This window comes from Bacillus cereus group sp. BfR-BA-01441, assembly GCF_022663075.1.
GTDB lineage: Bacteria > Bacillota > Bacilli > Bacillales > Bacillaceae_G > Bacillus_A > Bacillus_A cereus.
Genome location: NZ_JAKUEU010000002.1, coordinates 114623 through 172293, shown reverse-complemented (window position 1 = coordinate 172293; position 57671 = coordinate 114623). Strand labels below are relative to the sequence as shown.

Genomic DNA, 57671 nt, shown 5'->3' with positions numbered 1-57671 from the left:
TGCTGAAACGATGCGAATTGATGGAAAAGCAACAATTACGCAAAATGTAAAAGCAAACAGTTTGAAAATTGCAGGAAAAGGTACGATAGGTGGAAATGTCACTGGTGAAGAATTTAAAGTCAATGGTCAAGCTACAATTGACGGTAATTGTGAAGTGGATACTTTTTCTTCAGAAGGACAATTTACAATCGGTGGTTTATTAAGCGCAGATGAAATTAATATAAATATTCACGGTACATGTCGAGCGAAAGAAATTGGTGGTCAAACGATTAAAGTAAGACATAGATCAGGTACATTTAGTAGGCTATTTAAAACAGTATTTGGCTTGCAGTTAGAAGCTGAACTATTAGAAGGTGACAATATCGATATTGATTATGCTCACATAAGAACGGTAAGAGGAAACAATGTTACAGTAGGAGCAAACTGTGAGATTGAACTGATTGAATATACGGGTGTTCTTACTGTTGATAAAAATGCAAATGTAAAAGAAATTAAGCAGGTTTAACGGAAGGGAGAAATCAATATGGAACATCCACATAGTCTCACAGTAAATGGTTCTGGTAATTCAGCAGGCGGAGATTATAATAAAGTGAAGATTCGCGGTGAAGGAACAATTACGAATGATATGAGTTGCAATGAGTTTAAAACGTACGGAACGAGTGATGTACGCGGTAATGTGAAAGTGAAAAACTATGTCGTGTATGGAGATAACGAAGTACAAGGAAATGTAGATGCGGAATATGTAAAAGTATATGGTAATACACAAATTCATGGTGATGCTCATATTGAAAAAACAAAAGTTAGAGGTATGATAGATATTGCAGGAAAGTTTTCAGGTGATTTCGTAGATGTAAAAGGTGCTTTAAATGTGAAGGGAGATATTGAAATAGAAGATTTATCATTAACTGGTGGTCTTGAAAGTGCTGGATTACTTAATGCTGAAAATATTCAAATCTCACTTCGTTATGAAGGCAGTAAGGTAAGAGAAATTGGTGGCAAAAAGATTACTGTTCGTAAAAAAACGAGATTTATTCCTTTTACTAGTCATGCTGGAAACCTCCAAACTTCGATTGTTGAAGGAGATGATATCTATTTAGAACATACGATTGCTGAAGTTGTAAGAGGCAACAATGTCACAATTGGTCCTGGATGTGAAATTAGTGTTGTAGAATATCATACTAGTTTTAATCAAAAAGGTAATGCAGTCGTAAAAGAACATAAACAAATATAAGTAGTATGAGGGAGAGCAAGAGATATGGTTGAGAAGAATAATAAGCTCGGCTTTGTTGTGGCGGGCTTATTGCTAGGTATTTTAATGGCATCGATGGATAATACCATTGTCGTAACGGCGATGGGAACAATCGTTGGTGACTTAGGAGGCCTCGAAAACTTTGTATGGGTCGTTTCTGCCTATATGGTCGCAGAAATGGCAGGCATGCCGATTTTCGGTAAGCTATCAGATATGTATGGTAGAAAGAGATTCTTTATTTTCGGTTTAATTGTCTTTATGATTGGTTCGGCACTTTGTGGTACTGCTGAAAATATTACACAGTTAGGTATTTATCGTGCCATTCAAGGTATTGGCGGCGGGGCATTAGTGCCAATTGCGTTTACTATCGTTTTTGATATTTTCCCACCTGAAAAACGCGGGAAAATGGGTGGCTTATTCGGAGCGGTATTTGGATTATCTAGTATTTTCGGGCCATTACTTGGCGCATATATTACCGATTACATTAGCTGGCACTGGGTATTTTATATTAACTTACCACTTGGCATTTTAGCACTTATTTTTATTACATTCTTTTATAAAGAATCACGCGTTCATAGAAAGCAAAAGATTGATTGGTTTGGTGCAATTACTTTAGTTGGTGCAGTAATTTGTTTAATGTTTGCTTTAGAACTAGGTGGACAAAAATATGATTGGGATTCTAGCTTTATTTTAAGCTTATTTGGTGGATTCGCCATTTTAATCATCGCATTCATTTTTATTGAACGAAAAGTAGAAGAACCAATTATTTCATTTGAGATGTTTAAGCAGCGCTTATTCGGAATGAGTACAATTATTGCTTTATGTTACGGTGCTGCATTTATGTCAGCAACTGTGTACATTCCGTTATTTATTCAAGGTGTATACGGTGGTACCGCAACAAACTCAGGATTATTACTTTTACCGATGATGTTAGGATCAGTCGTAACAGCGCAGTTAGGCGGATTTTTAACAACTAAACTTAGCTACCGAAACATTATGATTATTTCTGCGGTTATTATGCTAATTGGACTATTCTTATTAAGCACGTTAACACCAGAAACAAGTCGTGTATTATTAACAGTTTATATGATTATTATCGGATTTGGAGTCGGTTTCTCATTCTCTGTACTAAGTATGGCAGCTATTCACAACTTCGGTATGGAACAGCGCGGGTCTGCGACTTCAACGAGTAACTTCATTCGTTCGTTAGGAATGACACTAGGCATTACAATCTTCGGAATGATCCAAAGAACAGGTTTCCAAGATCAATTAGAAGAAGCATTTAAAGGGATGAGCGGGGGAATGAATACAAACGCTTTAGGGGATTCAAGAGCTATTCTATCAGAATCAGCAAGATCTCAAATCCCTCCGCAAATATTAGATAAGATTATTGACGCTCTTTCTAGTTCAATTGTTCAAACATTCATGTGGGCATTGGTACCAGCTGGATTAGCATTCATATTCATTTTCTTTATGGGAAATGAGCGCATGGTAATTAAGAAACAACAAACGAATAAAAAGAGTGAAACATCAAAAGCGTAATGAAAAAGCTCCTTTCTAATTGGAAAGGAGCTTTTTCGTATGTACAGATTTAGATTAGCCTTCGATAATTTCGTATTCTTCGTCTGCTAATAGTAAAATTTGTGTTTTCTTACCTTTGTTTTGAACTTCGATTACATCGTAAGCACCTAAGTCTCTTACTTTGCTTTGAGAAGCGTTAACCATAACTTCAATAGAATCAATTAAGATATCTTCTTCAATGTATGATTCAGGCAATGCCATATCTTCAGTATCTAATACACATGCGTATAGATTTTGTAAGTTTTCAGCAGTTGGGTTTTGTTCCTCAACATCAATGATGTTTTTTACTGCTTCCATATTTTCCTCTTTTGCTTGGTATACTTTAATTTTAGCCATTGTTTTAATCTCCTTTATAACGTAATCGTAGAGGCTACACCTTATTATAACGTTTTTTTCATGAAAGATGAAATTGTTATATGTATTTATAGTAAAAATTATGTGTCCTTACTCAAAAATGGTGTGATTTCCATATAAATGTACGATTAGGTAACGATATTGCTACGTTAACGTTATATTGTCCAAGCTTTTCTTATTTTCTTCTCATATATATGTAGTAGCAATTCTATATAGAGAAGGGATGGAGTGTAAGTGGGGTGTGAACCGAAACGTAATTGTGGGTGTTGCCAAAATAGTATATGTGAGTTTTTACAAAGTCTAGAACCGTATACTAAAGTTGAAAGTATCATAATAGAAGGAAACGAAATTGCTGTATCTTATTTTCTTTCATTTAATAAGAAAACAGGTATCGTATCATTCGTACAAGAAGACAATGAGGTTATATTTGTCGATTGTTCAAAGATTGATGCAATTCGAATAGGGAAAGTATGTAGCTGCAAAACAAAAGTTAAATATATTGAAGAGGACTTTAGCTTGCTAGGAAATGTTTGCCCGCATTGTTTAACAGAGGGGAGTACAATCTTTTTCGATTTTAACAATCCTGAATTAAATGTGTCTTTCCAAGCAACAACAATTAATCCACCTAGATGTACTGAATTTACAGATGATCTCGGGAATGTAGTAAAGCAAATTACTATAGTAGGTGAGGCGAGAGTTTCTAGAGATTTTGTTCAAGTACCTGAACTGGTAGGTTTTCGATTACTTTTATCACATCCAGCTGGAGACCCTTTAAACTACGGATTATTATTTATTAATTTTCCTGATACGATTTTTATTTTTATATTGGCATCAAGCGGATACCTTTCCATTTCGAACTGTTTAAAAATAGAGGGCGGAACTGGTGATGCCGAAATAGAAGAGATGAAAAAAATGATAGAGGATGACGTTAACACGTATAAATCATTTGTTAAATTGACTAAAGTATATAAGAACGGTGAGACGGAATCTTTTATTTATAAAAATGAGTTATAACACATGTATTTAAATGCACCCTCAAACTATTGTTGAGAGTTGTTACATAATTAATTATGTTGGTCCTTCAAACCGTTTGTTAACGGGTAAGAAATATATTTATTGTTGACTTATTTTATATGTTGATCATTTCATAGTTAGTAGATGTTATAATCATTTTATGTTTACTGATATTTTATAAATATTCGAAGTTTTAATTTAATAGTCAATTGCTTTTATGATGAACAGGTGGGTATGTATATGAATACGAATTATGGAGCGCTCATGAAAATGTTAAGAGTAGTTGATTCTAAAGAAGGCGGGAATGTAAATGATATATGAAGCGAATATACATACAAGAAAAAAACTAGTTTCTATGTTTGAGGATTTCAATAACGTTGTTTTACTTTCTTATTTACAAGGGCATATGGGTACTGCTTGGGTAAATGATCTTGAAAATCCAAAAGTAGCACAAGTTACGGTAGGGATTTTTACATTTTACGCTGGAGACCCAAATACGAAAGAAACAGAAGAGTTATTACGTAATATTCCAGAAAGAATTTTAGTTATCGTAAATAGTGAAGAGTGGAAACAACGCTTAGAAACATTCCATGAAAGAAAAATAGATAAGTTTTTACGTTATAAATTCAAACGAAATCCAGAAGTTTTTAATCGTTCAAAATTAAAATCTTTTATATCAGCACTTCCAAAAGAATATGAGTTAAGAAGAATAGACGAGCATATCGCAAATAGCCCTACATTACATAAGATATCTGAAGATTTCACAAGTCAATTTCATTCGGTAGAAGATTATATAAACCGTGGTATAGGTTATAGCATTTTATATAACGGAGAAGTTGTATGCGGTGCATCCTCGTATAGTATTTATAATGATGGGATTGAAATTGAAGTTGCGACTGATCACAATCATAGAAGAGAGGGCTTGGCAACTGTAGTAAGTGCAGCTCTTATATTGGATTGCTTAGAAAATGGAAAGTATCCAAACTGGGACGCAGCGAATACTACATCTGCTAAACTAGCAGAAAAGTTAGGATATGAATTTGATAAGGCATATGATACTTATTTTGTGGATAATAGATGAGTGAAGGAGTTACATACTAAAAAATAAATGCGCCCTAGTACGTAAGTCTAGGGCGCATTTATTAGTTGGTAAATATCTTCATAACAATCATATCATATTTTATCTTTTGAATGTTTGGAATTAAAGATATTTATGTGACTTTTTGAAAAAATAAAAGAGCAGTTAGCAAAAGCTAACTGCTCTTCTCCAAGGGGGAATGGAGAAATACAATCATGTTACCTATAGTATTGACAGAACATTGAGTTTTAATCAGCCATTTATAAAAGGAGAGATAAAATATCTTTGATTAATCCTTAGCTCCCATTAGGAGTACTGATAGAAAAACGATTGAGAATATATTTTTTTATTACATTTACAATTTGAAGAGTAGAACGTGTTTATCGTAATTCTCCAAACACCAATTATATTTTTTTAGAATGATTGGATGGACTGCTTCTTTCGTAGTATCGACTTCAGTATATCCATATTTCTTATAAAAGTTTTCTAATTCCTCAAAAGGAAGACAATATACATTTTGTATTTGTGATTTTTTTGCAGTTTCTACTAAAAATGAAACAAGCTCACCAGCTAATTGTAGCCCTCTAAATTGAGGCAGAATAAAAATTCCGCCCATTTCTAAAGTATCTTCATCTATTTGGACTAATCGGCCAACACCTGCATACTCGTTGTTATATGTAATAATTGCAACTTTATCTCTCTTTAAATCACTCCGTACAAATCTTATTGAGTCATATTGGTTATTAATCCATTCTAAATCGTTAGATGTGGCCAATTGAATACTCATATACATCCTCCTTCGGAATACTAGCGCTCTCTTCATTATATAGAACATAAGATACTATATCAAAAGAACCTTGAGATAGCACATTTGTTTAAGTTATTAGTTAAAAGTGTGGGATTGCTGGCATTGAAATGATGGCTTCACCAAACATAGGATAATAATCTTGTGAATTTAGTGTTACATAGTCAAAATAAAAATTAGTTTATGTGTTCGGTAACGCAAGGTTGTTTAAGTGTAGAGAAAATCATAGGGTTATTTTAATTAGTAGCTACTATATTCATTGAAGCTATTAAGGAAATGTGGTAATCGCCAGCCCTAGTGATACAAATCATATTAGGATTTAGTAAAAAAATTCTTCCTGAAAAAGAGGGGGATTAAAGATAAGAGCACTTCGAAAAGTGCCCTTCAGTAACGACTACTTATTCTAAAAAGAAAGGATGCAATATATCATATGAAGTTTAGTGTATTTAAGTATGGGTCTTTTATATAAATGTGAAATAAAAGAGGATTGTCTTCTTATTAGAAGGCAACTTTTTGTTATTACAAAAAAGAATTAGAAATAAAATATAAATTCAGTTACTTGTCCAAACAATTTTTTTGAAAATACATAAAATGCTAGTAGTTAGCCAATATTTTTATATTGCTAATTTTTTAGACTAAAAGGGGTGATTTTATGTGTGATTGTGAAGTTTGTAGAAGAAAGAAAAAACGTGATCCATTAAATCGGGGTTCTGAACCAAAAAAACAGGATTCCGAATCAGTAAATTCTTATTCATTTAGTAAAAATGCAAATTTTTTAGAAGAAGCTATACAAACAGATGAAATCGATCAAGTTTCTGAGGAATATATTGAAATAGTAGATTCAGCAGATGTACAAGTTACTACTACAAATACAAAAGCTGCACTATCTATCCAAGCCGCGTTACAAGCAGCTATTGTGGTCGTAGTAAGTATTTCTATAGCAGATAGTGAAAAGGCAGATAAAATAACACAAGAATTGTTTCAAAAATCATCTATTAAACAAATTAATAGACAAAAAACATTTATTAAAAATTCCAGAAACGTAACCGTAACAACTACTGATACAGATATTGCAGTGAATATTCAAATTCTTCTTCAAATTTTATTAGCGTTACTAGTTAAACTAAACATTTTATAAAGTGTCTATCCTATTTAGCTATAAGGGTTCACTCTAAGTAAATATTTTTTGTTGTAATATGTGGTACAAGCTTGGACTTTCTCATTATGACTGAATTAATATTCAAAATTGATGGGAAATTAAGTGTGGAAAACTACACAATAACAAAGGTGAACCTATTATTTAACAGTGAATAAAACTTATATATGTGAAGTAAAGGAAAGCTGTCTTCGTATTAGAAGACAGCTTTTTGATTTTATTAGTAAAAAGCCGTGAAAATAAAAGATTAAGTTACTTGTCCAAGCATTTTTTATTTAAATACATATAATGCTGGTAGTTAATCTAAATTTTTATAGAAAACTGATAGGAGTGAATATTGTAAATGGATGATTTAAATAAATTTTCTTCCTTTAAGTTTGATAAGGATCAAAAGAATATAATTATAGACCTTCTACTCTCAGATATTTTTAATAGGCATGGGATAAATGAAGAAAAACTAAAAAATTTATCGCCAGAAAAAAAGCAGCAAATTAAAAGTATTGTTTCTGAAATACAATCACAAGTTAATAATTATTTAGATTGAAAGGGGGTGAATGTATGAAAAAAACATGTCATTCAGATGAAAATAAAAGGTGGAGTGCATTAGACTCCTCAAATCCTCATCCATCTTTTAAAAATGCTACCGTTTCAGAAGCTGCAGCACAAGAAAGTAAAACTTACCAAATTTCTGAAGAATCTATTACAATAGTTGATTCAGCAGATGTAGAAGTTACGACTACAGATACAAAAGCTGCGTTATCTATTCAAGCTGCATTACAAGCAGCTATCGTGGTTATAATAAGTATTTCTATAGCAGATAGTGAAAAAGCTGACCGTGTAGCACAAGAATTGTTTCAAAAATCATCTATTAAACAAATTAATAAACAAGAAACTGTTATTAGAAATTCTAGAAATGTTACAGTTACGACTACGGATACAGACATAGCAGTAAATGTTCAAATTCTTCTCCAAATTTTATTAGCTTTACTAGTAAAATTAAATATTTTATAAAATGTTTAACTTGTTTTTATCTAGTGATTCTTACAGGTGAATATTCACTGTTTTAATTATAGTACAGGCTATAAATATTTATCATAACTGGACTAATATTCAACATCACCAAAGTATGAATGTAAACAAACAATTTGATGGAAAATAAAGTTTGGTTATTTTATGAAAATGTAAAAGCCATTTCCTTTATTGGATTTGGCTTTTACATTTTAAACAGTATGAATTTGAAAAGATTATATTAAGATAAAGAATTAAAATATAATGATACAAAATACTTATAAAATTATTCGTGTTTTAGAAAAATAATAAGAAAAAGGTGTTTAAAATAGAATCATTTTCATTAATAGTTCAAGTTTTGAAGAATAGTGCATACAATATAAAGTGTTTTCCTTTCTTCATTTAAGTTTTACGTATATAATTTAAAAGTACTATTTTTATTTTATTATTTTATATTTATAACAGAATAGAGGTTTAAAAATGGGTGTTAAAATCATTACGGATAGTGCGGCGGATTTACCAGTAGAATTGCTGCAAGCATATGATATTGATTTAATTCCACTCCGTGTATATGATGAAGCAGAAACAGAGTATTTAGATGGAGTAACATTAGAGTCAGTTACATTATTGCAAAAAATGAGAGAAGGCGCTGTTTATAGAACGTCATTGCCTTCACTTGAAACGTTCCAAGAAAAATTTGTTTCTTATGCAAAAGAAGGTAATCCTTGTATATATTTAGCTTTTTCATCTGAACTGTCTGGTACATATCAATCATCAGTTGTCATTAAAGAGGAAGTAAAAGAAACATATGCTAACTTAGATTTAGAAATTATTGATACGAAATGTGCTTCGCTTGGTCAAGGTCTTGTCGTTTTAGAAGCTGCTAAAATGGCAAAAGACGGCGCATCAAAAGAAGATATTTTAAAGCGTGTTGATTTTCTAATGAGCCATATGGAACATATCTTCACTGTAGCTGACTTACAGTACTTAGTGAGAGGTGGACGTTTAAGCAAAGTCGCAGGATTTATCGGTGGTTTACTAAACATTAAACCGATCTTAAACGTGGAAGAAGGAAAACTTGTACCACTTGAAAAGGTACGAGGGAAAAAGAAAGTATTAAGCCGTATTGTTGATATTATGGAAGAACGTGGTAAAGACCTTAAAGGTCAAACAATCGGTATGACTCACGGTGACGATTTAGAAACAGCGGAAGCATTAAAATCATTAATTACGGAAAGATTTGGCTGTGAAGTATTTATCGTAAATACAATTGGTGCAGCAATCGGTGCACATACAGGACCTGGCGTTATAACGTTATTTTTCTTAAATGAAGTAGAGTAAAGGATTGATCTTTTGATCAATCCTTTTTTATTTTTTAATCTGTGATAATCGGTCGATATGGTATTGATGAAGATAAAATCTTTGAAGTTTTCCTATATCAAATGCAATCTTGTAGAGGGAGTATTTTTTATATGTGTAATGATACTTAATGGTAGAAGAAAAGAGTATAAATAAGAATATATATATAGGAATTTAAATATTTGAAGATATCAAAATTTTTCCATTTCATATATAATTGTGTGGGGAGAAATATCTGTAACTATTTGTAAAAATAGGAGGCGGCTATAAAAATGCAAGAAAGTGCTAGATGGGATTTAAATCGCTTGTATTTGAATGAGGATATTCTATTTCCGATTTTGGAGTTGAAAGAGCAATATTTTGTAACAAAAGATGTAGAGATTCTTTCAAAGCTTATACAAGTTATTGAAAAAGCAGAATACTATTTGTACTGTCGATCGGTTGAAGAAAGTGTTCCATCTGACCTTACTAAATTGACCGTGAAAGTGAAGGAACTAAAAAGTGAATTACAGCAAGTAATAAAACATAATGAAGTGGAAACTTCAGATAATACTAAGTTAATAAAAGATGAACTTAATGCGTGGGAAAATATGTACATACAATTACGGGATAGGATAGAAATAGAGCACAATAATAAACTATTATCCTTTGGACAAGCAAATACTATTGCAATGAATAGTGATAATGAAAAGGAAAGATTAGAAGTATTCGAGTCATTAACATGTGCTTTACATAAGGAAAAAGAAATCTTTGCTACTGTATTAAATCAAGTAGGGAGATTGCGTAATGCAAAGAGTAATGAAATAGAAGATAGAGAGATTTTAACACAATCTTTTCATGCGAATGGCATTTCAGAAACTGTATTATTCCAAATGTGGAATGCGACAGAAGAAAACCTTGATAAATTAGTAAGTGCTTTAAACGTGTATAAGAAAGGGAAAGCTTCAATTACATGGCATGCACTTATGACGGTAAAGGAAAGTAATGAGGTCATGATTCCTTTTTCAGTAGCAATACAAAACGTTTATGATGCATGGAAGAATATTGATGAAGAATTAGCAGAATTTGCACGTAATGCGATAGAAAGTGGTTGGATAGATGCTGAACCGAGAGAGAATAAACCACCAGGCGGGTTTTGTGCTCCATTTTTCAGTGAGAAAGAATCGCGAATTTCCATTCGTTATGATGGGAGTATAAATAGTGTAAGAGTGCTCGCTCATGAATTAGGACATGCTTGGCATTTTTATAATATGAGTTTTGAACAATCTACATCTTTTTTAGATGATTATTTGCCAATGAGTACGGCTGAATCAGCATCTATTTTCTTTGAAACGGTACTCTTAAATTATCTAATTGAAACAACGGATAGTAAAGATACGAAAAAGTCATTACTTAGCTGGAAAATAAGAAATAGTTTTAATTATGTAATGGCAATACGAGCATCGTATCAGTTTGAAAAAACATTTTATGAAAAATGTAAAGAGGGTCCTTTAAGTGCTGATGAAATTGAGAAATTATCTATAATTGCACAAAAAGAAGCTTATGGAAATGCTTTAAGTGAATACCAGCCGTTTGTATGGATGAAATATATTCAATTTTATATAGCAGATGTTCCTTTTTACAAATATCCATACACGTTTGGATATTTAGTAAGTTTTAGCTTATTAGAAATAGCTCAAGAAGGTAAAAGTACTTTTCATTTGAAATATAAAGAGTTCTTACGAGAAACAGGAAAGGCTCCAGTAGAGGAGCTTATGAAAAAACATTTTGAAATAGATATAAGAAATTATGAATTTTGGAATAAAGCTTTTATTCAAATTTCTAAAGACATTGATGAATATTTGCAGCTTATGTAAGGGGAGAGTACAGTGGATCAGCAATTTATAAAAGGTATACCTTTTTCAACTTTAGAATATGCAAAAGCTATAAGTTTATTAAAAGGTTGGCTACATGAACAACAAGAGAAACCAAGGTTTGTAGTAACTGCAAATCCTGAAATTGTTATGTCTGCAAAGGAAAATACGGAAAAATCAAAGGAGTTTAAAAAGATGTTACTATCTGCGGATTTAATAACAGCGGATGGGATTGGTGTCATAATTGGCTCGAAAATATTAAAAGGAACTTTGAAAGAACGTGTTACTGGGGCGGATTTAACTCACGATTTAATAAAATATTGTAACGACAATGAATATCGTATCTTTCTTTTTGGAGCTGTGCCAGAAAGTAATAAAAAGGCAATAGAAAAATTAAATGAGCAGTTCCCAGGAGCACAGTTTAAAGGACAGCATGGCTTTGTAAATGGTGAAGAAATAGAAGAAATAAAAATGAAAATTAAGCAATTCAAGCCGCATTTATTACTTGTAGGACTAGGTTCACCAAAACAAGAAGAGTTCATTTATGAAAACATACAAACATTAAACGTTCCGCTATCTATTGGTATCGGAGGAATGATTGATATAATATCTGGTACTGTAAAAAGAGCACCGAAAATAATGAGGGATACTGGAACTGAATGGCTGTATAGGTTACTCTCACAGCCGAAAAGATTAAAGAGACAACTTGTACTTCCGAAATTTTTATTGTCGGTTATGTCAGAGAGGATTAAAGGGATTAATTAATAAAGGGGACTACATACATGAACAGAATCGGCATTATCGGAGCAATGCAAATTGAAATAGATTTACTTTTAGAAAAGCTAGTAATACAAGAAGAACAGACAATAGCGGGAATGCCATTTTATATTGGAGAATTCATGGGAACAGAAGTAATTATTGCACGTTCTGGTGTAGGGAAAGTAAATGCAGCTGCATGTGCGCAAACATTAATTCATAAATTTAATGTAGACTCTATCATCAATACGGGCGTTGCTGGTGGATTACATCCAGATGTAAAAGTTGGTGATGTAGTTATTTCAACTAATGTTACCCATCATGATGTAAGTAAAAATCAAATGAAAAAATTATTCCCGTTTCAAGAGGAGTTTATTGCAAGTAAGGAATTGATAGAGTTAGCACGTAAAGCATGTAACAGTAATAGTTCAAATATTCAAGCTCACGAAGGAAGAATTGTAAGTGGTGAATGTTTTGTTGAAGATTCAAAGTTAAAGGCAAAATTAATAGACGAATACGCACCTCATTGTACAGAAATGGAAGGTGCAGCAATTGGACATGTTGCCTACATAAATGATATACCGTTTCTTGTTATACGATGTATTTCTGACAGTGCAGATGATGAAGCTCAAGTTTCTTATGATGATTTCGCGAAAACTGCTGCAAATTATTGCTCAGAAATTATTATTGAGATTCTTAAAAATATATCTGGTAAAACTATAGTCCAAAAGGAGAGATAAGAATGTTACAAGCATTAATTTTTGATATGGATGGAACATTATTTCAAACAGATAAAATTTTAGAATTATCGTTAGATGATACTTTTGATCACTTAAGATCACTTCAATTATGGGATACGGTAACACCGATTGAAAAATACCGTGAAATTATGGGTGTGCCGCTACCGAAAGTTTGGGAAGCTTTATTACCGGAACATTCTATTGAAATAAGAGAACAAACAGATGCATATTTTTTAGATAGACTAATTGAAAACATAAAAAGCGGAAAAGGCGCTTTATATCCAAATGTAAAAGAAATATTTACATATATAAAAGAAAATAATTGTTCCATTTACATTGCTAGTAATGGTTTGAAAGAATATTTACGAGCAATCGTAACTTATTATGCTTTAGACAAGTGGGTGACTGAAACGTTTAGTATCGAACAAATACAATCGCTAAATAAAGGTGACTTAGTTAAAAGTATTATGAACAAATATGATATAAAAGAGGCAGCCGTAGTTGGTGACCGGCTATCTGATATAAATGCAGCGAAAGACAACGGTTTACTGGCAATTGGATGCAATTTTGATTTTGCGCAAGAAGATGAACTTGCTCAGGCTGATATAGTAATAGATGATTTAATAGATTTAAAGCGGATACTGCCTGCTGTACAGAGATAAATAAAGTGTGTGCATTTTTTTCGAGTCCTATATGTCTTATTTTATGGAGGGGAATATGCTTAAAAATAATTTTAAAATTAGTAATATTCCTGCGGTTTTGTGGGGAGATAAGAGTGAAAAAATTTTTATTGCAGTACATGGAAATATGTCAAATAAGGAAGATGCAGTTATTCAAATATTAGCTGAAGAAGCCGATCGAAAAGGTTATCAAGTATTAAGCTTTGATTTACCTGAGCATGGAGAAAGAAAGAATGATAACACTCCTTGTAAAGTACAGTTTTGTGTTAATGAATTATCTATAATTATGAACTACGCAAAAGAACATTGGAAAGAAATAAACGTGTTTGCATGTAGTATGGGAGCATATTTTAGCCTTTTAGCTTTTCAAAATGATGTGATAGAAAAGGCATTATTTTTATCACCAGTAGTTAATATGGAACGAATTATAGAAAATATGATGAAATGGTTTAATGTAACACCGGAGCTTTTACAAAAAGAAATGACTATAGAGACACCTATTGGTCAAAAGTTATATTGGGATTATTTATGCTATGTAAAAGAGCATCCTATTAGTACATGGAATACAGATACATATATTATGTACGGAGCTAAGGATGAACTGTGCGAATTTGAAACTATTAACTATTTTACAAAAAAACATTGTTGTGAATTAGAAGTTATGGAGACGGGTGAACATTACCTTCATACTGAAGAACAGTTAAAAATATTTGAACAGTGGTTACACAAACATATTGATTAACAAATTACAATTTATCTTGAACCTGTTAGAGAAGAATGGGGAATATATAAACTGATAGTATATTTGAGAGAAAATATAAATGTGAATGTATACACTTAAACAAACAGATGCTTTAGTTAAATAAGAATTAAACAACTATATTATCGATTTATATCTAAAGTGAAGAATACACATACTACGAATTGAATAAGATAACAATCATAAAAATGCTCAGAATCAAAAATTCTAGAGCATTTTTATGTATTTTCATAGTAAGGGGAGATTTACTTGAAAGATATACATATTCAACAAATTGAAGATTTAATGATATACGAACACGATTATCTTGTTCAGGAAAGCAAAGACGAAGGATTTTATTTCCTAATAAAACTAATAAGTGAATATGAAAATAAAATAAACACGTTTAATAAAACTGGTGAATGCTTATATGGGATTTTTCAAGGGGAAAAGTTAATTGGAATAGGAGGGTTAAATGAGGATCCATATACAATAAACAATAAGATTGGTAGGATAAGGAGATTTTATATTGCAAAAAAATACCGAAGGAAAGGATTAGGGAGGTTATTATTAGCGAGAATTATAAACGATGCGAAAAAACATTTTAATATTGTTGTTTTAAATACAGATACAGTACAGGGTGACAAATTTTATACTTCGAGTGGATTTCTGAAAGGGACAAAATATATGGGAGTGAGCCATTATTTGAACTTATATAAAAGGATATAGTGAATTATTGTTTACTTCTCCAGTAGAACTTTTGTTCTGTTTCATGTAGATTGATGTTATAATTTATAAGAATTTAATATTAGAATGGAGAATTGGATGATGGGAGAAAATAAAATTATTAATGATTTCAATGAATATTCAATTTGGATAAATACATTGAAAGGTATGAAAGAGGAATTGTGGGTGGCACCAATATCAGAGGGGAAATGGACTATTGGCGAAATAATATCTCATATTATGAACTGGGATGACTATCTATTACGTGAGACATTATCATCAGTGAGAGATGGGAAGGGAATGGAGTTCCCTGATTTTGATACATATAATAAACTAGCATCTAGTTATGCCAAATCCGGTATATCTAAGATGAAACTTCTTGAAGAAGCAAAAGCTAAAAGAGAGTTACTCGTAAAAGAACTTAGATTACTATCTGCTGGAAATCTAAAGAAACCTTTAACGGCCAATGGAGTATCACATTGTCCTCATACCGGAACGCCATATTCTCTTATATATATTATTAAAGAATTTGTAGATCATGATAACCATCATAAAAGACAGGTTATTCATTTTTTAAATGAAAATCAAATTGTTAATTGATAAAGAAAGATCCCGCAAATCATATTTGTGGGATCTTTCTTACATTATAACTTAACCTTCATGTGTTTCAATAATAATCCTGGTTTACCTTTTACATAATAAAAATGCGGATTATTTTCATCATCATAAAGCATAATATAAGGCTTTTCTTTTAGTGGGAGTAGTATAAGTATTTCGTCTATTGTAGTGTGTAACCATTGATTAGTAATAGAAACCGGCTTAGATAAAGGGATTTTTATCATATAGCCATCTTTTGGAACGACATTTAAGTTTTTAAATGGACCAGTAATTGATTTAGCGTATTGAACTGCTTCTTTTTGGATTACTGGATCTAAAGATTGCTTTTGAATGACCATTTCTTTTTGACAATCAAATACTTCAATTTGTTGATTTGTATTTGCGAACGCATTTGTTGATAATAGAAATAGAAGAAGAGAAATGACCCCGATTTTTTTTATCATAGTACAACACCTCACCATTACTATCCCCTCAAAAGCTTTAAATATTTTTCTGTCACATTCATGTAACAAAGATGTTGTATGATACAATTGGTTTTTGTTTAAAAGCAATGGAGGAAAAAATATGAAAGTTTTAATTGCAGATGACGAACAAGATATGTTAAGGATTTTAAAAGCTTATTTTGAAAAAGAAGGCTTTGAAGTATTATTAGCGAAAGACGGAGAGGAAGCACTTCAAATATTTTATGATGAAAAAATTGATTTAGCTATTTTGGATTGGATGATGCCGAAACATAGTGGTATTACTGTCTGTCAGGAAATAAAAAAGAATTCAAGCGTAAAAGTATTAATGCTTACGGCGAAAAGTGAAAGTGAAGATGAATTAGCAGCGCTTCAAAGTGGGGCAGATGAGTACGTAAAAAAACCATTTCATCCAGGAGTACTAATTACGCGAGCGAAAAAACTTATTCAGCATGATGATATTATTCAAGTACAAGATGTAAAGATAAATTTTGCCAAAAATAAAGTATATAAAAATGATATAGAGTTAGAAATTACAAAAACAGAGCTCGAATTAATAAAATGCTTTTTAAATCATAAAGGAACTATTTTAACTCGTAAAAAATTGTTAGACATTGTATGGGGATTTGACTATTTTGGAGAAGAGAGAACGGTTGATACACATGTAAGAAGGCTGCGTAAAAAAATTGGAGAAAATATTATTAAGACGCATCGTGGGCTGGGTTATAGTTTGGAGGAACAAAGTGAATAAACTTGGGAAAAAGCTATTTCTCAGCATTTCTTTAACCGTTATTCTTATATTTACAATTTCTTTATTATTAATTAACTTTCTCCTGCCGAAATATAATATTTATAAAACACGTGAAAACTTAAATGAATTTACAACTCAAATACAAAATGCGCCAGTCAATGATTTAGAAGATGTTATTCATACAATTGAAATTGAAAATAACGTTACAATTGCGTATACGCCAATTAATCAGTCAGAAGATGCTATGAACGACGCGTTACGCATGCAACTTACGAAAAAGAAAGTAACGTTAAATAAGCTTTGGATTACGAAAGACGAAGTTATGAAAGTGAAGACGGAAGGGCAATCGAATAAACTGTACGATCAAGGAAAGGTAAAAGCGAGTTTTTTTGCTAAATATATTGCGAAAGATGATACGATAATTTTAATTGGGACTTCCATTGCGAATTCAAATGAAATTATAAATACGTTAAATACATTTTACTTATATATCCTATGTTTCTCGCTCCTTCTTATTATTTTACTTGTGTGGATACTTTCAAAAATAATAACGACACCACTGAAAGAGTTAAGTGATGTGGCTCAGGATATTTCACATTTGCAGTTTAAAAGAACGAAAGTGAAAACGAATGATGAAATAGGAGAGTTGGCCAATAGTATTAATATCATGAGTGAAAAACTACATGAAGCACATCAAGACTTAACTGATCGTAATGAACATTTAAAACGATTTATGGGTGATGTAACGCATGAATTAAAGACACCGATCGCATTAGTAAAAGCATACTCTATGGGGATTAAAGATGGATTAGATGATGGGACTTATGTAGATACAATTATTAAACAAACAGATCAAATATCAAACTTAATTGAAGAACTATTACGATTTTCTAAACTAGAAAGAGATATTTTACAAAAAGAAGAATTCCCCATTGAACCACTGGTTCAGAGTATATTAGATAAGCATCAGATTGAACTGGATTCGAAAGAAATTAACTTGCAAGTAAATTGTAATGCGGGCAATACAATCGTTTATGCAGATTTAAATAAAATGAGAATGGTGTTTCAAAATTTAATTTCTAATGCGATAAAATATACAGCAAATCAAAACATAATAATTACATTAGAAGATAGAAATAAAAGTATATATTTCCAAATAAAAAATGGCATTCCTACGGATAAAATTAAGGATATCGAGAAAATTTGGGAGCCTTTTTACGTACTAGAATCTTCTCGTAGTAAAGAAAAATCAGGTACAGGATTAGGACTAGCGATAGTGAAAAGTATTTTAGAAAGGCATGGTTTTGAATATGGAGTTTCCTCTATAGATGGAGAAATTCAATTTTATATAAATGTGAAAAAGGACTAATGAAAATATTAGTCCTTTTTGCAGCTTTAGAGATTAGCGATATAGGATGAATCACCATAATTTTCGAAATTGATGTATTAAATGGAGAATTAGCAAATGTTCTACTTTCATTAAATTCACGTGAAGTTCACAGGAAAACGTTATATTTACATAGTTATATTTGAATTTAATGAAGTGAGGTATTCAGATTTGAAAAGAAAGAAATTAGTAATTGGTAGCATTTTAATGGGTATGACGTTATCTTTATCTGCATGTGGTTCATCAGATAATATTGTAACGACAAAATCAGGAAGCATTTCAGAAAGTGATTTTAACAAAAAATTAAAAGAAAACTACGGTAAACAGAATTTATCTGAAATGGTAGTAGAAAAAGTATTACATGATAAATATAAAGTTACGGATGAAGAGGTAACGAAACAACTAAAAGAATTAAAAGACAAGATGGGCGATAATTTTAATACATATATGGAATCCAATGGTGTGAAAAATGAAGATCAGTTGAAAGAGAAATTAAGGCTTACTTTTGCTTTTGAAAAAGCTATTAAAGCAACCGTAACGGAAAAAGATATTAAAGATTATTATAAGCCAAAGCTTCAAGTTAGCCATATTTTAGTAAAAGATGAAAAGACAGCAAAAGAAATTAAAGAAAAATTAAATAGTGGCGAAGATTTCGCGGCATTGGCTAAACAATATTCAGAGGATCCAGGTTCTAAAGAAAAAGGTGGGGAACTATCTGAATTTGGACCTGGTATGATGGTGAAAGAATTTGAGGATGCTGCGTATAAGTTAGAAGTTGGTCAATTGAGTGAACCTGTTAAATCTTCTTTCGGATATCATATTATTAAGCTAACGGATAAAAAAGAGCTTAAACCGTATGAGGAAGAGAAAGAGAATATTCGTAAAGAATTAGAACAGCAACGTATACAAGATCCTCAATTCCATCAACAAGTTACTAGAGAACTGCTTAAAAATGCAGATATAAAGGTATCTGATAAAGACTTGAAAGATACCTTTAAAGAGCTAGAAAAATAATAAATGGAATGTAAGGCAAGCGATAGAAATATCGGTTGTCTTTTTCTCTATTTATCCCGCTATTTGCAGGGCAGTAAGACCCCACCTCAAAATTCAGCGAAAGCAAAGAAGTGGCCCTGCTGATCGTAAACGCCCAATTGGTGAGGGCTGATTAAAGTTTCACGTTATAAAGAAGGAGGAAGTGGGAAAATACTTTCATACCTGCATTAAATTTTACTTAATAAGAAATCTTTGAGTTTCTCAACTTTTATATAAAATAAAACTGAATTTTCAGTTATTTTGTTATATAGTAAAAGAGAACGAATAAGGGGAGGGAACATTTTGAGTAAAAAGAAAATGGCAATTACACTGTCAGCAATGCTATCTGCAACAATTATACCTAGCTTTACTATGGATGTGCATGCAGAGAAGAAGGAAGAGACTAAAAGTACGAAAATTGAATTAGAAAATGGGATGACAAAACCGATTTATTCTCTCGATGAAGCTATTATCGAAAATTTATATGTAGAGACAGAAGTTGATAGTGATCGAGACGGTAAGAAAGACAGAGTATCGATAAAAGTTATGCGTCCAAAGACAGATCCGAATGTGAAAGTTCCTGTTATTTATGAAATGAGTCCATATCGATCTGGATTAAAAGATGTTCCTGTATATAATGTAGATGAAGAATTGTATGCGTATGAAGGAAAACCGTATGGAGCGGTTAATCTTGGTTCGTATGGGAACTATTACGTGCCAAGAGGTTATGCAGTTATTCTAGGCGAAAGTATCGGTACTGGAAAATCAGATGGATGCCCTACAACTGGAGATGAACAAGAGATACTCGGGACAAAATCTGTTATTGATTGGGTAAACGGTCGCGCGAAAGCATTTACAGAACAGGGTGAGGAAGTTCAGGCAAATTGGTCTACAGGAAATGTAGGTATGACTGGAGTTTCCTATAATGGTACATTACCAAATGCTGTTGCGACTACTGGAGTTGAAGGTTTAAAAACAATTATTCCAATCGCAGCAATTAGTAGTTGGTATGATTATTATCGTGCAAATGGTGCAGTCATTGCTCCAGGCGGGTATCAAGGAGAAGATACAGATAATATGGCAGAAGCAGTACTGACAAGGGAAAACCCTGAAGTTTGCGGACAAGTTATAAAAGAGTTAACGGCTGGACAAGACCGAAAAACAGGTAATTATAATGATTTTTGGGATAAACGTAACTATGTAAAAGATGCTAAAAATGTAAAAGCGAGTGTATTTGTTGTTCATGGTTTAAACGATTGGAATGTTAAAACGAAACAGTTCGCGCAATGGTGGGAAGCACTTGGAGAAAATAATGTTCCGCGTAAAATGTGGCTACACCAAGGTGGTCATGGTGGGACATCAAGTAATAACTGGCAGCAAACACAAAATAAATGGTTAGATTATTGGTTGTACGGAATTGAAAATGGAATTATGGATGAACCAATGGTTGATGTGCAAAGAGAAAATAAAACGTGGCAAAAGATAAAAAATTGGCCAGATCCAGCAGCTGTACCTTCAAAAATCCGTATGTATTTAAGCAATAAATCAGTCAATTTGCCACTAAGTATGGGATCGGCTAATAAAGTTTTCTCATTCTTAGATGATGCACAAATAAAATCAAACCAATTAGTAGCAAATCCAGAATTAGAAGTAGCAAATCGATTAGTATATACAATGCCTGTACTGCAAAAAGATACGCGTATAAGTGGTACACCAAAGATTTCAATTACAGGAAATATTGATCGATCTGTATCAAATTTAACAGCGTTACTTGTTGACTATGGAGGAGCGAAGCCGGAAATCGTAACGAGAGGCTGGATGGATCCACAAAACGTAAAGAGTATAGAAAATTCAACAGCGATTCAAGCGGGCAAAGATTATACATTTACATGGGATATGCAGCCAGATGATTATGTATTTAAAGTGGGGCATCAAATCGGAGTTGTTTTAATTGCAAGTGATTATGATTATACAATTAGACCGAAAGCTGGCACGAAACTTACAGTGAAATTAAGTGAAGTGACATTGCCGATTGTGAAATAAATATTTTTTCTAAAGAGCTTACTAAAGTAAGCTCTTTAATTTGTAGTCTGAATTTTTAATTTTTATATTTCAAATTGGAAGGGTATGTAATACAATATCATTATATTCTATGGAAAGTGAGTGATATATTATGATAGTCAGCTCTTTCGAAATCTCATTAAAATTAGAGGTACAGGAAGATTAGTTGAATTGAAATCTTCCGTACGTAAAAACGGAGGAGAAAATAAATGTTTAGTTTTTATAGTACACTTTGTACGGAACTGTATGATTACACAAAACCAGTCGGTTATTCTTTAAATGGTGATATTGAGTATTACAAAGAACGTTTAAAAGATTGTAGAGGAAGAATCCTCGAAGCCGCAGTAGGTTCAGGGCGTGTCATCATTCCGCTTCTAGAGGCTGGTTTTAAAGTGGATGGGATAGATTATTCACCTGAAATGCTAGATTCTTGCCGTAAGCGCTGTAAAGAGAGAGGCTTACATCCTAATTTATATGAAGGAAGCTTGCAACAATTTTCACTTCCGCATAAATATGAAGCAATTATCATTCCTACTGGATCTTTTTGTTTAATTGAAAATCGTTTGGATTCTATAAATGCATTAAAATGTTTTTATGAACATCTTAATCCAGGTGGACGATTAATCGTAGATATTATGCTCCCGCATAAATGGAAGACTGGGGAAATTCATACATCGACTTTCTCTTTGCCAAGCGGAGACGGAATCACATTAGAAAATAAATCAATTGAAATAGATTGGCTGAACCAAGTTACTGTATCATATTTGAAATATGAAAAGTGGAGTAAAGGACAGTTAGTACAAACAGAATTGCAACGCTTTGCGCTGCGCTGGTATGGAATAGAAGAGTTTATACTTCTTTTAGAAAGTATAGGTTTCTCAAACATTACTTGCTCTGCTGAATATGTTTATGAAAAAGAACCGTCAAATGCAAATCAAATGATTACTTTTGAAGCTGTGCGAAAAGAATAGAACTAAAACTATGAATAAAAAATAAGGCAATCGTTTTAAAATCGGCTGTCTTATTTTTTATTTTATGTAATGGTTTATAGAGAAAGATTGGAGGGAAATAAATGAAACTTATATTAATATTTGGCCCACAAGCAGTTGGGAAAATGACAGTGGGGCAAGAATTAGCAACATTAACTGGTTTAAAACTTTTTCATAACCACATGACAATTGATTTAGTAAGTCCAATTTTTGATTACAGTACGAAAGAAGCAAAAAGACTAGTAAGTTTATTTCGTAATGAAATATTTGAAGAAGTATCTAAAAGTGATTTATCTGGAATGATTTTTACGTATATATGGGCATTTGACCTCCAAGAGGATTGGGATTATATACATCATGTAGAAAATATTTTTGAATCAAAAGGTGGGACAGTGTATTTTGTAGAGCTGGAAGCGGAATTAGATGAAAGATTAGAACGAAATAAAAGCCCGAATAGATTAGAACATAAACCGAAAAAAAGAGATATTGAGTGGTCTAAAAATAATTTGAAAGAAACGATGAAAATGCATAGATTAAACTCTCTTCATGGTGAAATTGAAAAAGAAGAGTATATAAAAATTAATAACACGTATTTGAGTGCAAAAGAAGTAGCGGAAATGATTAAAGAGAAGTTTCAATTGTAAAATTCCCGAAGTCTATTTCGTTTCTATTGTCCAAGCATTCTCCTACTAATTACATATACTATTTATGTTAAAATCGGTCACTATTTTAGATGGTGCTATTTTAATATATATAACTATGCAGGGAAGAGGGGAGAATAAATTTGGAAAACGTAGAACAAGATAGAATTGAAAATCAAGTGTATTCAAATCGTGTAGTAAGATCAGAATTTGATGCGAATTGGGAAACTTGTATATCAAAGAGTGGTTATGTAATTTATATAGCAACAAGTAATAATGCTGAAGTAATAGTGCTTCTTGCAGATGGTTCAAGTAAATTATTAATTTTCGAAAAAGGCGGTAAAGTAGTTGTAGGTGGCGGTGGAACAAGTCATTACAGTAAGCCGCATATTGCAAGAAATATTTAAGATAGAGCATGTTAATTAAGAAGAAACTAGAAAACGGTTGTCATTCATGTTTAGGGCATGATAGACGAACCGTTTTTTATTTGTTTATAAATTTAGAAGAACTTCATTGATTACCAATACATCGAGATGAGCAGCGAAATTAGAAGAAAACTTGGCGGGTAATGGTACAAAATATTATGTACATTTGCAAGAATCTTACAGCGATATAAAAAAGCATTTCCTATTTGGGGAAACACTACTTCTATGTTATAGTATAATAGTGTTTTTAGATGGTACTATTTTAATATATCTATAATTTTGTTATGTATTATTTTCATATTAAATTAGCACCTAAAGTATTTTTTTATATAAGGAGTAGTAATTAGAGAAATGAAAAATATAGACTTTATACTAGAAAGTGACGAGGCATTAAAACCGTCTGAACGATTAGTACTATTATTATTAGAGAAGCATAGAATGTTATATACGAACGATCTATTGGCATTATCAAATTTATCATATAAAACATTAACAGATGCATTAACGGCGCTAGTTTTAAAATCGTATGTGTTAAAGGAAACAGGTAAGGGAAGAAGACAGAATTGCTATAGATTAGTATGATAAGGCAGCTGTTTTAGAAACTTTTACATATGTTTTTTCAATTGTAAGGTGAAATTGTATTTTTGTTTTCGAACGAAAAACTTACTATAAGAGGGGCTAAGATAGTAGCGTTTCATTTTTGTAAATATAATTATTCTATCATTGAAAATACAAAAATAAAATAAACCGCATAAAACAGAAATAAAAAAACAATCCATTTTTAAAATGGATTGTTTTTTATTGGAATAATATTATTTGATATGTTGAAAGTATAAATAGCAGAATAAACATTACCTGTTTTAGTTCATGCAACTGAACAAATATGATGAAAACTATGTGTATAGTTTTTTGCTTGCTTTTTCAGTCACTCTAATGAAATCATGGTCTTCATTGTTTAAAGGCAGTATTTTTAACAGTATTGCTATTCAGCATTAAGCACAAAAAGTGATATATAATATTATTATGTAAACTTAAGATTTTAAAAGGAAAATATAATAATGAATAGAACATGTAGAAGGAGATGCTTAAATATTTTGAAGGATGGGAGATTATTATGGAGCATTTACAATCAATAGCACAAGCTGTTATAAGTGGTAATAAGGAAAAAGTAGTGAAGTTTATAAAGGCGAGTCCAAGTATTGTTAACGAATGTAGTGAAGATGGATGGACACCACTTCATTTAGCAGCTTATTTTGGACAGAAAGAAATAGCGAGTTTTCTTTTAGAAAGTGGTGCAGATATACATAGTAGAGCGAAAAACGAAAATGAAAATACGCCTTTGCAAGCGGCAATTGCGAACAAGCAAAGTGAACTTGTCGATTTCTTAATTGAAAAAGGATCAGATATAAATATTATGCAAAGTGGTGGCTGGACAGGACTCCACGAAGCAGCATTATTAGGAAATGAGGAAATAATTATGTTGCTCCTTAAAAATGGAGCTAATAAGATGATTAAGAAAAGTGATGGGAAAACAGCGTATGATATTGCATTAGAAAAAGGATATGATCACCTTTTACATCATTTGAAACAGGAAGTGAACTTATGATGAATAAATGGAGTGTTGGTATATTTTTATTTAATGAAGTAGAAGTGTTAGACTTTGCAGGGCCATTTGAAGTTTTTTCTGTAACTGAGGTGAATGGAGAAAAACCATTTACTGTTTATACAGTTAGCGAGAATGGGGAAATGATTACAGCAAGGAATGGATTGAAAGTACAGTCAGATTATAGTATTGAAAATTTACCACCAGTGGATATTTTAATAATTCCGGGCGGGCTAGGTGCTAGAAAATATGAAATAAAAAATGAAATAGTAATAAAATGGATTCGCCAACAAATGAAAGAAGTAAAGCTGATGACTTCAGTTTGTACAGGAGCGCTATTACTGGCGAAAGCAGGTTTACTAGAAGGTTTAAAAGCAACAACACATTAGGCTAGTATTGAAAAGTTTAAAAATGAGTTTCAAAATGTTGAAGTTATAGAAAATGTAAAGTTTATAGATGAAGGACATATTATAACATCTGCCGGAATTTCAGCTGGAATTAATATGGCATTTCATATTGTGAAAAACTTGTTAGGTGTGCATGTTGCGGAGGACACAGCGAAGCGAATGGAGTATGATATTAGTTTCCCAAATTAAAAAGCCCGGATTGGGCTTTTTATATTGAATGAATATAGTTAAGCTCTTCATCACTCAACATAGGGCGAACAGATGCATTTGCATTTTCTTGTGCTTGTATTCCTGTTTTGGCACCAGGAATTACAACACTTACTGCCGGATGAGAGAGTACATAGCGAAGTGCAAGTTGCCCTAAGGTCTGATTTTTATTTGAGAGCAACCGAAGTTTCTCTACAGTTTGTAAGTCTTCTTGAAACCAAGTTTCATTTGGCCAATCTTTGCGTAAATCTCCATCCGGAAAAATTGTTTTATTTGTGAATTTTCCAGTTAAAATGCCCATTTTTAATGGACCACGAATAACAGCTCCTAAATTTTTCTCTTGTAAAAATGGTAATATATCTTTTTCTGGTTTTCGATTTAATATATTGTAATCAAGCTGTACGATATCAATTTCGTTGTTGTTATTGAAATGATGAATGTATTGTAAATCATGAGTCGAAACACCGACTGCTCTTACTTTGCCATCACGTTTTAATATGTCAAATGCACGTAGAAATGCTTCTGTTTCCCTACGATTATGCCACCAAATATGACAAAAATAAAGATCAATATAATCTGTTTGAAGACGTTGTAAACTTGTTTCGAATACGGCGATGATTTTTTCGGGAGTATCATATACAGGAACTCCATTAGGGTCGTAGTGATGCCCGATTAAACCACCTTTCGTTGATAGGATAATATCATTGCGATGTCCTTTAATCGCGGTAGCCACCAACTTTTCGCTATGTCCTAAACCATACACATCCGCAGTATCAATAAAATTCACACCACACTCAATTGCTTTTTTTATAGCGGTTATAGATTGTTTATCGTTAACAGGTCCCCATTCATCACCACCGATTGCCCATGCGCCAAAACCTATTTCAGAAACAGTTATTCCAGTTTTACCTAATGTGCGGTAATGCATATTTCTCCTCCTTGTAAGCATGTTATAACATGGATATGTGGGCAAGGAATTTTTTGTGTGAAAAAACTCTTCTACAATAGTAGAAAAAGAATTACAGAAACTACTATTTTATAGCAGCATGTATAAAAAAAAACGGTGTAAATATGGAAATGTCGTCGAATGCTATCTTTAATTGGTTAATTTATGGGATATTTTTGTGAAGGAGTTTATTTTATAAGAATAGAATTTAATTTAGTAAGAAAACGTGCCGATGGTAGTGAAAAATATGGGTTAGGGGGATTTGAATGAGGAAACTCAAACGAGTAAATGTTCCTAATATACCAGAGCAATTATCACAACCTAGTGACAAGCGTAGGATAAATAAAAAGAAGTTAAGGCGACTTATTTTAATGGTCCTTTTTATTGCGGCAACTACTCTGTACGTTCAATATATTTTAACGAAACAACAAGAAGTAATTGATAAAAAGAAAGATACGATTACGGATCAAAAGAAGCAATTAGTATCTTTAAAGAAAGATAAAGATTCTTTAAAGACTAACATAGAAAATTTAACAGACGATGAGGAAGAAATTTTGAAGTTAGCGAGAAAAGAGTATCAATTTTCTAAGTCAAATGAAACTATATTTGTGATGCCAAAGTAATAAAAACAGTTAGCCATTGAACTGCACCCCCAATTGTTAGACACCGTCTAACAATTGGGGATGCAGTTTTTTATGTATGAATGTCATGGTACAAGGAACAATCACATATTGTAGAAATAAAGAGTTTAAGCTATTTTCATAAATATGGAATATGCACTAAAATAAATGTTGTTAAAATTCTGTCAATTATATTATAATACAAGGTAAGCGGATACATTTTTTAATCAACGTTGAGTTCCTCGCTCATACGACTATTAAGAAACCCGTTATCCTTGTATAAGAAAGGAAGATAGCTGTGTACGCTTCAAATACAATTTATATCGTAGGGGATGCGAAAGCACCTCAAAATAATCCCATTACTGAAAAGTTTAAAAGCTATTTCGTAGCATTTATACTTGTTAAGGATACAGGGGAAATTGTAGATGCAGACTGCTCAGCGACAATTGCATTAACATCTCAATTTGTTAAATATTTATTTCTACATAAAAATATAAATGACCCGGCGTTAGTAATGGAAGTAAAGAACCGATATTTCGGTTCTTCTCAAAAAGCGTTACTTGTAGCGCTAAAAGATGCACAGAAAAAATATAATCAGATTGCTGCTTTGTCTACTCAATCATAGACAAAATCCAGCCGTAAGAATCATTCTTATGGCTGGATTTTTTTATTTCACATTATCGTCCTACATTAAAAGTAAACGAAAACAAAGTAGAGAGATAGAAGAGTAAATGCCCAATAGGTTTACCCAATAATCCGTGGGTATAAACCTCCGGTGGATTAAAATTTCACTTCATTGGAGAACGAAAGGATGAACAAAATGAAAATTACAGATGTAAAAGTAAATCGTAGACGTGTAAAACTGCATACACCGTTTAAAACCGCGCTTCGTACTGTAACCGAAATTGAAAGTATAGATGTTTATATTCATACAGACGAAGGAGTGATTGGTAAGGGGGCTGCAGCCGCAACGCCAGTTATTACGGGGGATTTCACCAGCGGAATGGAAGAAGCGATTTTAGGGCCGATGCGTTCATGTTTAATTGGTCAAAATATCATTCAATTTCAGCAGTTACTACAGCGCATTCAAATGAGTTGTATTGGAAATTCAAGTGCGAAAGCAGCGGTAGATATCGCTTTATATGATGTATATTGCCAATATCAAAATGTGCCGTTATATGCATTGTTAGGCGGGAAGAAAGAAATTCATACCGATATTACAGTGAGTGTGGATGAGCCTGTATTAATGGCAAAAGAAGCGAAGAAACATATAGAAAAAGGATTTCAAACATTAAAGATTAAAGTGGGTAAAGAGGCGCATTTAGATTTGGAACGTATTGAGGCAATTCGAAATGTGGTACCAAGAAATACGACATTACGTTTAGATGCGAATCAAGGTTGGAGTCCAAAAGAAGCGGTTTCTATCATTCAAGAGATGGAAAATCGTAATTTAAATATAGAATTTATTGAACAACCAGTACACGCGAAAGATTGGGATGGGTTAAAGTACGTCAAAGATCGTGTGCAAACGCCAATTATGGCCGATGAAAGTATATTTTCAGCAAGTGACGCATTAAAGCTCGTTCAAGGAAGATATGCAGATTTTATTAATATTAAATTAATGAAATGTGGTGGCATACGTGAAGCATGGCGTATTGCTGATATCGCAGAAACAGCTGGTGTGAAGTGTATGGTGGGCAGCATGATGGAGTCTTCACTTTCCGTTAGTGCTGTTGCGCATTTAGCGGCAGCGCATCCTAATATTCATTATTTTGATCTTGATGCACCGCTTTGGTTAATGGAAGAGCCAGAAGGAATGACTTATTCTGGATCAAAAGTAAACCTTCAATCGACAGTGAATAGTAAATCTTAGGAGAAGAGACAAGTAAACTATCTTTTAAGGGGGATATATATGAAAAAAGTAGGAACTGCATTTTTAACAACTTTATTTATATTTTCATCGTTTACATCGGCAAATGCTGAAGAAAAGAAGGATAATAAAGCATTTATAGATGTATCTGCTGCAACGTTATGGACAGCACCTGATTCATTAAGACCAATCGATACACCGAGTGCAACAAATCCAGTGGATCTATGGAAATGGACGAAATCAATGACACTTGACGAGAAACTATGGTTAACAAATGCAAATAAATTAGAAACACAAGCTTTACTCGGTCAAGAAGTAACTGTTATTGATAAGAAAGGCGAATGGGTGAAGGTATTAGTGCATGGACAGCCAACACCACGAAATGAAGAAGGTTATCCGGGCTGGATGCCTGAAAAACAATTAACATATAATCAAGAATTTGCAGATAAAACAAATGAACCTTTTGTCTTAATAACTAAACCAACAGCGATTTTATATATAAATCCTTCTGAAAAACATAAATCACTTGAAGTCAGTTATAATACAAGACTGCCGCTATTAAGTGAAGACACAATTTCATACCGTGTATTGTTGCCAAATGGTCAGAAAGCATGGCTACGAAAAAATGATGGAACAGTTTACCGATCTCAAACTGATATTCCAACTCCGGCGGCCAATGATTTAATTAACACAGGGAAAATGTTTTTAGGCTTACCGTATATATGGGCTGGTACAAGTGGTTTTGGATTTGATTGCTCTGGCTTCACACATACGATCTATAAATCGCACGGCATTACAATTCCGCGAGATTCTGGACCGCAATCAAGAGCAGGGGTTGCAGTTGATAAAGAAAATCTACAAAAAGGAGATTTAATTTTCTTTGCACATGATCAAGGGAAAGGTAGTGTCCATCACGTTGCAATGTATATTGGTGATGGCAATATGATTCACTCACCAAGAGCTGAAAGGTCGGTAGAGATTATACCGCTAAATACACCAGGATATATAGAAGAATACGCTGGTGCTCGTCGTTACTTACCTTAAAAATAGAAGGGGGTTTTTAAATGAAAAAAGTTGTTCGTTACTCATTAGTTAGTACTCTATTAGTTTCTTCATTTTTAGTTGGTTGCGCAAAAGAAAAAACTGCAACAAAGCCGAAAGATGAGAAGAAAGTATTACAGTTACTAGAAACAGGTGAAATTCCGTCGTTAAATTCAGGGAAAGTAACAGATGCAGTCTCGTTTAACGTTTTGAATAACGTAATGGAAGGACTATTTCGTCTATCGAAAAATGATGAAGTAATTGAAGCCGGCGCACAAAAATATGAAGTGAGTAAAGATGGAAAAACATATACATTCCAATTACGTGATGCGAAATGGTCTAACGGAGAGCCAGTAACCGCTCATGATTACGTATACGCTTGGAAGCAATTGGTAAATCCAGATACTGCTTCTCAATATGCATACATTGCGTACGATGTAAAAAATGCTGAGAAGATAAATAAAAAACAACTAGGTCTAGATGAATTAGGAGTAAAAGCGAAGGATGATAAAACATTCGTCGTAGAGCTAGAACATCCTGTACCGTATTTTACGAAATTATTAATTTTACCATCCTTCTATCCAATTAACGAAAAATATGCGAAAGAGCAAGGTGATAAATATGGATTAGAAGCAAATAAAGCGGTATATAATGGACCGTTTACATTATCAGAGTGGAAGCATGAAGCTAGCTTTACAATGAAGAAAAACGATAAGTATTGGGATAAAAAAGAAGTGAAGTTAGATGAAGTAAACTATCAAATTGTAAAAGAAATTTCAACTGCGGTAAATTTATATGAAACAGATAAAGTTGATAGAGCTGTTATTTCTACAGAATTCGTAGATAAATATAAAAATAATAAAGAGTTAAAACAATATACAGATCCAGTTATGTACTTCTTCCGATTTAATGAAAATGTACCGATTCTTAAAAATAAAAATGCACGTCTTGCGCTAAGTACAGTTTTTGATAAGAAGGGACTCGCAGATTCATTTTTAAATGATGGATCGGTTGCAGCAAACTATTACGTACCAAAAGGATTTTTAAAGGGCCCAGATAAGAAAGATTTTAGAAGTACGGCTGGTGAGTTTAATAAGACAAATGTAAAACAGGCGAAGGAATATTGGGAGAAAGCAAAACAAGAGACAGGTACAAATGAAGTGACGTTAGAACTATTAAATTATGACTTGGAAAACTTTAAAAAAGTTGGAGAGTACATTAAAGAGCAGCTTGAGAAAAACTTACCAGGATTAAAAGTGAATGTGAAATTACAACCACATACGCAAAAATTAGCACTTGAGAAGAAGAAAGAATATGAAATGTCGTTATCACGCTGGTTACCAGATTATCCAGATCCAATGACTTACTTAGAAGTATTCCTTTCTGGAAGTAGCGTCAATAATACAGAATATGCAAACCCAGAATATGATGCGTTAATTAAGAAGATTAAAACAGAATTAGGTAATGATGAAAAGGCTCGCTGGAAAGCAATGCAAGATGCTGAAAAAATGCTACTTGATGATGCAGTAATTGCACCGGTATTCCAGCGCGGATTATCTTACTTACAAAAACCATATGTGAAAGATTTATATGTACATCAATTTGGTCCAGCTACAAGTTTAAAATGGGCAGATGTACAAAAATAAAAGAATGGAGAAACAGACTTCATGTATGTGATAGTCTGTTTTTTTTATTTAAAGTTAGAAAAATAGTTCATGGTATAATTTATTAGTCTGTAAACAGTATTTGGAGGGGAAATGATGTCTATGTTTGAAGAAGAGAAAGTAATTTATACAAAAAGATTATTTATGAGGAAACCAATTGTAGAAGATATTAATCAGTTTTATAACATATTAAAAAAAGATACTGTTGGCAAATGGTTGGCTAAATCAAGAGGAATGTCGAAGGAAGAAACAAATGATTATATTGGGCAACTTATCTTACATTGGGAACAGTATGACTTCGGGGTATGGTTGTTATTTAATAGTGAAACAGGAAAGCTTTTAGGACATTGTGGTTTAAGAAAGGTAGATGAAACAGGTGCAATAGAAATTATGTATCTCCTTGACCCAGAACATTGGAGGAATGGGTATGCATTAGAAGCAGCAGAGGCTTCCATTAAATATGCAATAGAGACTTTGAATGTAACAAGAATAATTGCTAGAGTTAAAGTAGCAAATGAGAGCTCGAAAAAACTTTTACGAAAGCTCGGGTTTATATATACTCATGAAGTTAATCATAGCGGGCGTTTATTATCATATTTTGAACTTCATACATCATCCGAAGAATTCTAGACATTTCATATGTTTTTTTATTGTTAAAAAATAAAATTATTACTAAAATTCCAGTGTGAAATTTATGTAGAATCTTGTATAATTAACATGTTTCTATGGAAACATTTTCTTGCGCTATTTATATAGGGCTTAATAGAACAAGGAAGGAAATACATACATGTATATAATAGATAAATAGAATGGGACATGTATAGAGACAAAGGAGAGAAAAGATGACGTGTCAAAAACAAGGGTTACAATTTAATAACGATAGAAAGAGGGACAGAAGATGAAAATGAAGCATGCTTTTGGTCCTATAATTTTAGCATGTGTGCTTTTTTTCATTATCATTCTAATCCCATCGAAAAGTTTAGTATCGCTTATTAGTGATAAGAAGGTAGAAGATGCGGCAACTTCTTTACAAAAAGAGAAATTACAAAGTGTTTTCTTACAGCAAAAAATGTTAGAGAATTCACAGTATTTACCGATGTACGGTTCATCAGAATTTTTACGAATGGATGCATATCATCCGTCTAATTATTTCAAAGTAAATCCAGCTGGTTTTACACCGTTTTTAATTGGAACTGGCGGTACACAAAGTTTAGCTCATATTTTAAATATGACATCTACTATGGATGAATTAGAAGGTAAAAAAGTAGTCTTTGTTCTTTCACCACAATGGTTTACAAAGACTGGTGTCTCACAAGGGGATTTCACTAATAATTTCTCCAAACAACAAGCATATCATTTTATTTTTAATGATAAGATAAATCCAGAAATGAAAAAGCAAATCGCGAAACGGCTATTAGATTATAAAGTTGTTCAAGAAGATGATATATTAAAAAATTCATTAGAAGGTATTGTATATAATGATACGAAACATAACATAAAAGCAGGTTTAGTTAAACCACTTGCTTATATGCATCGAAATATTTTAGATCATAGAGATATATTTAACTCTTTATTTAAAATCGAACCGATGAAGGAGAAAACAAATATCGGACTTCGTTCAATTTCTTGGGAAGACGCACGTAAACACGCAGAACAAGAAGGGAAAGCTGAGTCTACTACAAATACATTCGGAATTGAAAATCCGTATTATCATAAGAATAATCTGAAGAAAAAACTAAAAGGTTTAAAAAACTTTAGAGCAAATGAAACATATGATGAATCACCAGAATACGATGATTTACAAATTATTTTAGAGTTATTTAAAGAGAAAAATGTCAAACCACTCTTTATTTCTGTACCTGTAAATGGGCCCTGGTATGATTATACTGGCTTCCCGAAAGAACGCCGTGAAGTGTATTATAAAAAAGTTCGAGAACAGGTTGAGAAAGCAGGATATCCAGTAATTGATTTCTCTGGTCATGAATATGATAAGTATTTCTTAAAAGATACGATTCATTTGGGCTGGAAAGGTTGGATTTATTTTGATGAAGCAGTGCAGAAATTTTATTCTGAGAAATAAAGTATAGAAATCGGAATGGCTATGAGCCGTTCCGATTTTTTTAGTATAGAGGATTTTGGTGAGGACAATTTGGGAATGCATGTATATCTTGAATCTGTCTATAATCATAATGTTTCATTGCAAACTGAGCTTGATAAAGGTATTCATACACATATAATTGACCATCATGCGCTGAACATAATACACCAGAAGTTCCTTGCCCATTTATGAAGGAAATGCCGATAGGGCGTCCGATTAAGTACGGTATTTTTTGCTGCCAATGCATAGGGGAATCACTCCTTTTTGAGATAATATACGAAAGAAATGATCAAATGGTTGCTTATCCATGTAAATGTAGATGGAAAGGTATTATATAATTCCTGAAGATTAATTCATATATAAATAAAAAACCGCTATAATTCCGAATGAATTTATAGCGGTTTTTATTATATTCTTAAGCGAGATTTTTACGCTTTTTTGTCCATTTTTTTATAACGAAGTATAAAAGTATAAGTACGACGCCACCAATTGCGAATGATTTCACATACGGACCAGCAATATCATTTATATTCTCCCAATTTTCACCTAGTTTTTCACCTAAATAAATGAAAATAATAGACCAAGGGATAATCGCAAGTGCTGTTAATGTAGTGAAACGTAGTAATGGCATTTTTGTAATACCAGCAGGAATTGAAATCGCATGACGCACTACTGGAATGAAGCGTGCTGTAAAAATGACGCCAGTTCCGTAACGATTAAACCAATCTTCTGCAGCATCTATTTGTTTTTTATGTATGAAAATATATTTTCCGTAACGTTCTAATATAGGGCGTCCGCCGTATCGTCCAAGCCAATAAATAAAGATTTGAGCAATAACACCGCCAATTGTACCGAATACAACAGCGCCTATAAATGAGATACTTCCATTGAATACTAAGTATCCTGCATAAGCAAGGACAATTTCACTTGGGATAATTTCAATCATAAGTCCAAGCATAATGCCCCAATAACCTAATCCTTCAAAAAACGTTAATACTGAATGAATAAAACTACTTAACATTGTTGCACCTTCTAGTTTATGAATTTTTGAGTATAAGAACCTTTTATTTAATGACGTAAAAGGTTCACTATATGTAGATTATACCTTATTTACATAGGGGATTGCTATTTCAATTCTTTTATGTCTCTCATAATTATTATAGTAAAAGATATAAGCCGCGTTTTCATGAAGAGTTAATGAAAAGATTATTAAAAATTTCTCATATATCAATGATAATAGACTGAAAATTAAGTATAATGGTATAGGTCTTTCATTTACAAAAATAGGAGGAGAACATATGTATATTACAGATCCGATTTATGGACCAATCTCTATTCGTGATAGAGATATCCTTCGATTGATAGATACAAAAGCATTTCAAAGGTTGGCGAATATTAAACAACAAGGACATACTTATTTTTTACATGAGAACGCAATGCATACGAGGGAAGAACATTCGATAGGTGTATATGTGCTAGTAAATAAAGTGATAGAACATCTTACTGAGATTGGTGACATACATTTATCGAAATATGAACGAAAGCTAGTATCTACTGTAGCCCTTCTACACGATGTTGGACATGGGCCATATTCACATTGTTTTCAGCAAATATCGGGTGAAGATCATGGTGAGTGGACGGTACGAATCATTCAAGAGGACGAAGAAATACGTACGATTTTAAATCAAACACATAGATTATTAGATGATGTAACGAAAGCTTTAACAGAAGATGGAGTTTTTCCAATTATAGATGAGCTCTTATTTAATTCATTAGGAATGGATCAATTAGATTTTTGGAATAGAGATTTATATTACTCATCGCTTGAATTAGAAGGTTTACAGATAGAAGAATTGATTGCTAACATGCGTTTAATTGATGATAAACTTGTTATTGAAGAATCAGGAATCCCCTTCATCGAACAATTAATGAAAATGAAAGAAGAGCTTTACAATAATGGATTTGGCCACCCGTTTGTGATAGGAAAAGACATATTGCTGCAAACAATTTTAAAAATGATAGAGGAGAAAAATCTTTCGTTCTATACTCCTGAACTTCAAAACTTCTTTCATAAAGGAGAGAAGTTAGAAGTAGAAGACTTTCTTCCGTTACAAGATGAAATGATTTTAAATGAAATAAAGTACTTTGCAAAATCAGAGGACGTACAATTAGCGACGTTAATTCACCTTTATTTTTCAGAAGCCAAAAGTTTATCTTTTGAAAAAGGACTAGAGGGTGATTTTAAAAAGGAAAATAGCACCTTAGCAGTAATAACTGAGAAAAAGGCGTACAGTTCATATGTAGGTGGTATTTACGTCTATAGTGAGGGGCAGTTAGAGGACATTTTAGAGAAATCAAATTTCATTCAAGAGATAGTAAAATTGCCTAAAAAAGAATATGCCTATTCAATTTGATTTGGTTCGAAAATAAAAAATGAATGAGATGGAAACGTAAATTTAGAGGAGGGAATAAAATACATGAAACATAAAATTGCTGTACTGGCAGATGTACATGGAAATGCAACTGCAACTGCTTTAAAAGCAGTTATCGAAGATTCTATGAAAGAAGGTGTGACTGATTATTGGTTTTTAGGAGATTTAATTATGCCTGGTCCTGGATCGAATGATTTATTTGAAATATTAGAAAGTATTAACGTTGATACTTATGTACAAGGAAACTGGGAAGATAGTTTTCTTGACGTTCTTAATAAAAATATTGATATTGATAACGCAACTGATATTTATGTTTCTAGATTAGTTCAGTATCAATGTGAAAACTTGGATGAAAACTATATTAAGCATGTTAAAAATTTACCATTACATATAACAAAACAGGTTAATGATTTATCAATCAGTATTAGTCATAATCTACAAAATAAAAATTACGGGGGAGATTTGTGGCCCACTAATAATCAGGGACAGTTTGATCGGTTATTTGATCGTGATTATGATATTGCGATTTACGCTCATACCCACCATCAATTATTGCGCTATAGTAGCAATGATCAATTAATTATTAACCCAGGAACAGTTGGACAACCTTTTTACAAGTGGAATAAGCTAAACTCTGACTTACGTGCTCAGTATGCAATTCTTGAAATTGATGAGGCAGGGATTACTGATGTGAGGTTTAAAAAGGTTTTTTACGATGTAGAAAAGGAATATAAAAATGCCATAAATAAAAATCTTCCTTATATTGATTTATATCGTGAGCTGTTAGAGACAGGAAAAACTCATACGCATGATATTGAATTATTACAAGAAATTAATGACAAATATAATTATAAAGATGAAGTAATTAAGTTTATTGAGAAAATCTGATGGGAATTTAATAAAAAGAAATGAACATTGTTGAATGTTAGGTTAGTCATGATTTTTACATAATCAAGAGCTATTGTAGAATGAAACTTAGATGTAAAATGATTTTTGTATTTTATATTGATTGAAAACAAGCATCCCCCTGTACTACGTATATGACGGGGGGATGCTTGTTTTTTAAGGCTTCACATCTAAGTTCTGTAAAAATAAAGTTGCTGTTACGTAACGTTTTGCTAACATTTGTACATATGCGGTATGTACAGAAAGGGTCGCAATAATAATAGCGTTACGAATTGCTTCGCGTTGTTCGTTATTAATTTGATCGAACTTGCTTGCGATTTTATCAGCTTTTTCTTTTACGATGTTTTCAATTGTATGAACGGTATCTGTTGCATTTAATTGTAAGCAATTCCCTTGATTGAGTTCTTCAAATAGAGAAGAGTATGCTACATATAAATGAACAGGATTGATTAAATCATCACTTCGATCGGCTGGGTCATTTACAATAAGGCGTAATAGCTTACGAATGGATTCAAAATCAAGTGCTGTTTTTAAATCTTCGACAATAAATAGTAAGGCTGCTTGTTCAATTGAATATTTTTTCCCCTTTTGAGGAGAGCCAATCATTTCTTTTATATCTCGTTTCACCCAGTTTTGCATAGCAGTTACAGAGAAACTTGTGTTTTCAATCTGATTGCCAAGCGCAACTATTTCATTTAAAGAAAAACCGACATCAGTATCGTCAATTTTAATCAGCTTTTCAAAAATAGGTGAAAGTGCGGTAGTAATAAAAGCTGTAACGCTTTGTCCGCTTTCAATATCTTTTTTATGTGACTTTGCCCAAGCTTCTTGTAAAATACCGAGAGGCTTTTTCGTATTCCATCCTCTTAGTGATAGAAGAAGGGTAGCCATTTCGTTTCGTGTGAGATGAAATGTTTCCATCTTTTCACCTCCAAAATAATAAAAAGTTCTTATGAACTTATAATATGTTTTGTTTCATTTAAAGTCAATTCTGTTTTGCTTAATTTTTCCTTTGTGACCAAACTGTTGAAAGTAAATAATACTTGCATATTTCGACAAAAGTTCATATAATAAGTTCATAAGAACCTTTAAAATGTTCTTAAAAACAAATCTATCATTCTGAATTTACTAGAAAGATAGATTTCACATATATCTATATAAAAGGAGAATGGATATAATATGTTGAAAAAACTTGTAGCAGTAATGACAGCATTCATGGTTATCTTTGGGGCTAGCAGCTTTATGTTCGTAGATCATGCAGCAGCGAAAAGTTACAAATCTGGTAAAAAATCATTTACACCAAGTTCAGGTCAAAAGTCAAAAGTTGATTTAAACAAAAAAGACTCAAATGTAAATTCTCAAAAAACGACTCCAGATTCAAAAACGAAAGCAACAAACACGGCACCAAAAAGTAATAAAGGAAGCTTTATGAAAGGTTTATTACTAGGTGGTCTTGGTGGTTTACTAATGGGTAGCTTATTTGCAAATATGGGAGCTCTTGGTTCTGTATTAGCGTTTATGGTAAATATGTTAGTAATGGCTGGTATCGTAATGTTAGCAGTTCGTGCATTTAAATACTTCAAAGACCAACGTAAGAAGAAAGCAGATGAAGTAGCATGGAAACAATAAAAATTTCTGAACAAGAGCTTATAAATGCGCTTTGCGTATATATAGCTGAAAAAAGACAAGTGGGTCCAGAAGAAGTGTTAGTTGAACTCATGTATGATGACGACTACGGTTTCTCTGCGGAAGTAGAGGTAAATGGTCGCCAGCAAATTTTAATTCAAGCAAACTTAATCGAAGCTTTACGCTTATTGCTTGACAGAGAATATAATGTCAATCCATTCGCAGCGAGATTACAACTTGAATTAGATGATGAAGAAGGCATTTACGCATTAGCGAAATTTAATAACTCAGATGAGTAGAGAAAAGAGCTGTTGAGAATAATCTCAGCAGCTCTTTTTAGTATGTGCATATGTAGAAGAATAATCACGCCAAATTTCATTCATTTTTCGTCTACCGATATCTACCATCGGATTAAACTGAATTGCAGCTTTCTGACGAACAAAGTGAACGTTTTGCATGGCGTGAGATAATTGTTGGTCGACTATATCACGTTTTTTACTTGCATATTTTGCGATAGATAGACCTGCAACTGTTCCTTGCGCCATCGCAATTTTTCCGCTTTCAATGCCTGTAATATTGCCAGCTACAAATAAACCAGGAAGAGGAGTTTCCATTGTTTCGGAATGGAGAGGAACGTGTCCGCCTAATTCTGAAATGTAATGGAAGGGACAACCGGCTACAGCTGCAAGTTCGGCAAGTGGGTATAATCCCCCGGCAATACATACAAAATCTGCTTCATATATTTTCTCTGTTCCATTAATAACATTTCCTTTAGAGTCAATATTAGCAATACGTACACCTTCAACTTGATCTGTTCCGATAATTTCAAGAGCTGCTTTCCGAAGGTGAAGTGGCGTTCCGTTTATTTTCATTCCGTTGTTTGGATAGAATGTTAATCCAGCTTTTCGAATCCAATCAAATTTCATAAAGTGGCTACCTATTCGCAAGAAAGCAGAAGGAGCGAGGTGAGCTGCATTTAAAAGAGAGTTTAAAACTTCTTCAGGTTCACCAGCTTTTTGACTTAACTCGCTTTTCTCAGGGAGTACAATATGATCCACTGTAATTCCCGCTAATTGCAATTCACTTAAAATGGCGAAAGACAAAATGTTAGCACCAATAATAATTCCTTTTTTTCCAACTTGCACGCGATGAACATTTGTCATAACTTGAGCTGCTCCAATTGACATTACTCCTGGAAGTGTCCAGCCAGGAAGGGGAATAGAATATTCCGCAGCTCCAGTAGCAAGTAGTACGAAAGGTGCTTCTAACGTACCGATATTAGTATGTACAAACCAATTGTTTTCATCTCTATCTAAATTATAGACCGAAACACCGCACCTGATATGTACTGAAAGTGATTCTGCTTCTTCATGAAGTCGCTTCGATTCTTCTATTCCGTTCCACCATTCTCCAGTAGGCTCTTGATGCAACTGTCCTAACAATCTCCCGCCCGGCTTCATAAATTCATCAATAACGAGCACTTTTAGTCCGAAACGAGCACAAGAGATAGAAGCAGATAATCCCGCTGGCCCTGCACCTATAATAATTACATCACTCATCGCTTTTTCACCATCTCTCTCACGATATTCGGATGCTGTTTCCCGCTTTCAACAACCATGTTTTCTTCTACAACAGTTAAGCATGCGCGTACATTTGTTTGATTATTTACTGTCACGCGGCATTCGGAACAGTGCCCGATATTACAATAAATACCTCGCGGTGTTCCGCTATCTTCATGAACTCTTAATGTCCGTATTCCATTTGCTAACAGGGCAGCAGCTATCGTTTCATGTTCATATGCTTCGTATTGATGACCGTTAAATTGAAAGGTAATACGCTCACTACTTTGTAAAGTACCTAAAATAGGGTGATGTGTAATTCTACTCATTTACTTTCACCTACTGATCCAAAAGTAACTGCACGTATTGGTGGTTGATATTTTAACGGTAGTTCATTAAGAGTTACGTCAGGATTCACATTTTCAATCATTCGATCTATCATTATTCTGCATGTGCGACCACCGCAAAATCCCATGCCAGCACGTGTTCTTAATTTTAATTCTCTTGCCGAGCAGTTATATTCAGCAATTGTCGATTGAAGTTGCCCGTATGTAACCTCTTCACAACGACAAACGATTAAGTTGTTTTTATTTGTCATGTGTATTCCTCCTCTAGTTCGATTTTCACAAATTATATATGCAAAAATCATGCCAATATAGAGGAGGGAGAGAGGGCTACCTGTAAACGCCTGATCGGTGCATACTGATTCTTTATTGAAGTCCAAGTTTCTTTAAACGGTTATATAAAGTAGCCCTTGTTACACCAAGTTGTTTTGCGCATTCTAATTTATTCCCATCTAAAATTCGTAAAGCCCTTTCAATAACTTTTTTCTCATGCTCATCCATCTCTTCTTGTAAAGAAAGGATTGTATTATTGTTGCTGAGTAATAGGGAATGAGCTGTATGGTTGTCTAAAGTTTCAGTCGTATGAAATGGTAAATATTCTTGTTTTATAATTCCGTCTGTTGCGAATACCACAAGCCGTTCAACAACGTTTCGAAGTTCGCGAATATTACCTGGCCAATTGTAATGAAGCAGTTCATGCATAATGCTTGAAGGTAGGTCACGAATTGGTCTGTTGTAGTTGATTGAAAAATCATTTAAGAAAGAATAAGTTAATTCAATAATATCCTCGCGTCTTTCGCGCAGCGGTGGAATCTGCAAACTAACTACATTTAAGCGGTAATATAAATCTTCTCGGAAAGTTCCTTTTCTCATTTCTTCTTGTAAATCACGATTTGTAGCAGCGATAATACGGAAATCAATATTAATTTCTTTTTCACCACCAACTCGGTAATACTTTCGCTCTTGCAGTACACGTAACAGTTTTACTTGCATATCAAGTGGCATTTCACCTATTTCATCAAGAAATAAAGTACCGCCTTGCGCGAGTTCAATTTTACCTTTTTTTCCTTTACTATTTGCTCCAGAAAACGCCCCACGCTCGTAACCGAATAATTCACTTTCAAATAACGCTTCTGGAATTGCCCCGCAGTTAATCGAAATGAAAGGCGCCTTCGCTGCCTCACTTGCTTCATGAATCGCTTTCGCAAATACTTCTTTTCCAACTCCACTTTCCCCAAGTATTAAAACAGTTGATTTTACCGAACAAACTTTTCTAGCTAATTGTATCGTTCTTTGTATAACAGGACTTTTCCCATTCATCGCAAGGAATGGATCGGATTCATCTTTATACTTTGCCACTTCTTGTTCTAAACGGTGCATTTCATGTGACATATTAAATAGTTTTTCATTTAAAGCGACTTGATTTGTAACATCTGTTTCTGAAACGACTGCTCCTATAATTTCATCATTACAATAAACTGGATTTGAATTAATTAATACGAATAAATCGGGACGAGGCTGATGGAACTGAGCGACTATGCTTTTTCCATCATGTAAAGATTGTAAAATTTCCAAGTCTTTATAATCAAAAAAACGAGTAATCGGTTGCCCAATAATCTCATTATGGTTGACTGAAAATATTTTTTCAGCGCCATCTGTCCAAGTTCGAACGTATTCTTTACTATCAATGACTGTAACAGAAGAGTCAGTTGTTTGTATTACAGTGTCATAAAATGACTGTAGTTCATTGTAGGACTTATAAAGAAATGGAATCATTTGCTGAGAAGTTATACAGCATAGCGGCTCATCGTTTTCGTTAAGGATGATAACAGCTAATTCATAAGAAAAAGCGTCAATTAATGCAGTGAATGAGTCATCTACATAAATAATTGCGCAATTATATTCTTCTGTAGTAGAAGGGAGATAATAAAACCTTTCGTTTATTTTCTTAATGCGATCAAGGCTACATGTATGATTGGTTAAAGCGCTTTCCAAAAATTCTTGTATAGTCGGAAATGAAAATGCCATAATGTCCTCCTGTTATGTATAAAAATTTTGACAGTGATAAAAAAATAATACACCTATTTACTATAAATTTAAAATATTTTTACAAATAAAAATATTATTTATAAAAATTGTATATGTACAGAATTGGCACGTCAATTGCATAAAAAGAAAGTGAGAGGGCTAGGAAAGGAGGAGTATATTGTGAGGCACTGCGACGTTTTAATTATAGGTGGTGGAATAATAGGGTGTTCTATCGCTTATTACACTTCAAAATACGGAAGAGACGTAACAATCATTGAAAAAGGGGAATTTGTCAGCGGGACGTCTTCACGGTGTGATGGGAATATTTTGGCCATTGATAAAGACCCAGGATTTGATAGTCAAATGTCTTTAGTAAGTCAAAAATTAGTAACTGATTTAAGTGAAGAATTAGAGCATTCATTTGAATATAGGGCACCAGGAAGTATTCTCGTATGTGAGTCAGACGAAGAGATGGAAGCTGCGCAGCAATGGGTAAATCGGCAAAAAGAAGCTGGATTACCGTTTCGAATGCTTGATAGGCAAGATATAAGAGAAGAGTCGCCTTTTTTTGCTGATGATTTATTAGGCGGTTTAGAATGTGCGACGGATTCAACTGTGAATCCATATCTCCTTGCATTCTCGCTTCTGTCAGAGGCACAAAAGTTTGGCACAAAAGCCTTTAAACAGACCGAAGTAAAGAGTATAAACATAGATACGAATGGTTCATTTGTTGTAGAAACTACGAATGGAACTTTTACAGCACAACAAGTTGTAAATGCAGCGGGTGTGTGGGCTCCTAAGATTGGTCAGATGTTAAATGTAAATATACCAATTGAACCGAGAAAAGGGCATATTATTGTAGCATCAAGACAACAACACGTAGGGTGCCGTAAAGTAATGGAATTCGGTTATTTAATTTCTAAATTTGGTGGAAAACGAAAAGTAGATGCTTTAACTGAAAAATACGGGGTTGCGCTCGTATTTGAGCCTACTGAAAGTCAAAATTTCTTAATTGGAAGTAGCCGTGAATTTGTAGGGTTTCATACGAGAATAAACAATGAAGTCATTAAATGTATTGCAAATAGAGCGATTCGCTTTTATCCGAAAATGGCAGATATGATGGTAATTCGTTCTTACGCTGGTTTACGTCCGTGGACAGAAGATCATTTACCGATTATTTCACGAGTGGAACATATTCCAAATTATTTCATTGCCGCTGGGCATGAAGGGGATGGGATTAGTCTTGCAGCAGTTACTGGGAAAGTAATTGAAGAGTTATTAAATGAAAAAGAGACAATTATTCCTATTGAACCACTTCGTTTGAGTCGTTTTACAGAAAGGGTGTTAAACGGATGAAGTCACAAAGAGTCTTTACGACAATTGATACACATACGGGTGGGAATCCAACGAGGACAGTAATTAGTGGACTTCCAAAGTTGATTGGAGAGACGATGGCAGAGAAGATGTTACATATGAAAAAGGAGTATGATTGGATTCGAAAATTGTTAATGAATGAACCGCGTGGTCATGATGTAATGTCAGGGGCATTATTAACAGACCCGTGTCATCCTGAGGCTGATATAGGTGTTATATACATAGAGACAGGTGGATATTTACCGATGTGTGGTCACGATACAATCGGTGTATGTACAGCGTTAGTTGAATCAGGTTTAATTCCGGTAGTTGAACCGATTACTTCTTTAAAACTAGATACACCGGCTGGCTTAGTTGAAGTAGATATTGCTGTTCAAGATGGAAAAGCAAAAGAAGTATCTTTCTGTAACATACCAGCTTTTTTATTAAAAAATATTACTGTACAAGTGAAAGACATTGGAACTATAGAAGCTGATATTGCGTATGGAGGGAATTTTTATGCCATTATTGATGCGAAATCAGTAGATCTAGAATTAGTACCAGAAAATGCATCTACAATCATCGATAAGGCGATTCATATAAGAAACACAATTAATGAGAAGTTTGAAATCACTCATCCAGAGTATTCGTTTATAAGAGGATTAACACATGTTGAATTTTATACAGATCCTACTCATGAATGTGCGCATGTGAAAAATACAGTTGTTGTACCACCAGGCGGAATAGATCGATCCCCATGCGGTACAGGAACATCTGCGAAGCTAGCTGTATTATATGCTCAGAAAGAAATCAAAATTGGTGAAGAGTTCATTCATGAGAGTATCGTTGGTTCTTTATTTAAAGGATATGTCGTGAATACGACACATGTTGAAAATATTGAAGCTGTCATAACGAAAATTACGGGATCAGCTTGGCTTATGGGTATGCATAAATTTTTTTACAATGAAATGGATCCACTCAAAGAAGGATTTTTGCTAATTCCGCCGATGGAACATGAAACGGAGGATATAAAATGAACATTCAAAAAATGTATACAGCAGTAGACGTACATGTAAATGGCGAGGCATTTCGTGTAATGAAAGACGTACCATGCAAATACTACTACAGTTTGGAGCAATTAAATGAACAATTTTCGGGTGAATTAGCAGAAGAGATGAAGCTTTTATTAAATGAACCACGTGGTTTTATCGGTTTGAACGGGTGTATTGTCGTTCCATCTATCCATAATGAAGTGGATGCAGCTGTATTATTTTTTAATCATGAAAGTTCGATTCCGCTTCATTATGGGGGCATTGTTGCGGTAATAACGATGTTACTCGAAAGTGGGTATTTAAAAAAGAGAGAGTCCAATCAATACAAAATTGAAACGTTATCTGGAATATTTTTAGTTCATGCGTATGTAGAGAATGATGAAGTTATATCTGTTTCGTTTGAAAGCAAACTTTGCTATTTGATTGAGGAAAATTTACAGGTTGGTAATGTAAGTTATTCTCTCATACAAGCAGATAAAGTATATGCAGTTGTAGAAAAAGGTGCGTATTCGCCAGAAATTCGTGTTGAAAACATTTCAGAATTGAAAAGATGGGGAGAAGCTACACTGCAGGCTATACAAAAACAGTCGCTAATAAAAAGGCTTATTTTAGTAGATCCTTCGCAAAAAGAAAAGAACCATATAAAGTCGATTACATTTCATGAAGATAACTTTATCGTACGTTCGCCAGGTTTTGTTTCTACTATCGTTTCCTATGTTCATGCGTTATTTAAAAATGATTATATGGCGGATAAACCTTTTAAAAATGAAAGTATATTTAATAGTTTTATAACTGTGGAAAAAGTGAAGAAGGAGGAACTAGGATACATTTTCCGTTTTGAAAGTAGAGGATTTATTACAGGAATGCAGACGTTTCTATTAGACCCTACGGATCCATTTCCGGCAGGTTTCTTATTAAAATAAAATGTGATAAGGAGAGATAAATATGCAAAAAATTAAAGGGGCATTTCCAGTATTAATAACACCGATGGATGAATTTCAGGAAATTAATTGGGATGGGGTAAAACAAAATGTAAATTACTTTATCGAACAAAAGGTTGCAGGTGTCATCATTAATGGAAGTACAGGAGAGTTTGTAAGTTTATCAAAAGAAGAACGATTTAAAATGGTAGAAACCGTGTTGAAAGAAATTGATGGCCGTATTCCAGTCATTGTTGGAACTGCAGCAGAGACGACGAAAGAAACAATTGAATATACGAAACATGCAGAAGCGCACGGAGCGGATTGTGCATTAATTATAAACTCTTACTATTGTAAACCGAAGGAAGAGGAGATTTATTTTCATTTTAAAGAAATCTCAAATTCTGTAAATATACCAATTATGCTATACAATAACCCATTTACTTCTGGTGTTGATATGAGTACAAAGCTAATGCTCCGTATTGGAAAAGAGTGTGAAAATGTTACACATATTAAAGAATCTAGCGGAGATATTCGAAAAGCGAGAGATTTAGTAAGACAAAGTGAAGGGGCTTTCCAAGTCTTCTGTGGTTCTGAAGATTTAGTTATGGAATCATATTTAGTTGGTGCTTCGGGATGGGTTTCAGTAGCAGGAAATATCGTTCCCGGTCTCGTTACAAAAATGTATGAGCATTTTCAAAATGGTGAATTAGAAAAGGCGTGGGAAATAAACGATGCTATTTTACCACTTTGCGAGTTTCTTGAAGGATCAGGGAAATATGTTCAAATCGTTAAACGTTCCATGGAATTACATGGGCAAGCGGGAGGACCTTCTCGCTATCCAAGACTAGGATTAACTGTTGACGAAGATCAAAAGCTTCAAACGATTTTATCAAATATTGCAGCTCATGTAGCTGTTTAAATAAGGAGGAGAACATAATGTTAAAGACAAATATTGAGCTGAAACCAAAAGTGGAAGCGTTTTTAAATGAAGAAATTAAAATGTTTATTAATGGCGAATTTGTTGCTGCTATTGGGGGAAAGACGTTTGAAACGTATAATCCAGCTACAGAAGATGTTCTAGCTGTCGTATGTGAAGCGCAAGAAGAGGATATTGATGCTGCAGTAAAAGCGGCAAGATCTGCATTTGAATCCGGTCCGTGGGCAGAAATGACTACTGCTGAAAGAGCGCATCTTATTTATAAATTAGCAGATTTAATTGAAGAACATAGAGAAGAATTAGCGCAACTAGAAGCTTTAGATAATGGAAAGCCATATCAAGTAGCACTTGATGATGATATTTCAGCAACTGTAGAAAATTATCGTTATTACGCAGGATGGGCTACAAAAATTATTGGGCAAACAATCCCAATTTCAAAAGATTACTTAAATTACACGAGACATGAACCTGTAGGTGTTGTAGGTCAGATTATTCCGTGGAATTTTCCGCTCGTTATGTCTTCTTGGAAAATGGGAGCTGCACTGGCGACAGGTTGTACGATCGTATTAAAGCCAGCAGAGCAAACGCCTTTATCTTTACTATATACAGCAAAACTTTTTAAAGAGGCTGGATTTCCAAACGGTGTTGTAAACTTTGTACCAGGCTTTGGTCCTGAAGCAGGAGCAGCAATTGTAAATCATCATGACATTGATAAAGTTGCTTTTACAGGATCTACTGTTACAGGAAAGTATATTATGCGTCAGTCTGCAGAAATGATTAAGCATGTAACGTTAGAACTTGGCGGCAAATCACCAAATATCATTTTAGAAGATGCGGACTTGGAAGAAGCAATTAATGGTGCATTCCAAGGTATTATGTATAATCACGGTCAAAATTGTAGCGCAGGATCACGTGTATTTGTTCATCGTAAACATTATGAAACTGTAGTAGATGCACTTGTGAAAATGGCGAACAACGTAAAACTTGGAGCAGGTATGGAGAAAGGAACGGAAATGGGTCCACTTGTATCTAAGAAACAACAAGAGCGTGTGTTACATTACATTGAGCAAGGGAAGAAAGAAGGCGCTACAGTTGCGGCTGGTGGTGAACGTGCACTTGAAAAGGGTTATTTCGTTAAGCCAACTGTATTCACAGATGTTACAGACGATATGACAATCGTTAAGGAAGAAATATTTGGACCAGTTGTTGTTGTTCTGCCATTTGATTCGACAGAAGAAGTAATTGAACGAGCGAACAACTCATCCTATGGCCTTGCTGCGGGTGTATGGACGCAAAATATCAAAACGGGTCATCAAGTGGCAAATAAATTAAAAGCAGGAACAGTGTGGATTAATGATTATAACTTAGAAAATGCAGCTGCACCATTTGGTGGATACAAACAATCTGGTATTGGCCGCGAATTAGGTTCATATGCGCTTGATAATTATACAGAAGTGAAAAGTGTTTGGGTAAATATAAAGTAATAGGGTGTTTTACTGACAAAAATTGAGGGATGAAATAATGAAAGATGCGGACAACTAGAAAGTTTGATAATAGTTGTCCGTTTTTTTATATACAAAATTGCTTTTCCAAAGAATGATAAGGGGGATTTGGATGGAGAATTTAGTAGAATGGTTAGTAGGGCAAGTGTGGAGCATCGGTTTAGTTGTTTTTGCATTAGGGGCAGGCGTATATTTCACGATTGCAACACGCTTTTTGCAAATTCGTTATTTTAAAGAGATGATTAAACTATTATTTGAAGGAAAGAGTTCAGAGACGGGAATATCATCTTTTCAGGCATTTTGTTTAGCCTTATCGGGAAGAGTGGGAATTGGTAATATTGCAGGGGTAGCGACAGCAATTGCTTTCGGCGGGCCTGGAGCTGTATTTTGGATGTGGGTAATGGCTTTGTTAGGGGCAGCGAGCGCGTTTGTAGAATCAACATTATCTCAAGTATACAAAAGTAAAGTAGGGAATGAATATCGCGGCGGTACTCCATATTTCATTGAGAGAGGTTTAAAAATGAAATGGTTTGCAGTCATTGTAGCGGTAGTTGTAACACTTTCATATGGCGTGTTATTACCAGGTATTCAATCTAGTAGTATCGCAGTTGGATTCGAAAACTCTAATGGTATTAGCAAATATATAACTGGTATATTTTTAGTCGTGTTACTAGCAGCAATTATTTTTGGTGGTGTAAAGAGAATTGCCGGTGTTTCTCAAATGCTTGTGCCATTTATGGCAATTGGTTATGTAATTGTTACATGTATCATATTAATTGCGAATGTAACGGAGATTCCAAGTATGTTTGCTTTAATTTTCTCTAGTGCATTTGGTGTAAATGAAATGTTTGGTGGAATTGTTGGTGCAGCTATTGCATGGGGCGTAAAACGCGCTGTATTTTCAAACGTTGCTGGTGTCGGAGAAGCGACGTATAGTTCGGCGGCTGCTGAAGTATCGCATCCTGCAAAACAAGGATTAGTTCAAGCGTTTTCCGTATATATCGATACAATTGTCGTATGTACAGCGACAGCTCTTATGATTTTAATAACAGGTATGTATAATGTTATACCTGAAGGGAAAACCGCTATTGTACAAAATATAGGAAATGTGGAAGCTGGTCCAATTTATACACAACAAGCAGTTGAAACTGTGATAACAGGGTTTGGTCCAATATTTATTTCAATTGCGATTTTCTTTTTTGCATTTACAACGTTACTCGCTTATTACTATATCGCTGAAACGACACTTACTTATTTAGATCGTCAATTGAAGTATGGCTGGTTAAAACCAGTTTTAAAATTTGGATTTTTAATTATGGTTTACATCGGTAGTGTTGAATCAGCGTCGCTTTTATGGAATCTCGGAGATTTAGGAATCGGTAGTATGGCATGGTTAAACTTAATCGCGATTCTATTATTAAGTAAAATCGCATTAAAAGTGTTAAAAGACTATGAAAGGCAGAAAAAAGAAGGGAAAGATCCAGTATTTAATCCTAAAAATGTGGGGATTGAAGGATTAACATTTTGGGAAGAAAGAAGTAAAGAGGTTGAAAGAAAAAGTTCTAGAGAAAAAGTTATTGTAGATGATAATTTAAAATTATAACGTAAATTAACTGAAAATTCTTAATTTAAAAGAAGGTATATTGCCTCCATTTCATCACATACTACAATAGGTATGGATAATATGACTGGAGGGAATAAGATGGAACATGAGCAACATAGTTCGATAAATGATATTCTACATCATTATAAAGAAGGTATAGGTAGTTTTACAAATCAAATTCCTGAAATCGCTGAGACATATAATGCGTTCACGCAAGCTTGTTTTCAAGAGGGTGCTTTAACAAAAAGAGAAAAGCAACTTATTGCATTAGGAATTAGTTTAGCAACGCAAGATGAGTATTGTACAATTTATCATACAAAAGGTTGTCTTGATCAAGGATGTTCAGATAAAGAGATTCTGGAAGCATGTGGTGTTTCAGCAGCATTTGCTGGCGGAGCTGCGATGAGTCAAGCGGTAACTTTAGTGCAAGAGTGTTTAACAGAACTGAAAAATCAAAAGCATTGAATAAAAAACGTTTTAAACTTTATGTTTAAAACGTTTTTTATTTGAAATTAAATTTGTATTCAATTTAATATTCTATATCTTCATAAATAGATTTTTCTACATCAGGAAGAACTGTGTATATACTCTTACCGATTAACGCTTCTAATTCTTTCTTAATCGCATAAAACCCTTTCCAATGTAAAGATGTATGAGATGTTGTACCATGACGCAAACCAACAGAAATTAATCTTCTTTCCAGCGTAGTAAAGCCACCCGCATCAGCAAGAGCGTCACAAAGAGTAATTACTTTATTGTATAAGTCGTAGTTACAATGTTCATTTAATATTTCAACTAACCGGCTTCTCATATGGTCAGGAACGAGACTCCATTCCGCTGCGATATCTATATGTTCATTTTTGCATGGGAATGAGTGTGTCACACAAATAACAGCGTTTCCTGTATACCCTAAATCATTCATATACATATAACCATCATAGGAATGAATGACCGATTTGGTAAAACCTTTGTATCTTCCGATATCATGCAAAAGGGCAGCGTTATATGCTATGTCAGCATCTAGGTTATACCCATTTTTAATAAGTTCTATAATTATGTTTTCAGTTGCATGAGCAACATGTAGTGAATGTTCAAACCAAGGGCCCGGGTTTTGTTCATATGCCCATTCGAGTAATTCTTTTGCGTACGTTCTATCTAATATATATTTCATATCGTTATCCTTTCACAAAAAATCATATCTTTCTATAAATTCATCTTATTATTTCATTATTCCTTCTTTAAAAATTGTTACAATGAAACAAAAGGGGGAAAAGTAATGCGAAATTTAGTAATTGAAGAAATAAAGCAACTAGAAAATGATATGGAAGAACTTTCGAAACTTTTGAAAATGGTTGTAAATGATGGGGCATCAATTGGTTTTTTGCCTCCACTGGAACAAAAAGACGCAACAAAGTATTGGCAAACAGTATTAGCGCCAGAAGTGATATTGTATGTGGCTAAAATAAACAACGAAGTAGCAGGGAGTATTCAATTACAATTAGTTACTAAGCCTAACGGAATTCATAGAGCCGAGATTTGCAAATTAATGACTCATCCAAACTTTAGACGTAACGGTATTGGACGATCGCTTATGCAAAAAGCAGAGGAACGAGCAAAGCAAGAAAACAGGTCTCTTTTAGTATTAGATACTAGAGAAGGAGATCCTTCCAATAAACTGTACAAATCACTAGACTACCAAGAAGTTGGAACAATACCAGGGTATGCAATTTCTCCGAATGGTAAGTTAGATGCTACGGTTATTTATTATAAAAACATTTAAGGTATAATCAAACGGGGAGAGTGCTTAATTATTAGTAAGTGAATAATAAACAACTATTTTTAACACAGTCTATATTTTTCTGGCGGTGTTAAAATAGTTAATTATAATCTAATTAACGCACTAAATGAATTTGAGAAATTTTTTAGAGGGTTCTTTTAGTAATGATTCTCGTCTTATAATAAATGTAGAGAAGATGACTAGCCAACTATAGTTATTTTCGCTTTATTATCGGAAGGGGATGAAAGTATGAAAAAGAATAGTTTACAAAAGATGAAGAAAGTTATTTTAAGTGGTGGCGTATTACTTACGGGATTATTAACATTTGGATTTTCAGAAAAGGCTTCAGCTCATGGATATGTAGAATCACCAGCGAGCCGATCTTATTTATGTAAGCAAGGGGTAAATGTAAATTGTGGACCGATTCAATATGAACCACAAAGCGTAGAAGGGATAGGTGGATTTCCGCAACTAGGACCTTCTGATGGACAAATTGCAGGGGCTGGTCATTTTCCCGCTTTAGATGTTCAAACTGTAGATAGGTGGAAGAAAGTTACGTTAAATGGCGGGACGAATACATTCAAGTGGAAACTAACGGCTCCTCATAGTACAAAAGAGTGGAAATATTATATTACGAAAAAAGGTTGGAATCCAAATAAACCTTTAACGCGATCGGATTTAGATTTAGTGCCATTCTATGTGAAAAATGACGGTGGAGCTAGACCAGGGACGACAGTAACGCACGAAGCAAATGTACCAACTGACCGTAGTGGATACCATCTTATTTTAGCTGTTTGGGAAATTGCAGACACTGGAAATGCGTTTTATCAAGTTATAGATGTAAACCTTTTGAATAATGGCTTATCCTCAAATTTCGCTTTTAACAATGTAGTGCAAGCTCCTACACTATTTTAATTGAAACATACATTTCGATCATCTAATTCATTTTAGATGATTTTTTTTATGAAAATGATGAAAAATATAGAAGAAAGTGCAATTATTTATAAAAAAATATGCTTTAAATATTGTCATATTTGCTTCTTTAAGATATCCTTTTCATGAAGAGGTGGAAAACATGGAAAAAGTACTAGTTTTCGGGCATAAAAACCCAGATACAGATGCAATTTGTTCTGCAATTGCTTATGCAGAATTGAAAAAAGAATTAGGAATGAATGCTGAGCCTGTACGTTTAGGCGAAATCAGCGGTGAAACTCAATTTGCGTTAGACTATTTTAAAGTAGAAGGACCGCGTTTTGTTGAGACAGTAGCAAGCGAAGTGGACAACGTTATTTTAGTTGACCATAACGAGCGTCAACAAAGTGCTAACGATATCGAATCAGTTCGTGTGTTAGAAGTTATTGACCATCACCGTATTGCTAACTTTGAAACAAGCGATCCTATATACTATCGTTGTGAGCCAGTTGGCTGTACAGCTACAATCTTAAACAAAATGTACAAAGAAAATGGCGTAACAATTCGTAAAGAAGTTGCAGGTTTAATGTTATCTGCAATCATTTCAGATTCTTTACTATTCAAATCTCCAACTTGCACAGAACAAGACGTAGCAGCTGCTCGTGAATTAGCGCAAATCGCTGGTGTAGATGCAGATAACTACGGCTTAGAAATGTTAAAAGCTGGTGCTGACTTAAGCGGAAAAACAATGGAGCAATTAATCTCTCTTGACGCTAAAGAATTCCAAATGGGTAATGCGAAAGTTGAAATCGCACAAGTAAACGCTGTTGATACAAACGACGTTCTTGTACACCAAGCGGAACTTGAAAAAGTAATCTCTGCAGTAGTAGAAGAAAAAGGTTTAGACCTATTCTTATTCGTTGTAACTGATATCTTAACTAATGATTCTGTCGGTCTTGCGATCGGTAAAGCAGCAAACGTTGTTGAGAAAGCTTACAACGTATCACTAGAAAACAACACAGCTACTTTAAAAGGTGTTGTATCTCGTAAAAAACAAATCGTACCAGTATTAACAGAAGCATTCCAAGCTTAATCGTATTGCGTACAGATGAACAGTAAGGACAAGTAGTCAGATTGGCTATTTGTCCTTTTTTATTTATAATAAGCAGAAATTTTTAACTTTTAAACAGTCGCATTGTGTATGCTTAATGATATGGAAGTATTGGAAAGTAAATTACAGGGGCTTTTTGAAAAAATATTGCATCTGTTTCAAAATTAGAGAGCTGGATTTCGGAGGAACTGCGTTTAAACGCTGAAATACAGATGTTGCGTTTAACTTTTTAGAAGAAAGGATATAAAGTTTTGATTAACGAATTAAAATAAGGATAGCGTTAGCTATCCTTATAATCGTTTATTCGTAATATTTTTTCTTGTTTATATAAAATGTGATTATCGTAGTAATGAAGAAAATAGGTATCGCATACACTTGCCCAACAAATAACTTCCAGCCGACATAATTATAGCCTTCAGATGCTGGGATGATAACGGAAATAACGCAAACGATAAAATAGACTAATAGTGCAGGAATAATATTTTTCATTTTTATGAACCTCCTTTATTGTTTTATTAATACGTACTTGTATTATAATTTAGTTTCATTATTTTGAAGAAAAAATGAAAAATTTTTTATGGTATTATAATATTTGCAATCAGAGTAATCTATAGTACGCATATGGTAAAATGTGTAATTTTAACTTTCAGAATTATTATATAGTATCTCGAGAAAAAATGTACAAAATAACGAATTTTATTTACCAAAGTAAAGGGAGTAGAAATATATATGAAAAGGCTATGTATAATTCCATGCGGAAAAAAGAAAATTTGGGATAAACATTCAGACTACGGACCGATGGAAGCAAAAGATGTATATATTAGTCCGTTCGGAAAAGCATGTCAGGCGTACGCAACTATGTTTTTCGAAAACTGGGTTATATTATCAGCGAAACATGGATTTTTAAGACCAAGTGATATTGTATTAGAAAACTATGATCTTGCATTTGATTCAAAAAGCGATGAGGTAATAAGTATAGAGCAATTACAAAAACAGATGGTAGATAAAAGTTTACTACAGTTTGACGAAATCGTCTTACTAGCAGGGAAGAAGCATAAAAAAGTAGTGACAAAGTTATATCCAGAAGAAATGATTACATATCCGCTAGAGGGGTGTAAAGGAATTGGGTATATGTTGCAGAGGTTGAAAGAAGCTGTGAAGGAAAGGGAGGAAATATAGGTGTAGTTTCAGTGATTTTAAACTCTATTTATTTAGGGAGCTGAAAAGTAAAATAGAGTTTTTAGGCATCGCCGAAAGGGTGATGCTTTTTTGTTCGTGTCGTCATTCATGTAAAAGTAATTTAGAGAATAAATCATTCGATTTATGAAGCGATAGCTTTTTTATATCGAAAATAAATTGCATCACTTTTAGAAAATATAGGACGTATGGGCACAGTTAAGATTGTAAGTGGGAATAGCAATAAGACAAGTTTTGAATAAGATATTAAGAAAGGAGATGTTGATGAATAATGGCTAGATATAGTTTGCACGGAGGACACAATAGTATTGTTCAAGGTGCTAATTTCGGGAATCGGAAAGAACACGTTCTAGATAGGCAAGTTAAAGATGCCGTGGCGGCTAAGTTAAGAGCCCTAGGACACACGGTTTATGACGATACGGACGAGGTAGGGGCAACTCAATCACAAAATTTAAATAATATCATTCGGAATAGCAATTCCCATGCTGTGGATTTAGTTATTTCTTTTCATCTTAATGCAAGTGATGGAAATGGACAGGGTGTTGAGGTTTTATATTATGATCAGAAAGATTTGGCGGCTAAAATCTCAGCTCAACTAGCAAAAGATATTGGATGGCGTGATCGAGGTGCGAAACAACGTACAGATTTAGCGGTATTAAATGGAACGAAGGCACCGGCTATTCTTATTGAATTAGGGTTTATTGATAATGAATCCGACATGGCAAAATGGAATGTTGATAAAATCGCTAATTCTATTGTATTTGCTCTTACAGGACAAACTGGAGGAGGTGCAGCGGATTTGCTCAAAGTAAAAACTGGTGGTGTAGCATTTAGTAATTTACAAGATTTGGCTCAAGCTATGGTTGATGCGGGTATTGATGGACAAATTGTCGTTCAAAAAGATGGCATTGGTTATGCTATAACGAATGGCTATCCGTCCGGGAATATCGATAAATTTACAGCTTGGTTAGATGCACGTAAATGGTACTATGAGTACGTGAGATAAAACGAAAATTGGTTTGATTAAAAACTAAAAATTGTCTTATTTTTAGTTAACAAGTATATTAAGTAACTATAAAAATATGGACAATTTATATGTAAATTAGTACACAAAACCACCTGTCAGAAAGGTGGTTTTATTTATCAAGCTATTTGCGGGAAGTAAAATTCTTACCTCAAAATTCGGATGAAGCTAAGAAATTAGGTGGGAATTACACTGCTCGTAGCCTCCTACTAATTATCGTTTCACTTTATATAGTTTAGAGTTTTGTAAATCTTTACTTATTAAACCCGTAATAATATTTTGTTTTCTCAATACATAAGCCGAATTTTAAATTATTACCCAATAATATAATACCTCTCATACTATTTATTAGTTGATAATAACAAAAAAACAAGCTTTGAATATAATAATGAAAAAGGAGATGTTAAATAATGGGTTATATTGTAGATATTTCGAAATGGAATGGCGACATTAACTGGGATATCGCAGCACCACAATTAGATTTCGTAATTGCACGTGTGCAAGATGGTTCAAACTATGTAGATCCTTTATATAAAAATTATGTACAAGCAATGAAAGCAAGGAATATTCCGTTTGGTAATTATGCGTTCTGTCGTTTCGTTTCAGTAGAGGATGCACGGATAGAAGCAAGAGACTTTTGGAACCGTGGTGATAAAAATGCAACAGTTTGGGTAGCTGACGTAGAAGTAAGAACAATGAACGATATGAGAGCGGGTGCACAAGCTTTTATTGATGAATTACGCAGATTAGGAGCTAAGAAAGTCGGTTTATATATTGCTCATCATATGTATACTCCATTTGGAATGGAAAATGTCAATTGTGATTTTGTATGGATTCCTCGTTATGGTGGTAACAAACCGGCGTATCCATGTGATATTTGGCAATACACAGAGACAGGCAATGTGGCTGGTATCGGCAAGTGTGATTTAAATAAGCTGATTGGAAATAAGCCGTTAGCTTGGTTTACAAATCAAATTGTTGAGCCGATAAAAAAACAAGAAGGGGTTGGAATTATAGTGAATAAATATAGCAAAGTAGTTACTTATGAATTTGGTGTAAATTTAATTTCTGACATGATTCAAATGATGGATAAGCTTGGATATACTTCTAAAATAATATCTCGTGGAGATAACCAAGGGCTTGTGTATTTCGAAACAGATTATCGTCAAGGGAACGAACTGGACAAAGCAACTGCTTGGTTAGATATGAAAGGAATTAAATATTTTTATACAAAAGAGTAGTTTGCAAAAATAAGAGCCGTCATGTGACGGTTTTTATTTTTATTTAATCTTTTAACTCTACTTATAATATGGAGAAAATAGACTAATAAACAAGCCTTTGTATACTTTCAAACATAGAATATGATGAATTCTATCAAGGAGGAAGCATATTCATGAGAAATACTTGTCATTGTGGACATTTTCAAGATTGTAATAAATTTTGGGATGATTTAATGTTTGGGAGAT

The 57671-nt window shown here is 33.5% G+C and carries 63 protein-coding genes and 1 pseudogene (2 of these 64 running past the window's edge); 51 read left to right on the top strand and 13 right to left on the bottom strand.

Annotated elements, in window-relative coordinates; genetic code table 11:
- The 3 genes in view from MR107_RS02020 to MR107_RS02010 are tightly spaced (at most 24 nt apart) and all read left to right on the top strand, a layout consistent with a single transcriptional unit that may run on beyond the window.
- Positions 1–505 carry the 3' portion of a bactofilin family protein gene (locus MR107_RS02020; protein WP_001258384.1) on the top strand. The gene continues 206 nt to the left of window position 1, outside the view, so only the last 505 of its 711 coding nucleotides appear in the window; its start codon lies off the left edge, out of view; the stop codon is at positions 503–505.
- An 18-nt stretch (positions 506–523) separates the two neighbouring features.
- Positions 524–1231 carry a hypothetical protein gene (locus tag MR107_RS02015; RefSeq protein WP_017673238.1) on the top strand — a complete coding sequence of 236 codons (708 nt, stop codon included), beginning with the start codon at positions 524–526 and terminating at the stop codon, positions 1229–1231.
- Between the two features lie 24 nt (positions 1232–1255).
- A complete protein-coding gene (locus MR107_RS02010) occupies positions 1256–2791 on the top strand; it encodes an MDR family MFS transporter (RefSeq protein ID WP_078385869.1) in 1536 nt (511 codons plus the stop codon).
- 54 nt (positions 2792–2845) lie between these two features.
- Here the strand turns inward: MR107_RS02010 and MR107_RS02005 are convergent, their stop codons facing one another.
- Positions 2846–3166 (bottom strand): hypothetical protein, encoded by a 321-nt coding sequence (locus MR107_RS02005; protein WP_001062733.1) that lies wholly within the window; start codon positions 3164–3166, stop codon positions 2846–2848.
- Between the two features lie 252 nt (positions 3167–3418).
- On the opposite strand from MR107_RS02005, the gene MR107_RS02000 reads away from it, so the two are divergent.
- Both MR107_RS02000 and MR107_RS01995 read left to right on the top strand, forming a co-directional pair.
- On the top strand, positions 3419–4198 hold the full coding sequence (locus MR107_RS02000; RefSeq protein ID WP_000501712.1) for a BC_2878 family exosporium-associated protein: 780 nt from the start codon (positions 3419–3421) through the stop codon (positions 4196–4198).
- A 310-nt stretch (positions 4199–4508) separates the two neighbouring features.
- The gene (locus MR107_RS01995; RefSeq protein ID WP_000638727.1) at positions 4509–5279 is read left to right on the top strand and encodes a GNAT family N-acetyltransferase; all 771 of its coding nucleotides are present in this window, start codon (positions 4509–4511) and stop codon (positions 5277–5279) included.
- A 352-nt stretch (positions 5280–5631) separates the two neighbouring features.
- Here the strand turns inward: MR107_RS01995 and MR107_RS01990 are convergent, their stop codons facing one another.
- Complete coding sequence (locus MR107_RS01990) at positions 5632–6063, bottom strand: GNAT family N-acetyltransferase (protein WP_048656231.1); 432 nt, start codon at positions 6061–6063, stop codon at positions 5632–5634.
- Positions 6064–6733: 670 nt separating this feature from the next.
- Here MR107_RS01990 and MR107_RS01985 point away from each other — a divergent pair.
- From MR107_RS01985 to MR107_RS01935, 11 genes are all read left to right on the top strand, one after another.
- A complete protein-coding gene (locus MR107_RS01985) occupies positions 6734–7219 on the top strand; it encodes a spore coat protein (RefSeq protein WP_016110152.1) in 486 nt (161 codons plus the stop codon).
- A gap of 361 nt (positions 7220–7580) precedes the next feature.
- Positions 7581–7781, top strand: a complete 201-nt coding sequence (locus tag MR107_RS01980; RefSeq protein ID WP_000342253.1) for a spore coat protein W — start codon at positions 7581–7583, stop codon at positions 7779–7781.
- A gap of 14 nt (positions 7782–7795) precedes the next feature.
- Positions 7796–8248, top strand: a complete 453-nt coding sequence (locus MR107_RS01975; protein WP_000750486.1) for a spore coat protein — start codon at positions 7796–7798, stop codon at positions 8246–8248.
- A 477-nt stretch (positions 8249–8725) separates the two neighbouring features.
- Positions 8726–9586: a DegV family protein gene (locus MR107_RS01970; RefSeq protein ID WP_000538278.1), complete on the top strand. Its 861-nt coding sequence runs from the start codon at positions 8726–8728 to the stop codon at positions 9584–9586.
- Positions 9587–9876: 290 nt separating this feature from the next.
- Positions 9877–11460 carry a M3 family metallopeptidase gene (locus MR107_RS01965; protein WP_242292029.1) on the top strand — a complete coding sequence of 528 codons (1584 nt, stop codon included), beginning with the start codon at positions 9877–9879 and terminating at the stop codon, positions 11458–11460.
- 12 nt (positions 11461–11472) lie between these two features.
- Positions 11473–12222: a WecB/TagA/CpsF family glycosyltransferase gene (locus tag MR107_RS01960; RefSeq protein WP_242292028.1), complete on the top strand. Its 750-nt coding sequence runs from the start codon at positions 11473–11475 to the stop codon at positions 12220–12222.
- A 17-nt stretch (positions 12223–12239) separates the two neighbouring features.
- Entirely contained in the window at positions 12240–12953 is a 714-nt protein-coding gene (locus tag MR107_RS01955) for a 5'-methylthioadenosine/adenosylhomocysteine nucleosidase (protein ID WP_001079719.1), read from the top strand.
- 2 nt (positions 12954–12955) lie between these two features.
- The gene (locus tag MR107_RS01950) at positions 12956–13615 is read left to right on the top strand and encodes an HAD hydrolase-like protein (RefSeq protein WP_000938422.1); all 660 of its coding nucleotides are present in this window, start codon (positions 12956–12958) and stop codon (positions 13613–13615) included.
- 55 nt (positions 13616–13670) lie between these two features.
- A complete protein-coding gene (locus tag MR107_RS01945; protein WP_048656226.1) occupies positions 13671–14375 on the top strand; it encodes an alpha/beta hydrolase in 705 nt (234 codons plus the stop codon).
- 267 nt (positions 14376–14642) lie between these two features.
- On the top strand, positions 14643–15101 hold the full coding sequence (locus tag MR107_RS01940; RefSeq protein ID WP_000651656.1) for a GNAT family N-acetyltransferase: 459 nt from the start codon (positions 14643–14645) through the stop codon (positions 15099–15101).
- Between the two features lie 99 nt (positions 15102–15200).
- Positions 15201–15698 carry a DinB family protein gene (locus MR107_RS01935; protein ID WP_000504410.1) on the top strand — a complete coding sequence of 166 codons (498 nt, stop codon included), beginning with the start codon at positions 15201–15203 and terminating at the stop codon, positions 15696–15698.
- 44 nt (positions 15699–15742) lie between these two features.
- Here the strand turns inward: MR107_RS01935 and MR107_RS01930 are convergent, their stop codons facing one another.
- Positions 15743–16159 carry a hypothetical protein gene (locus tag MR107_RS01930; protein ID WP_000591766.1) on the bottom strand — a complete coding sequence of 139 codons (417 nt, stop codon included), beginning with the start codon at positions 16157–16159 and terminating at the stop codon, positions 15743–15745.
- Between the two features lie 121 nt (positions 16160–16280).
- Between MR107_RS01930 and MR107_RS01925 the strand changes: the two genes are divergently transcribed.
- The 10 genes and pseudogenes from MR107_RS01925 (at position 16281) to MR107_RS01880 (ending at position 25662) form a co-directional block, all read left to right on the top strand.
- Positions 16281–16928, top strand: a complete 648-nt coding sequence (locus tag MR107_RS01925; protein ID WP_000865979.1) for a response regulator transcription factor — start codon at positions 16281–16283, stop codon at positions 16926–16928.
- Positions 16921–18297, top strand: coding sequence for a sensor histidine kinase (locus MR107_RS01920; protein ID WP_086404902.1), 1377 nt, complete (start codon positions 16921–16923; stop codon positions 18295–18297). The genes MR107_RS01925 and MR107_RS01920 overlap by 8 nt, the downstream gene beginning before the upstream one ends.
- A gap of 189 nt (positions 18298–18486) precedes the next feature.
- Positions 18487–19329, top strand: a complete 843-nt coding sequence (locus tag MR107_RS01915) for a peptidylprolyl isomerase PrsA (protein WP_242292027.1) — start codon at positions 18487–18489, stop codon at positions 19327–19329.
- A 321-nt stretch (positions 19330–19650) separates the two neighbouring features.
- Positions 19651–21390 (top strand): Xaa-Pro dipeptidyl-peptidase, encoded by a 1740-nt coding sequence (locus MR107_RS01910; protein ID WP_025687665.1) that lies wholly within the window; start codon positions 19651–19653, stop codon positions 21388–21390.
- A 227-nt stretch (positions 21391–21617) separates the two neighbouring features.
- Positions 21618–22379, top strand: a complete 762-nt coding sequence (locus MR107_RS01905; RefSeq protein ID WP_000490913.1) for a class I SAM-dependent methyltransferase — start codon at positions 21618–21620, stop codon at positions 22377–22379.
- A 101-nt stretch (positions 22380–22480) separates the two neighbouring features.
- A complete protein-coding gene (locus MR107_RS01900) occupies positions 22481–23041 on the top strand; it encodes an AAA family ATPase (protein WP_000767066.1) in 561 nt (186 codons plus the stop codon).
- A gap of 140 nt (positions 23042–23181) precedes the next feature.
- On the top strand, positions 23182–23445 hold the full coding sequence (locus MR107_RS01895) for a hypothetical protein (protein WP_000432421.1): 264 nt from the start codon (positions 23182–23184) through the stop codon (positions 23443–23445).
- A gap of 369 nt (positions 23446–23814) precedes the next feature.
- On the top strand, positions 23815–24045 hold the full coding sequence (locus MR107_RS01890) for a hypothetical protein (protein WP_000789029.1): 231 nt from the start codon (positions 23815–23817) through the stop codon (positions 24043–24045).
- 532 nt (positions 24046–24577) lie between these two features.
- Positions 24578–25069 (top strand): ankyrin repeat domain-containing protein, encoded by a 492-nt coding sequence (locus tag MR107_RS01885; RefSeq protein WP_002182823.1) that lies wholly within the window; start codon positions 24578–24580, stop codon positions 25067–25069.
- Positions 25066–25662 (top strand): annotated as a pseudogene (locus tag MR107_RS01880) (DJ-1/PfpI family protein). Before MR107_RS01885 ends, MR107_RS01880 begins: the two are co-directional and overlap by 4 nt.
- Before the next feature lie 19 nt (positions 25663–25681).
- Here the strand turns inward: MR107_RS01880 and MR107_RS01875 are convergent.
- Positions 25682–26608 (bottom strand): aldo/keto reductase, encoded by a 927-nt coding sequence (locus tag MR107_RS01875; protein ID WP_000559357.1) that lies wholly within the window; start codon positions 26606–26608, stop codon positions 25682–25684.
- A 284-nt stretch (positions 26609–26892) separates the two neighbouring features.
- On the opposite strand from MR107_RS01875, the gene MR107_RS01870 reads away from it, so the two are divergent.
- The 7 genes from MR107_RS01870 to dltD all read left to right on the top strand — a co-directional run bounded on the left by MR107_RS01870 (position 26893) and on the right by dltD (position 33901).
- Complete coding sequence (locus MR107_RS01870) at positions 26893–27249, top strand: FtsB family cell division protein (RefSeq protein ID WP_001228727.1); 357 nt, start codon at positions 26893–26895, stop codon at positions 27247–27249.
- A gap of 295 nt (positions 27250–27544) precedes the next feature.
- On the top strand, positions 27545–27871 hold the full coding sequence (locus MR107_RS01865; RefSeq protein ID WP_000271312.1) for a DUF3870 domain-containing protein: 327 nt from the start codon (positions 27545–27547) through the stop codon (positions 27869–27871).
- A 186-nt stretch (positions 27872–28057) separates the two neighbouring features.
- A complete protein-coding gene (locus tag MR107_RS01860) occupies positions 28058–29119 on the top strand; it encodes a dipeptide epimerase (RefSeq protein ID WP_001038463.1) in 1062 nt (353 codons plus the stop codon).
- A gap of 39 nt (positions 29120–29158) precedes the next feature.
- A complete protein-coding gene (locus MR107_RS01855; RefSeq protein ID WP_000755417.1) occupies positions 29159–30160 on the top strand; it encodes a C40 family peptidase in 1002 nt (333 codons plus the stop codon).
- 20 nt (positions 30161–30180) lie between these two features.
- Positions 30181–31803 carry a peptide ABC transporter substrate-binding protein gene (locus MR107_RS01850; protein ID WP_000758260.1) on the top strand — a complete coding sequence of 541 codons (1623 nt, stop codon included), beginning with the start codon at positions 30181–30183 and terminating at the stop codon, positions 31801–31803.
- A 114-nt stretch (positions 31804–31917) separates the two neighbouring features.
- Complete coding sequence (locus MR107_RS01845; RefSeq protein ID WP_000061617.1) at positions 31918–32451, top strand: GNAT family N-acetyltransferase; 534 nt, start codon at positions 31918–31920, stop codon at positions 32449–32451.
- Between the two features lie 268 nt (positions 32452–32719).
- On the top strand, positions 32720–33901 hold the full coding sequence (gene dltD, locus MR107_RS01840; RefSeq protein WP_000782309.1) for a D-alanyl-lipoteichoic acid biosynthesis protein DltD: 1182 nt from the start codon (positions 32720–32722) through the stop codon (positions 33899–33901).
- Between the two features lie 40 nt (positions 33902–33941).
- Here dltD and MR107_RS01835 read toward each other — a convergent pair whose 3' ends face one another.
- Both MR107_RS01835 and uptA read right to left on the bottom strand, forming a co-directional pair.
- Complete coding sequence (locus tag MR107_RS01835) at positions 33942–34166, bottom strand: hypothetical protein (RefSeq protein ID WP_000558689.1); 225 nt, start codon at positions 34164–34166, stop codon at positions 33942–33944.
- A 168-nt stretch (positions 34167–34334) separates the two neighbouring features.
- Entirely contained in the window at positions 34335–34940 is a 606-nt protein-coding gene (uptA, locus tag MR107_RS01830; protein ID WP_000952913.1) for an undecaprenyl phosphate transporter UptA, read from the bottom strand.
- A 277-nt stretch (positions 34941–35217) separates the two neighbouring features.
- On the opposite strand from uptA, the gene MR107_RS01825 reads away from it, so the two are divergent.
- Both MR107_RS01825 and MR107_RS01820 read left to right on the top strand, forming a co-directional pair.
- Positions 35218–36333: an HD domain-containing protein gene (locus MR107_RS01825; RefSeq protein ID WP_000275992.1), complete on the top strand. Its 1116-nt coding sequence runs from the start codon at positions 35218–35220 to the stop codon at positions 36331–36333.
- A 63-nt stretch (positions 36334–36396) separates the two neighbouring features.
- Positions 36397–37239 (top strand): metallophosphoesterase family protein, encoded by an 843-nt coding sequence (locus tag MR107_RS01820; protein ID WP_242292026.1) that lies wholly within the window; start codon positions 36397–36399, stop codon positions 37237–37239.
- A gap of 174 nt (positions 37240–37413) precedes the next feature.
- Here the strand turns inward: MR107_RS01820 and MR107_RS01815 are convergent, their stop codons facing one another.
- Entirely contained in the window at positions 37414–38178 is a 765-nt protein-coding gene (locus MR107_RS01815) for a DUF1836 domain-containing protein (RefSeq protein WP_000447231.1), read from the bottom strand.
- A 258-nt stretch (positions 38179–38436) separates the two neighbouring features.
- Here MR107_RS01815 and MR107_RS01810 point away from each other — a divergent pair, with 258 nt between their 5' ends.
- Together MR107_RS01810 and MR107_RS01805 are read left to right on the top strand one after the other, a co-directional pair.
- Positions 38437–38886, top strand: a complete 450-nt coding sequence (locus MR107_RS01810; protein ID WP_000914478.1) for a hypothetical protein — start codon at positions 38437–38439, stop codon at positions 38884–38886.
- Positions 38874–39182, top strand: coding sequence for a YxcD family protein (locus MR107_RS01805; RefSeq protein ID WP_063245515.1), 309 nt, complete (start codon positions 38874–38876; stop codon positions 39180–39182). The genes MR107_RS01810 and MR107_RS01805 overlap by 13 nt, the downstream gene beginning before the upstream one ends.
- A 24-nt stretch (positions 39183–39206) precedes the next feature.
- On the opposite strand, the gene MR107_RS01800 is transcribed toward MR107_RS01805, so the two are convergent.
- From MR107_RS01800 to MR107_RS01785, 4 genes are all read right to left on the bottom strand, one after another.
- Positions 39207–40442: an NAD(P)/FAD-dependent oxidoreductase gene (locus MR107_RS01800; RefSeq protein ID WP_001286092.1), complete on the bottom strand. Its 1236-nt coding sequence runs from the start codon at positions 40440–40442 to the stop codon at positions 39207–39209.
- Positions 40439–40771, bottom strand: coding sequence for a (2Fe-2S)-binding protein (locus MR107_RS01795; RefSeq protein WP_000087065.1), 333 nt, complete (start codon positions 40769–40771; stop codon positions 40439–40441). The genes MR107_RS01800 and MR107_RS01795 overlap by 4 nt, the downstream gene beginning before the upstream one ends.
- Positions 40768–41040, bottom strand: coding sequence for a (2Fe-2S)-binding protein (locus tag MR107_RS01790; protein WP_000182620.1), 273 nt, complete (start codon positions 41038–41040; stop codon positions 40768–40770). Before MR107_RS01790 ends, MR107_RS01795 begins: the two co-directional genes overlap by 4 nt.
- A gap of 112 nt (positions 41041–41152) precedes the next feature.
- Positions 41153–42814: a sigma-54 interaction domain-containing protein gene (locus tag MR107_RS01785; RefSeq protein ID WP_078404951.1), complete on the bottom strand. Its 1662-nt coding sequence runs from the start codon at positions 42812–42814 to the stop codon at positions 41153–41155.
- 180 nt (positions 42815–42994) lie between these two features.
- Here MR107_RS01785 and MR107_RS01780 point away from each other — a divergent pair, with 180 nt between their 5' ends.
- From MR107_RS01780 to MR107_RS01750, 7 genes are all read left to right on the top strand, one after another.
- A complete protein-coding gene (locus MR107_RS01780; RefSeq protein ID WP_025689383.1) occupies positions 42995–44170 on the top strand; it encodes an NAD(P)/FAD-dependent oxidoreductase in 1176 nt (391 codons plus the stop codon).
- Positions 44167–45204 carry a proline racemase family protein gene (locus tag MR107_RS01775; RefSeq protein ID WP_048538302.1) on the top strand — a complete coding sequence of 346 codons (1038 nt, stop codon included), beginning with the start codon at positions 44167–44169 and terminating at the stop codon, positions 45202–45204. The genes MR107_RS01780 and MR107_RS01775 overlap by 4 nt, the downstream gene beginning before the upstream one ends.
- Positions 45201–46142, top strand: a complete 942-nt coding sequence (locus MR107_RS01770; RefSeq protein WP_001025567.1) for a proline racemase family protein — start codon at positions 45201–45203, stop codon at positions 46140–46142. The genes MR107_RS01775 and MR107_RS01770 overlap by 4 nt, the downstream gene beginning before the upstream one ends.
- Before the next feature lie 22 nt (positions 46143–46164).
- Positions 46165–47061 (top strand): 4-hydroxy-tetrahydrodipicolinate synthase, encoded by an 897-nt coding sequence (gene dapA, locus MR107_RS01765; protein WP_001169456.1) that lies wholly within the window; start codon positions 46165–46167, stop codon positions 47059–47061.
- A 17-nt stretch (positions 47062–47078) separates the two neighbouring features.
- Complete coding sequence (locus MR107_RS01760; RefSeq protein ID WP_000920973.1) at positions 47079–48563, top strand: aldehyde dehydrogenase family protein; 1485 nt, start codon at positions 47079–47081, stop codon at positions 48561–48563.
- 130 nt (positions 48564–48693) lie between these two features.
- A complete protein-coding gene (locus MR107_RS01755; protein ID WP_000429527.1) occupies positions 48694–50184 on the top strand; it encodes an alanine/glycine:cation symporter family protein in 1491 nt (496 codons plus the stop codon).
- 72 nt (positions 50185–50256) lie between these two features.
- Positions 50257–50649: a carboxymuconolactone decarboxylase family protein gene (locus tag MR107_RS01750; RefSeq protein WP_001999958.1), complete on the top strand. Its 393-nt coding sequence runs from the start codon at positions 50257–50259 to the stop codon at positions 50647–50649.
- Positions 50650–50713: 64 nt separating this feature from the next.
- Here the strand turns inward: MR107_RS01750 and MR107_RS01745 are convergent, their stop codons facing one another.
- Positions 50714–51355 (bottom strand): HD domain-containing protein, encoded by a 642-nt coding sequence (locus MR107_RS01745; protein ID WP_000875112.1) that lies wholly within the window; start codon positions 51353–51355, stop codon positions 50714–50716.
- A gap of 105 nt (positions 51356–51460) precedes the next feature.
- Between MR107_RS01745 and MR107_RS01740 the strand changes: the two genes are divergently transcribed.
- From MR107_RS01740 to ppaC, 3 genes are all read left to right on the top strand, one after another.
- Positions 51461–51964, top strand: a complete 504-nt coding sequence (locus tag MR107_RS01740) for a GNAT family N-acetyltransferase (protein ID WP_001245258.1) — start codon at positions 51461–51463, stop codon at positions 51962–51964.
- Positions 51965–52210: 246 nt separating this feature from the next.
- On the top strand, positions 52211–52876 hold the full coding sequence (locus MR107_RS01735; RefSeq protein WP_000742279.1) for a lytic polysaccharide monooxygenase: 666 nt from the start codon (positions 52211–52213) through the stop codon (positions 52874–52876).
- A 160-nt stretch (positions 52877–53036) separates the two neighbouring features.
- Positions 53037–53966 carry a manganese-dependent inorganic pyrophosphatase gene (ppaC, locus tag MR107_RS01730; RefSeq protein WP_000416873.1) on the top strand — a complete coding sequence of 310 codons (930 nt, stop codon included), beginning with the start codon at positions 53037–53039 and terminating at the stop codon, positions 53964–53966.
- 318 nt (positions 53967–54284) lie between these two features.
- On the opposite strand, the gene MR107_RS01725 is transcribed toward ppaC, so the two are convergent.
- The gene (locus tag MR107_RS01725; RefSeq protein ID WP_000789487.1) at positions 54285–54473 is read right to left on the bottom strand and encodes a DUF4017 family protein; all 189 of its coding nucleotides are present in this window, start codon (positions 54471–54473) and stop codon (positions 54285–54287) included.
- A gap of 240 nt (positions 54474–54713) precedes the next feature.
- On the opposite strand from MR107_RS01725, the gene MR107_RS01720 reads away from it, so the two are divergent.
- The 4 genes from MR107_RS01720 to MR107_RS01705 form a co-directional block, all read left to right on the top strand.
- Positions 54714–55163 (top strand): DUF6884 domain-containing protein, encoded by a 450-nt coding sequence (locus MR107_RS01720; protein ID WP_000824873.1) that lies wholly within the window; start codon positions 54714–54716, stop codon positions 55161–55163.
- A gap of 289 nt (positions 55164–55452) precedes the next feature.
- Complete coding sequence (locus MR107_RS01715; protein WP_000135278.1) at positions 55453–56187, top strand: N-acetylmuramoyl-L-alanine amidase; 735 nt, start codon at positions 55453–55455, stop codon at positions 56185–56187.
- Between the two features lie 428 nt (positions 56188–56615).
- On the top strand, positions 56616–57446 hold the full coding sequence (locus MR107_RS01710) for a GH25 family lysozyme (RefSeq protein WP_078188085.1): 831 nt from the start codon (positions 56616–56618) through the stop codon (positions 57444–57446).
- Between the two features lie 216 nt (positions 57447–57662).
- Positions 57663–57671: the beginning of a hypothetical protein gene (locus MR107_RS01705; protein WP_000503011.1), read on the top strand. 165 nt of this gene lie beyond the right edge of the window; 9 of the gene's 174 nt are visible here — the first part of the coding sequence; the start codon lies at positions 57663–57665; the stop codon falls past the right edge of the window.

Excerpts from the sequence above, each read along its gene's own strand:
- MR107_RS02010 (WP_078385869.1), top strand. The coding sequence starts at position 1,256 with ATGGTTGAGAAGAATAATAAGCTCGGCTTTGTTGTGGCGGGCTTATTG.
- MR107_RS01755 (WP_000429527.1), top strand. The coding sequence starts at position 48,694 with ATGGAGAATTTAGTAGAATGGTTAGTAGGGCAAGTGTGGAGCATCGGT.
- MR107_RS01995 (WP_000638727.1), top strand. The coding sequence starts at position 4,509 with ATGATATATGAAGCGAATATACATACAAGAAAAAAACTAGTTTCTATG.
- MR107_RS01850 (WP_000758260.1), top strand. The coding sequence starts at position 30,181 with ATGAAAAAAGTTGTTCGTTACTCATTAGTTAGTACTCTATTAGTTTCT.
- MR107_RS01870 (WP_001228727.1), top strand. The coding sequence starts at position 26,893 with ATGAGGAAACTCAAACGAGTAAATGTTCCTAATATACCAGAGCAATTA.
- MR107_RS01735 (WP_000742279.1), top strand. The coding sequence starts at position 52,211 with ATGAAAAAGAATAGTTTACAAAAGATGAAGAAAGTTATTTTAAGTGGT.
- MR107_RS01875 (WP_000559357.1), bottom strand. The coding sequence starts at position 26,608 with ATGCATTACCGCACATTAGGTAAAACTGGAATAACTGTTTCTGAAATA.
- MR107_RS01750 (WP_001999958.1), top strand. The coding sequence starts at position 50,257 with ATGGATAATATGACTGGAGGGAATAAGATGGAACATGAGCAACATAGT.
- MR107_RS01795 (WP_000087065.1), bottom strand. The coding sequence starts at position 40,771 with ATGAGTAGAATTACACATCACCCTATTTTAGGTACTTTACAAAGTAGT.
- MR107_RS01715 (WP_000135278.1), top strand. The coding sequence starts at position 55,453 with ATGGCTAGATATAGTTTGCACGGAGGACACAATAGTATTGTTCAAGGT.
- MR107_RS02005 (WP_001062733.1), bottom strand. The coding sequence starts at position 3,166 with ATGGCTAAAATTAAAGTATACCAAGCAAAAGAGGAAAATATGGAAGCA.
- MR107_RS01860 (WP_001038463.1), top strand. The coding sequence starts at position 28,058 with ATGAACAAAATGAAAATTACAGATGTAAAAGTAAATCGTAGACGTGTA.
- MR107_RS01885 (WP_002182823.1), top strand. The coding sequence starts at position 24,578 with ATGGAGCATTTACAATCAATAGCACAAGCTGTTATAAGTGGTAATAAG.
- MR107_RS01745 (WP_000875112.1), bottom strand. The coding sequence starts at position 51,355 with ATGAAATATATATTAGATAGAACGTACGCAAAAGAATTACTCGAATGG.
- MR107_RS01770 (WP_001025567.1), top strand. The coding sequence starts at position 45,201 with ATGAACATTCAAAAAATGTATACAGCAGTAGACGTACATGTAAATGGC.
- MR107_RS01980 (WP_000342253.1), top strand. The coding sequence starts at position 7,581 with ATGGATGATTTAAATAAATTTTCTTCCTTTAAGTTTGATAAGGATCAA.
- MR107_RS01925 (WP_000865979.1), top strand. The coding sequence starts at position 16,281 with ATGAAAGTTTTAATTGCAGATGACGAACAAGATATGTTAAGGATTTTA.
- MR107_RS01845 (WP_000061617.1), top strand. The coding sequence starts at position 31,918 with ATGTCTATGTTTGAAGAAGAGAAAGTAATTTATACAAAAAGATTATTT.
- MR107_RS01800 (WP_001286092.1), bottom strand. The coding sequence starts at position 40,442 with ATGAGTGATGTAATTATTATAGGTGCAGGGCCAGCGGGATTATCTGCT.
- ppaC (WP_000416873.1), top strand. The coding sequence starts at position 53,037 with ATGGAAAAAGTACTAGTTTTCGGGCATAAAAACCCAGATACAGATGCA.
- MR107_RS01760 (WP_000920973.1), top strand. The coding sequence starts at position 47,079 with ATGTTAAAGACAAATATTGAGCTGAAACCAAAAGTGGAAGCGTTTTTA.
- MR107_RS01900 (WP_000767066.1), top strand. The coding sequence starts at position 22,481 with ATGAAACTTATATTAATATTTGGCCCACAAGCAGTTGGGAAAATGACA.
- MR107_RS01810 (WP_000914478.1), top strand. The coding sequence starts at position 38,437 with ATGTTGAAAAAACTTGTAGCAGTAATGACAGCATTCATGGTTATCTTT.
- MR107_RS01970 (WP_000538278.1), top strand. The coding sequence starts at position 8,726 with ATGGGTGTTAAAATCATTACGGATAGTGCGGCGGATTTACCAGTAGAA.
- MR107_RS01835 (WP_000558689.1), bottom strand. The coding sequence starts at position 34,166 with ATGCATTGGCAGCAAAAAATACCGTACTTAATCGGACGCCCTATCGGC.
- MR107_RS01790 (WP_000182620.1), bottom strand. The coding sequence starts at position 41,040 with ATGACAAATAAAAACAACTTAATCGTTTGTCGTTGTGAAGAGGTTACA.
- MR107_RS01945 (WP_048656226.1), top strand. The coding sequence starts at position 13,671 with ATGCTTAAAAATAATTTTAAAATTAGTAATATTCCTGCGGTTTTGTGG.
- MR107_RS01930 (WP_000591766.1), bottom strand. The coding sequence starts at position 16,159 with ATGATAAAAAAAATCGGGGTCATTTCTCTTCTTCTATTTCTATTATCA.
- MR107_RS01725 (WP_000789487.1), bottom strand. The coding sequence starts at position 54,473 with ATGAAAAATATTATTCCTGCACTATTAGTCTATTTTATCGTTTGCGTT.
- MR107_RS01985 (WP_016110152.1), top strand. The coding sequence starts at position 6,734 with ATGTGTGATTGTGAAGTTTGTAGAAGAAAGAAAAAACGTGATCCATTA.
- MR107_RS01890 (WP_000789029.1), top strand. The coding sequence starts at position 23,815 with ATGAAAAATATAGACTTTATACTAGAAAGTGACGAGGCATTAAAACCG.
- MR107_RS01720 (WP_000824873.1), top strand. The coding sequence starts at position 54,714 with ATGAAAAGGCTATGTATAATTCCATGCGGAAAAAAGAAAATTTGGGAT.
- dltD (WP_000782309.1), top strand. The coding sequence starts at position 32,720 with ATGAAAATGAAGCATGCTTTTGGTCCTATAATTTTAGCATGTGTGCTT.
- MR107_RS01955 (WP_001079719.1), top strand. The coding sequence starts at position 12,240 with ATGAACAGAATCGGCATTATCGGAGCAATGCAAATTGAAATAGATTTA.
- dapA (WP_001169456.1), top strand. The coding sequence starts at position 46,165 with ATGCAAAAAATTAAAGGGGCATTTCCAGTATTAATAACACCGATGGAT.
- MR107_RS01775 (WP_048538302.1), top strand. The coding sequence starts at position 44,167 with ATGAAGTCACAAAGAGTCTTTACGACAATTGATACACATACGGGTGGG.
- MR107_RS01965 (WP_242292029.1), top strand. The coding sequence starts at position 9,877 with ATGCAAGAAAGTGCTAGATGGGATTTAAATCGCTTGTATTTGAATGAG.
- MR107_RS01710 (WP_078188085.1), top strand. The coding sequence starts at position 56,616 with ATGGGTTATATTGTAGATATTTCGAAATGGAATGGCGACATTAACTGG.
- MR107_RS01950 (WP_000938422.1), top strand. The coding sequence starts at position 12,956 with ATGTTACAAGCATTAATTTTTGATATGGATGGAACATTATTTCAAACA.
- MR107_RS01825 (WP_000275992.1), top strand. The coding sequence starts at position 35,218 with ATGTATATTACAGATCCGATTTATGGACCAATCTCTATTCGTGATAGA.
- MR107_RS01820 (WP_242292026.1), top strand. The coding sequence starts at position 36,397 with ATGAAACATAAAATTGCTGTACTGGCAGATGTACATGGAAATGCAACT.
- MR107_RS01815 (WP_000447231.1), bottom strand. The coding sequence starts at position 38,178 with ATGGAAACATTTCATCTCACACGAAACGAAATGGCTACCCTTCTTCTA.
- MR107_RS01975 (WP_000750486.1), top strand. The coding sequence starts at position 7,796 with ATGAAAAAAACATGTCATTCAGATGAAAATAAAAGGTGGAGTGCATTA.
- MR107_RS02015 (WP_017673238.1), top strand. The coding sequence starts at position 524 with ATGGAACATCCACATAGTCTCACAGTAAATGGTTCTGGTAATTCAGCA.
- MR107_RS01740 (WP_001245258.1), top strand. The coding sequence starts at position 51,461 with ATGCGAAATTTAGTAATTGAAGAAATAAAGCAACTAGAAAATGATATG.
- MR107_RS01990 (WP_048656231.1), bottom strand. The coding sequence starts at position 6,063 with ATGAGTATTCAATTGGCCACATCTAACGATTTAGAATGGATTAATAAC.
- MR107_RS01785 (WP_078404951.1), bottom strand. The coding sequence starts at position 42,814 with ATGGCATTTTCATTTCCGACTATACAAGAATTTTTGGAAAGCGCTTTA.
- uptA (WP_000952913.1), bottom strand. The coding sequence starts at position 34,940 with ATGTTAAGTAGTTTTATTCATTCAGTATTAACGTTTTTTGAAGGATTA.
- MR107_RS01805 (WP_063245515.1), top strand. The coding sequence starts at position 38,874 with ATGGAAACAATAAAAATTTCTGAACAAGAGCTTATAAATGCGCTTTGC.
- MR107_RS01855 (WP_000755417.1), top strand. The coding sequence starts at position 29,159 with ATGAAAAAAGTAGGAACTGCATTTTTAACAACTTTATTTATATTTTCA.
- MR107_RS01935 (WP_000504410.1), top strand. The coding sequence starts at position 15,201 with ATGGGAGAAAATAAAATTATTAATGATTTCAATGAATATTCAATTTGG.
- MR107_RS01905 (WP_000490913.1), top strand. The coding sequence starts at position 21,618 with ATGTTTAGTTTTTATAGTACACTTTGTACGGAACTGTATGATTACACA.